The 57,671-nt window shown below is 70.4% G+C and carries 31 protein-coding genes (1 of these 31 running past the window's edge); 16 read left to right on the top strand and 15 right to left on the bottom strand.

Translation table 11 applies throughout. The features are described 5' to 3' along the window. From ACXJ3V_RS06500 to ACXJ3V_RS06480, 5 genes are all read right to left on the bottom strand, one after another. A protein-coding gene (locus ACXJ3V_RS06500) for a hypothetical protein (protein WP_457099462.1) crosses the window boundary here: on the bottom strand, positions 1 to 5,647 show its 5' portion. It extends 1,280 nt beyond the left edge of the window; only the first 5,647 of its 6,927 coding nucleotides appear in the window; the start codon lies at positions 5,645 to 5,647; its stop codon lies off the left edge, out of view. A 176-nt stretch (positions 5,648 to 5,823) separates the two neighbouring features. Continuing rightward, on the bottom strand, positions 5,824 to 13,155 hold the full coding sequence (locus ACXJ3V_RS06495) for a hypothetical protein (protein WP_457099461.1): 7,332 nt from the start codon (positions 13,153 to 13,155) through the stop codon (positions 5,824 to 5,826). An 80-nt stretch (positions 13,156 to 13,235) separates the two neighbouring features. Next, positions 13,236 to 13,754: a Pycsar system effector family protein gene (locus ACXJ3V_RS06490; protein ID WP_457099460.1), complete on the bottom strand. Its 519-nt coding sequence runs from the start codon at positions 13,752 to 13,754 to the stop codon at positions 13,236 to 13,238. Beyond that, the gene (locus tag ACXJ3V_RS06485) at positions 13,751 to 20,833 is read right to left on the bottom strand and encodes a hypothetical protein (RefSeq protein WP_457099459.1); all 7,083 of its coding nucleotides are present in this window, start codon (positions 20,831 to 20,833) and stop codon (positions 13,751 to 13,753) included. The genes ACXJ3V_RS06490 and ACXJ3V_RS06485 overlap by 4 nt, the downstream gene beginning before the upstream one ends. Positions 20,834 to 20,848: 15 nt before the next feature. Beyond that, positions 20,849 to 24,619, bottom strand: a complete 3,771-nt coding sequence (locus ACXJ3V_RS06480) for an adenylate/guanylate cyclase domain-containing protein (RefSeq protein WP_457099458.1) — start codon at positions 24,617 to 24,619, stop codon at positions 20,849 to 20,851. Between the two features lie 222 nt (positions 24,620 to 24,841). On the opposite strand from ACXJ3V_RS06480, the gene rlmN reads away from it, so the two are divergent. From rlmN to ACXJ3V_RS06460, 4 genes are all read left to right on the top strand, one after another. Then, positions 24,842 to 26,080 carry a 23S rRNA (adenine(2503)-C(2))-methyltransferase RlmN gene (gene rlmN, locus ACXJ3V_RS06475; RefSeq protein WP_457099457.1) on the top strand — a complete coding sequence of 413 codons (1,239 nt, stop codon included), beginning with the start codon at positions 24,842 to 24,844 and terminating at the stop codon, positions 26,078 to 26,080. Between the two features lie 79 nt (positions 26,081 to 26,159). Beyond that, positions 26,160 to 27,173: an aldo/keto reductase family protein gene (locus tag ACXJ3V_RS06470; protein ID WP_457099456.1), complete on the top strand. Its 1,014-nt coding sequence runs from the start codon at positions 26,160 to 26,162 to the stop codon at positions 27,171 to 27,173. Between the two features lie 8 nt (positions 27,174 to 27,181). Next, positions 27,182 to 27,655: an NUDIX domain-containing protein gene (locus ACXJ3V_RS06465; RefSeq protein ID WP_457099455.1), complete on the top strand. Its 474-nt coding sequence runs from the start codon at positions 27,182 to 27,184 to the stop codon at positions 27,653 to 27,655. 67 nt (positions 27,656 to 27,722) lie between these two features. Next, positions 27,723 to 28,079, top strand: a complete 357-nt coding sequence (locus tag ACXJ3V_RS06460) for a VOC family protein (protein WP_457099454.1) — start codon at positions 27,723 to 27,725, stop codon at positions 28,077 to 28,079. Here ACXJ3V_RS06460 and ACXJ3V_RS06455 read toward each other — a convergent pair. The 3 genes from ACXJ3V_RS06455 to ACXJ3V_RS06445 are packed head-to-tail and all read right to left on the bottom strand — an operon-like array spanning position 28,076 to position 31,133. Then, positions 28,076 to 28,555 (bottom strand): GbsR/MarR family transcriptional regulator, encoded by a 480-nt coding sequence (locus ACXJ3V_RS06455; RefSeq protein ID WP_457099453.1) that lies wholly within the window; start codon positions 28,553 to 28,555, stop codon positions 28,076 to 28,078. The genes ACXJ3V_RS06460 and ACXJ3V_RS06455 overlap by 4 nt on opposite strands. A gap of 5 nt (positions 28,556 to 28,560) precedes the next feature. Next, positions 28,561 to 30,198: an ABC transporter permease gene (locus tag ACXJ3V_RS06450; RefSeq protein ID WP_457099452.1), complete on the bottom strand. Its 1,638-nt coding sequence runs from the start codon at positions 30,196 to 30,198 to the stop codon at positions 28,561 to 28,563. Further along, a complete protein-coding gene (locus ACXJ3V_RS06445; RefSeq protein WP_457099451.1) occupies positions 30,195 to 31,133 on the bottom strand; it encodes an ABC transporter ATP-binding protein in 939 nt (312 codons plus the stop codon). Before ACXJ3V_RS06445 ends, ACXJ3V_RS06450 begins: the two co-directional genes overlap by 4 nt. Before the next feature lie 185 nt (positions 31,134 to 31,318). On the opposite strand from ACXJ3V_RS06445, the gene ACXJ3V_RS06440 reads away from it, so the two are divergent. The 5 genes from ACXJ3V_RS06440 to ACXJ3V_RS06420 all read left to right on the top strand — a co-directional run bounded on the left by ACXJ3V_RS06440 (position 31,319) and on the right by ACXJ3V_RS06420 (position 36,961). After that, positions 31,319 to 32,002 (top strand): GntR family transcriptional regulator, encoded by a 684-nt coding sequence (locus tag ACXJ3V_RS06440; RefSeq protein ID WP_457099450.1) that lies wholly within the window; start codon positions 31,319 to 31,321, stop codon positions 32,000 to 32,002. Next, complete coding sequence (locus ACXJ3V_RS06435) at positions 31,999 to 33,525, top strand: MmgE/PrpD family protein (protein ID WP_457099449.1); 1,527 nt, start codon at positions 31,999 to 32,001, stop codon at positions 33,523 to 33,525. Before ACXJ3V_RS06440 ends, ACXJ3V_RS06435 begins: the two co-directional genes overlap by 4 nt. A 130-nt stretch (positions 33,526 to 33,655) precedes the next feature. Next, complete coding sequence (gene prpB, locus ACXJ3V_RS06430) at positions 33,656 to 34,555, top strand: methylisocitrate lyase (RefSeq protein WP_457099448.1); 900 nt, start codon at positions 33,656 to 33,658, stop codon at positions 34,553 to 34,555. 11 nt (positions 34,556 to 34,566) lie between these two features. Beyond that, entirely contained in the window at positions 34,567 to 35,745 is a 1,179-nt protein-coding gene (locus tag ACXJ3V_RS06425) for a bifunctional 2-methylcitrate synthase/citrate synthase (RefSeq protein WP_457099447.1), read from the top strand. Positions 35,746 to 35,782: 37 nt separating this feature from the next. Beyond that, a complete protein-coding gene (locus ACXJ3V_RS06420) occupies positions 35,783 to 36,961 on the top strand; it encodes a thiolase family protein (RefSeq protein ID WP_457099446.1) in 1,179 nt (392 codons plus the stop codon). Positions 36,962 to 37,006: 45 nt separating this feature from the next. Here the strand turns inward: ACXJ3V_RS06420 and ACXJ3V_RS06415 are convergent, their stop codons facing one another. The 4 genes from ACXJ3V_RS06415 to ACXJ3V_RS06400 are packed head-to-tail and all read right to left on the bottom strand — an operon-like array spanning position 37,007 to position 43,726. Beyond that, positions 37,007 to 37,687: an ABC transporter ATP-binding protein gene (locus ACXJ3V_RS06415; protein ID WP_457099445.1), complete on the bottom strand. Its 681-nt coding sequence runs from the start codon at positions 37,685 to 37,687 to the stop codon at positions 37,007 to 37,009. Next, positions 37,684 to 38,565 (bottom strand): ABC transporter ATP-binding protein, encoded by an 882-nt coding sequence (locus ACXJ3V_RS06410; protein WP_457099444.1) that lies wholly within the window; start codon positions 38,563 to 38,565, stop codon positions 37,684 to 37,686. Before ACXJ3V_RS06410 ends, ACXJ3V_RS06415 begins: the two co-directional genes overlap by 4 nt. Then, the gene (locus ACXJ3V_RS06405; RefSeq protein WP_457099443.1) at positions 38,562 to 40,706 is read right to left on the bottom strand and encodes an FtsX-like permease family protein; all 2,145 of its coding nucleotides are present in this window, start codon (positions 40,704 to 40,706) and stop codon (positions 38,562 to 38,564) included. Before ACXJ3V_RS06405 ends, ACXJ3V_RS06410 begins: the two co-directional genes overlap by 4 nt. Continuing rightward, positions 40,703 to 43,726: an FtsX-like permease family protein gene (locus ACXJ3V_RS06400; RefSeq protein ID WP_457099442.1), complete on the bottom strand. Its 3,024-nt coding sequence runs from the start codon at positions 43,724 to 43,726 to the stop codon at positions 40,703 to 40,705. The genes ACXJ3V_RS06405 and ACXJ3V_RS06400 overlap by 4 nt, the downstream gene beginning before the upstream one ends. Before the next feature lie 399 nt (positions 43,727 to 44,125). Here ACXJ3V_RS06400 and ACXJ3V_RS06395 point away from each other — a divergent pair, with 399 nt between their 5' ends. Both ACXJ3V_RS06395 and ACXJ3V_RS06390 read left to right on the top strand, forming a co-directional pair. Continuing rightward, complete coding sequence (locus tag ACXJ3V_RS06395; protein ID WP_457099441.1) at positions 44,126 to 45,295, top strand: acyl-CoA dehydrogenase family protein; 1,170 nt, start codon at positions 44,126 to 44,128, stop codon at positions 45,293 to 45,295. A gap of 119 nt (positions 45,296 to 45,414) precedes the next feature. Continuing rightward, positions 45,415 to 46,191 carry an enoyl-CoA hydratase-related protein gene (locus tag ACXJ3V_RS06390; RefSeq protein WP_457099440.1) on the top strand — a complete coding sequence of 259 codons (777 nt, stop codon included), beginning with the start codon at positions 45,415 to 45,417 and terminating at the stop codon, positions 46,189 to 46,191. A 20-nt stretch (positions 46,192 to 46,211) separates the two neighbouring features. Here the strand turns inward: ACXJ3V_RS06390 and ACXJ3V_RS06385 are convergent, their stop codons facing one another. Further along, positions 46,212 to 46,748, bottom strand: coding sequence for a MarR family winged helix-turn-helix transcriptional regulator (locus tag ACXJ3V_RS06385; RefSeq protein ID WP_457099439.1), 537 nt, complete (start codon positions 46,746 to 46,748; stop codon positions 46,212 to 46,214). A 99-nt stretch (positions 46,749 to 46,847) separates the two neighbouring features. Between ACXJ3V_RS06385 and ACXJ3V_RS06380 the strand changes: the two genes are divergently transcribed. The 5 genes from ACXJ3V_RS06380 to ACXJ3V_RS06360 all read left to right on the top strand — a co-directional run bounded on the left by ACXJ3V_RS06380 (position 46,848) and on the right by ACXJ3V_RS06360 (position 53,972). Further along, the gene (locus ACXJ3V_RS06380; protein ID WP_457099438.1) at positions 46,848 to 47,624 is read left to right on the top strand and encodes an electron transfer flavoprotein subunit beta/FixA family protein; all 777 of its coding nucleotides are present in this window, start codon (positions 46,848 to 46,850) and stop codon (positions 47,622 to 47,624) included. Positions 47,625 to 47,635: 11 nt separating this feature from the next. Further along, entirely contained in the window at positions 47,636 to 48,649 is a 1,014-nt protein-coding gene (locus tag ACXJ3V_RS06375) for an electron transfer flavoprotein subunit alpha/FixB family protein (protein ID WP_457099437.1), read from the top strand. Between the two features lie 690 nt (positions 48,650 to 49,339). After that, entirely contained in the window at positions 49,340 to 50,551 is a 1,212-nt protein-coding gene (locus ACXJ3V_RS06370; RefSeq protein ID WP_457099436.1) for a cytochrome b/b6 domain-containing protein, read from the top strand. Between the two features lie 33 nt (positions 50,552 to 50,584). Next, positions 50,585 to 52,063 (top strand): amidohydrolase family protein, encoded by a 1,479-nt coding sequence (locus ACXJ3V_RS06365; protein ID WP_457099435.1) that lies wholly within the window; start codon positions 50,585 to 50,587, stop codon positions 52,061 to 52,063. Between the two features lie 94 nt (positions 52,064 to 52,157). Beyond that, complete coding sequence (locus tag ACXJ3V_RS06360) at positions 52,158 to 53,972, top strand: glycoside hydrolase family 3 protein (protein ID WP_457099434.1); 1,815 nt, start codon at positions 52,158 to 52,160, stop codon at positions 53,970 to 53,972. A 73-nt stretch (positions 53,973 to 54,045) separates the two neighbouring features. Here the strand turns inward: ACXJ3V_RS06360 and ACXJ3V_RS06355 are convergent, their stop codons facing one another. Further along, positions 54,046 to 54,849 (bottom strand): alpha/beta fold hydrolase, encoded by an 804-nt coding sequence (locus ACXJ3V_RS06355; RefSeq protein ID WP_457099433.1) that lies wholly within the window; start codon positions 54,847 to 54,849, stop codon positions 54,046 to 54,048. A gap of 50 nt (positions 54,850 to 54,899) precedes the next feature. After that, entirely contained in the window at positions 54,900 to 57,047 is a 2,148-nt protein-coding gene (gene helR / locus ACXJ3V_RS06350; protein WP_457099432.1) for an RNA polymerase recycling motor ATPase HelR, read from the bottom strand. Positions 57,048 to 57,671 lie beyond the last annotated feature (624 nt).

Genomic DNA, 57,671 nt, shown 5'->3' with positions numbered 1-57,671 from the left:
CCGCGGCGGGCGACGTGACGACGCCGCCGTCGGCGGCGGTCACCTGGACGGACGCGGTCAGGCCCCGGGCGGTGGTGAGGGGGACGGATGCCGTCAGCGCGGCGTCGGCGACCGCGACGGTGACCGGCACCGCTCGCAGGAGCCGCTCGCCTGCTGCGATCGTGACGTCGGGTCCGGGATCGCCGAGCGTGGGCGCCGGTGCGTTTGCGACATCCAGATGTCCTCGTGCGGTGTCGGTCGTGACGTTGCCCGCTCCGTCGACGACCTGCAGGATCCACCGGAAGGCGACATCCGGCACGGTCGCCACCCACAGATCCGGGTCGGTGCCGCCGGCGACCGGCGGTTTCACGGCGGCCCGGGCCCAGACGCCTCGAGTCTCGTCCTGCCGTTGGACGAGCAGGACGACGGCGGCGACGCCGCTGGGATCCGACGCCGTGATCGCCATCTCGCCCTGCCCCAGCCCTGGCACCTTCAGCGCGTCGATGACCGGACCCGTCGTGTCGGTCGACCCGGCTGGGCCGTAGACGACGCGGGTGTCGAAGGCGGTGAATCGCTCCACCCTCGACTGCCCGCCGGCGCCCACCTCCACGCGCGATGGCGTCACGACCAGGTTGTGCACCGTCCCGGCAGGGGTCTGCTGCCTCGTGATGGTGGCGAACGTCGAGGGGAACGCGAGATCGGTGCGGGTCGCGGTTGTCTCGGGCACGCCGACGCCGGGCTCGGCGATGGCGGCATGCGTCTGGTCGTCGAACGCCGAGGTGAGGGCGGTGAGGATCGCTCCGCGGGGCACGAGGTCGCCGGGCACGCCCGGCAGCGGCGTCAAGATACGAGCGAGGACGGGCTCACCGGCGACCGCTGCCGGCGCCTGGCCGTTGGCCGTCAGGTAGGACACCGTCTGCCCGGCCGAGTTCGTCGCCGTCATCGTCTCGAACGACGGGGTGAAGCTCAGCCCTGCCGAGGTCAGCCCGTCGGCCGTGGTCACGGTGAGGCTGGGGGTGTCCGGCAGCGGTGCGGCCTTCGTCGCGCCCTTGAAGGTGTACATCGGCAGGCCGTAATAGACGGCCTCCATGAGCGCCTTCTCGTCGTATCCCGAATACAGCCCGAGCCCGCCGAGGTAGGACTGCTTCGCGTAGGTGAGCGCGCCGGCCGCCGAGACCGGGACGTCACCCGCCGCCAAGTGCACCGAGACGCCGATCCAGTCGGCGTAGAGGGCGAGCAGGCGCTCGCCGAGGGCGGTCGTGACGTTGTTGGCGAGGCCGTAGCCGGTGTTGCCCACGTAGCCGCCGGCGTCGGAGAAGACGTCGACCCAGTCGGTGGTGTCGCCGTAGTAGGCCGTGGGGAGGTTGTTGCCGGCGTGACAGCCGATCCCGAAGATGAGACTCCCCGCCAGTTGAGGGGCCTGCTCGTGGCCCGCGGCGAGGAGGAGGTCGGAGTCGGAGAAGCGGCCCGATTCTGCACCGAGCACACCCGGGAGCATGCGCGTCTCGTCGGCGTGCGTGTTGACCGACACTACGGCCGCGCTCGCGCCCGAGGCGGGGAAGAGGCCGTTGGTGAGGTTGCCGGCGTTCCACACGCCGTCGCTGCCGAGCTCTCCGCCGACCGGACCCGTTCCGAGGGTTCGGTTCACCGCGGAGCGCCAGGCCAGCGCGGCGCTCACCTCGGCAGGGAGCTCCGCCCACGCTCCGTAGCCGCCGGTCAGTGTCGAGCTGCCTTCGAGCTGTCCGCCGGCGGCGACGAACCGGTCGACGGTGCGCACGATCTGGTCGGGGCCGTCCACGAGCCGGCCGAGTGCGACCGTCGGCACATAGAGGTAGCCGCCGAGCGACTGGTAGGCCTGCGCGAGTCCGTAGGGGTCGTCGGTCAGGATCTCGGATGCCGCGGCCGCCGCGGAGAGCGGCGTCGCGCAGGGATCCACGCCGCTGAGCGTGGCCGGGCAGGAGCCGCCTGCCAGCGGCGCGGCGAGGCGCAGGTCGGCCGCGTGGCTCGTCTCGGTGAACTGCGAGGTGTGCTGCGGCACCGGTGCGAGCGGAATGATGTCGTCGCCGCCCACGATCACGATCGAGGAGATCTGACTGCGTGCGGCGCCCAGCTCAGCCGACACGAAGGCGTTGATCGCGGCGGTGAGCGTGCGGCGCGCCTGCATCGAGCACGGGTTCGCATCCAGTGCCGCGCGCGCCGCGCGCACGGCGGCGTCTTCATCGACGGACAGCACGGCGCCCTGGACCGTGCCCGTGCCGACGTGGCCGGTGTTCGTCAGGCCGAGGAGGGCTGCGCGCACCCGGACGGTCGCCGCCTCGCCGTAGGTCTGGGTGAAGCGCCGGGTGTCGAAGAGGTAGACGGTGTTCGTGGCCCCGGTCACCGGGTCGCTGGCGCCGGTGGCGGTGATGTCGGTGTCGAAGGCGGGCACGTAGGCGCTGCACGCGGTCTCGCCGGGTTCGTCGAGGTACTGCACGCGCAGCGAGTAGAGCGCGGCGCTGGGTCGGCCGTTGCCGCTCGTCACCCGCACAAGCAGAGGCTGGCCGGCTGCGGCATCCATCGATGCCGCCTCCACCCGCGCGGTGCCGTCTCCGCCGCCGACGGCCTGGTCGACCAGCGTCTGGCCGGGGACCTCGACTCCGGCGTCGGCACCCGACTCGGCCGGCTGCCCGCCCGGACCGCTCTGCTCGGTGGCGGGCGTCCCCGGCACGACACCGGCGTCCTGCACGCCGAGCGCCGACTGTCCCGCGCCCTGGGAGTAGAGCGACAGCGAGATCTGGCCGTCGGTGGCGTTCGTCGAGACGATCAGGCGCTTGCCGGGCGGCGGCGGATTCACGAGGTAGTAGTCCTCGTCCTGTGCCGGCCCCTGGATGATCTGGCCCTCGTCGTTCAGCTGCCGGTACTGCGGTGCGACCCACTCGTAGGTGATCTGGCTGTCCAGCAGCACGCCCGGATCGCCGTTCTGCCAGACCCCGTTGACCAGGTTGTGGTCCGGGTCGTCGAAGGTCGGCACGGGAGCGTCGCCCGTCATCGTGTCCGAATCCGTGAGCGCGCCGCTCGTCAGAGTTCCGGTCGCCTTCGGCGCACCCGGGCTCGTCGTCACCGTGAAGTACGCCCGGATCGCCAGCACGGTGCCGCCCGCGGTGTCGGGCAAGGCGAATTCGGCGCGCGCGCCCTCGACCCTGGCGCCGCCGGACTGCGGCCGGTCTTCGAGGATCGACCGGTCGGGCCCGGAGCCCCACAGATACTGCAGGTACGGCGAGGTGCCGTCGGGTGACGTCAGGGTCGCGGTCGGAGCGGCGAAGGTCGTGGCCTCACCGGGGCCGGGGTCGAAGGTGTACCGGAAGATGGCGACCTGTCCGCAGCGCAGGATGAGGTCGCAGCCGGTCGAATCCGTCCCCGCCTCGGCGAGGTTCGGGTCGAACGAGCTCGCCGCGATCTGCTCCCAGGGGTAGCTCGGCGCATCGAGCATCGACATGAGGAGGATGCCGACGGTCACGGAGTCCGGCGCTCCGGCAGCCAGATCGGCCGGTGTCGCGTCCGGCAGGAAGGGGAGGGTCGAGATCGGGCCGGTCGCGGGGTAGCCGAACAGTATGTCGCGCGACGCGAGCGTGAGCGCCGACGCGTCGATCGCGCCCAGGGGCGTGCCTGCGAGGAACAGGTCCTTCATCCGGAGTTCGGAGAGGAGGGTGTCCTGCGCAGGAAGCGTGTTCAGGGGGACGGCATCGACACCGGAGCGCTGGATGTCGAGACCGGCCGCGTCGAGATCCGCGAGGGCGAACGTGTCGTCGATCGTGAGGTCGATCCCCTGCCCCTCCAGGAGGGCCTGCCAGCGCTCGAGCGGAGTCGATGCCGTGCCGGCGATGGGCACTTGAGCGAGCGATGCGTTCCCCAGCACGAGTGAGGCGAGGGTGAGGGCGTCGAGCCCGCTGCCGTCGAGGTGGAAGTCCTCGAGGGTCAGGCTCTGGATGAGCAGGGCGGCGGCGCGCTGGGGTTCCTGGGCAGACGCGTCCGCGAGGGTCTGCTCGGCCCAGGCGAGCACCACGTCGAGCGTCACCGTCTGCACGAGCTCGCCGGCGTACGGCGTGTCCGCGAGCACCTGATCCCACCCGCCGGGGAGATCGAGCCGGTAGATCGGCAGCCGGTAGATGGGGAGACGGTAGATCGGCAGTCGGTAGATCGGCGAGTTCGTCAGGAGCAGCCGGTAGATCGGGAGCCGGTAGATGGGGAGCCGGTAGATCGGCAGCCGATAGATGGGCAGGCGGTAGATGGGCGCGTTCGCGATCGCGGCGGAATAGCCGCGCAGCGAGGTGAGCGGAATGGATCCGATGTCGATCCGCGTCATGAAGCCGGGGGTGCCGAGCGAGCCCTGCGTGTTGGAGACCGACAGCCCGGTGTTCGAGTGCGTGTCCATTGCGAAGATCGAGCTGGGCGCGGGCGCCGCTGCGGCGTAGGCGACGGTTCGTCCGGATGCCGAGAGTGACGCCTGCGTGCCCTCGACGATGTCGGAGTAGGGCCGCGCCTGGCCGTGGCACGCGAGCGTTGTCCGGGAGTCCGTCCACAGCACTTCCTCGTAGCGGATGACGGGTTCGGGCAGAGCCACCGCGGGGGCGTTGAAGTCGTAGGGCGGTACGGTCGTGGTCCAGGCGACGTGGCTCCMGTCGGCGGAGATCACCGGGTCGGCCGTGAAGCCGACCCGCGGGTCGGTGCTGTCGGTGCCGACGGCGGCGTAGTAGTAGGCCGCATCGAACGTCGCCGCGATGACCGCCGGCAGGCCATCGCACACCTGGTCGTCGATGTAGGCGACGGTGTCGCCCGTGGCATCGATGCTCGGATCGTGGGAGTTCGAGGCGATGAGGTCCGCGAAGGTGCTGACGGCGACGATGTTCCCGCGATACACGAAATCGCCGCTCGTCACAGTGGCGGGATTCCTCGGGTCGAGGGCGTTCTGGTGGGCGACGAAGACGATCTCGCCGCCGTTCCCGCTGATCCGCGCCTGCTCGGTGCCGCCGGGCACCGAGAGCTCGCTCATGAAGCGGGTGAGCTGGATGTCGCCGAAGACCCCGTCGCCGTTCGCGTCGAGGTTGGCGAGGAAGGCGTCGGGCGCCGCGTTCGTGTCGCCGCTCGAGAGGTTCGTCGCGTCCGAGGTGAAGACGACGAGGTGACCGTCGTCGCTGATGTCGGGGTCGTAGGACGTGCCGTCGGGCTCGGCGGCGCCCTGCACCCGGAAGGTCCTGCCCAGCAGGGTGTCGCGCACGTAGACGCTCTTGCGGCGCGCGGTGCCGCCCGCCGCGACGAGGTTGGTCGCGGTGCTCGAGAACACGACATAGCGTCCATCCGCGTTGGCGACGCCTTCGCCGCTGGGCCCGTTCGCCTGTCCGGCGCCCGGCCCGCCATCGGGGAGGCTCACGCGCGCTGCCGCTCCCGAGAACGGGACAGCGGGTTCGGGTGCTGCGACCGACTCGAACACGTCCGCGACCCCGTTGGTGTCGCCGGGGACGAGATCGGTGGCGGTGGAGGTGAAGATGACTCGCTGACCGTCGGACGTCAGGAACGGCTCGGTCGAGGATCCGCCCGCGCTCTGGGATACCTGGAACGTCTCCGCCCCGGCCGGCGCGGGGATGCCCGAGGCGGCAGCCGAGACTGGCACGGGCGGCGCGACCGAGACCAAGCCGACGACGATCAGTGATGCGACGGCGGCTGCGGCGGTACGGCGCGGCTGCGTGCGAGTGCTCAGCGGACCCCCTCCTCCACGAGCGAGCCGGAAGGGCATGCCGATTGAGAACGTGCCCCAGATGAGAAGAATCTCACGAAGGAGCGCGCACCGCTATGGGTCGCGTGGTGTCGTCAGCGCACTCCGAATGTCAGCGTGAAGGACGTGCCGTCGCGGAGCAGCACCCGGTAGACGTACTGCCTGCCGGGGGTCAGTTTCGACGCCTGGATGTAGCCGGTCCAGATTCCCGTCGCCTTGTTGAACGCGAAGTTCGCCGACGGCGGGTACTTCTGCTCGTTCACGCCCGCCTGGCTGGGCAGTGGCGTGCTCGAGAGCGGCGTCACGCTCTTGACGAAGTCCTTCGTGCCGATCGGCTTGCCCGCAGCGTCGCATGCGCTGAACACCACCGGCACCCCCGACGAGCGCCCGAAGACGCTCGACCCGTCGGCGTTGACGGGGGCCAGGGCCTTGCGATCGAGGTTGGCGAGGCACAGGTGCGCAATCCTGACCACGAGCGAGGCGGACGCCGACTGTCCGAACAGATCCTCGATCGACCCGGTCACCGTGACGCCGGCCGCTGGCGTGTCGTCCGAGACCGTCCGCGGGGCGGGGCAGGCGGCCTTGAGCGGCGTGGGTGCCGTGCAGGTGAACGTCACCGTGACGGCTGAACCGCTCGAGGTGCCTTCGACGTACGGCTGGCCGCCGGCGGTGGTGGCGCTCGCTGAGATCGTCGGAGGCGTGGGAGCCTGGACGGTGAACCTGGCGGAGGCGGTGCCCAGGTTGCCGGCGACATCGGTCGCCCGGCACTCCACGGTGAAGTTCCCCGGCACGCTTGTCACCGGGCTGTCGCAGGACTGCGCGGCGAGGCCGGATCCGTCATCGGCCGCGTGCGCCTCGGCCGACGCGCTGCCGCCGAACGGCACCGGGTTCGGGGTGACGGTAGGCGCGAGGGACGGGGCCGTCCCGTCTGCGAGCACGACGACCTGCGCCTGGGCGGTGCGGTGCAGGCTGTCCTGCATCTCGCCGAGCACGACCTCGCCGTCGTCGTCCGTGTTCGCGATGGTCACGGAGGCGGGACACTCGACGACCATCGCCCCGGATGTGCACGAGAACGTCACCGTCACCGGCGTGCGACTCCACGTGCCCGCCACGTAGGCGCCGCCGCCGGCCGTCGCGGTCGCCGTGATGTGCGGTCCCGTGGGCTGTGCGGGCGGCTCCTTCACCAGGACGGTGGCGGATGCCGGGTGCCCGCCGCCGCGCGCGTCCGCCGGTGTCACTGTCACGCCGATGACGTCACCCGGCTGCGCGATCCCGGAGAGGGCGAGGACGGCAGCGCCGTTGTCGATCGGGACGCCGTTGCGGGTCCAGGCGTACGCCAGGGTCACGGCATCCCCATCCGCGTCCGCGCCGACCGCGGTGGCCGTGAGGGTCGAATCGGGCCAGACCGCGGCCGCGCTGCTGGTGAGCTCGACGGTCGCGGTGGGTGGGGTGTTGGCGACGGTCACCTCGAGCGGGAACGAGGTCGACTCGCACAGCTGCAGTCGACACACGGTGACGGCGGCACTGAAGGCACCAGGGATCGTCGTGACATGATCGAGGACGACATGCACGACGTGCGCAGAGTCCTGGGTGATCTCTGCCGCTCCGGAGGCGACCGCGTTGCCGGCTGCATCGATGATCGCGAAAGATCCGTCGAGACCGTCCGTGCTGTTCGCGTTGACGACGACCGACCGCACCACCCGGTCGCCGAGGGCGACCGAGACGGCATCGCCCGGGGCGCCCAGCCGCGGAGCGGACAGGCCAGCGGTGGGCAGCCGGCCGCGCCCGGTGTCGATCCCGACATGGCCGGCCGCGTCGACGGCCTGCACGATCCAGCGGACCGGGCCGGTGATGTCGATATCAACGACCCACGCGGTGCCCGGCTTGGACATCTGATACGAGGCCCAGGGGGTGCTGCCCGCGCTGCCGATCGGCTGGACGAGCAGCCGCACTGATGTGACGTCGGCGTCGGTGAACACGCTGAAGGTCCTGGCGCCGGGGAGCGGGGTCACAACGGCCCGGAAGCCCGGAGCTGTCGTGTCCGTCGACGTCGCGGGGCCGTAGACGACCTCGAGGTCCATCGTGTCGAACTTCTCCACGACCCCCTTTCCGCCGGCCGGGGCATCCACGCGCCCCGGCGTGACGACGAGCAGGTCGACCGGGCCGGTCGGGGTGCCCTGCCGTGTGACGTTCGCGAACGTCGACGGGAAGGCGACGTCGCTGCGCGCAGGTGACGGCTGCGTCACTCCGATCGTCGCCTCGGCGAAGGCAGGCACCGTGATGTCGGTCACCGTGGAGGTCAGCTCCTTGATGAGCGCGCCGCGCGGCACCATTCCGGCGGGCATCAGTGCCGGGTCGAGGCGCGAAACGACCCTCGGCAGGATCGGCTGCCCGGGGACTGCGAGCGAGTCCTGCACGGCGGTGGGGGCCGAGTTCGCGGCGGCCGCGAGATACGCGACGTCCTTGCCCGCGGCATCCTTCACCGTCTTCTTCTCGAACGACGGGGTCAGGGTGAGGCTCGCCGAGAGCAGCCCCTCCGAGGGCCCGGCGACCTTGGTGAGCGCGGGGATCTGCGGGAGCGGCTGCGCCTTGGTCGGCGTCGCGAACGTGTACATCGGGAGGCCGTAGTACACCGCCTCCATGAGCGCCTTCTCGTCGTAGCCCGAGTAGAGCCCGAGTCCGCCGAGGTAGGACTGCTTCGCGTAGGTGAGGGCGCCGGCGGCCGACACCGGCCGGCCGGCTGCTTCGACGCCGATCCAGTTGGAGTAGAGCGACAGCAGGCGTTCGCCGAGCGCCGTCGTCACGTTGTTGGCGAGCCCGTAGCCGGTGTTGCCGACGAAGCCGCCGGCCTGCGAGAACACGTCAGCCCAGTCGGCGACGTCGCCGTAGTAGGCGGTCGGCAGGTTGTTGCCCGCGTGGCAGCCGATCATGAAGAGCAGGGATCCGTCGAGCTGGGGCGAGGCGGTGTAGTTGCCGGCGTGCAGCAGGTCGCCGTCTGCGAACCGCCCGGCGTCGGCGCCCAGGACGCCGGGGAGCAGCTGGGTCTCGTCGGCGTGCGTGTTGATCGACACCACGCCCGCGGTCTTGCCCGTCGCGGGGAAGAGGGAGCCCACGGCATCGGCCTTGCTCCAGGTCTTGTCGGCATTCGCGCTGCCGAGCGTCGTGTTCGCGGTCAGCGAGCGCCACGTGAGGTTCTGGGCGACCAGGCCCGGCAGCTCTGCCCATGCCCCGTAACCACCGGTGAGGGCCGAATCGGCCTTGAGCACGCCGTTCGCGTCGACGAAGCGATGGATCGTCGCGAGGATCTGCGTGGGGGAGTCGACGAGACGGCCCACGCCGACCGTCGGCACGTACAGGTGCCCACCGAGGGACTCGTACGCGTTCGCGAGCCCGTAGGGGTCGTCCGTGAGGATGTGGTTCGTCGCCGCGGCGGACGAGAGCGGTGTCGCGCAGACATCGGCGGCTCCCGGCGAGAGCTTGGCCGGGTCGGGGCACGTTGACCCGTCGGGCGCGGTCGTGCGGCGGAGGGATGCCGCGTGGCTGGCCTCGTTGAACTGCCCGGTCTGCTGCGCGACGGGCGCGAGCGGGAGGATGTCGTCGCCGCCCACGATCACGATCGAGGTGATCTGCGCACGATGGTCGCCGAGTTGCGCCGACACGAAGGAGTTGACCGCGGCGGTGAGGGCGCGGCGGGCCGACATCGAGCAGGGGTTCGCGTCGAGCGTCCTGCGAGCGGCCTGCACTCCGGGGTCCGCGTCGACCGAGAGCACGGCGCCTTGGACGCTCGGCGAGCCGACGGTGGTCCCGTCGATCGTCTGCGTGCCGACGCTGCCGTGGCCGTTCAGTGTCGCCAGCGCAGCGCGCACGGCCCGCGCGGCCTTTCCGCCGTGGGTCTGGCCGAAGCGCAGCTGATCGAACAGGTAGAGCGTGTTCGTGGTGGCGGTCACGCCGTYGATCGACCCGATCGCCGCGACATCGGCCGGATCGCCCTCATCGACGGGAGCGGGCACGTAGGTGGACGTCCAAGCCGGGCACACCGACTCGGCGGGCTCATCGACGTAGTGTGCGCGGAGCGAGTAGAGCGCCGTGCTCCCGCTGCCGTCGCCGCTCGTCACGCGCAGCAGCAGCTCCTCGTTCGGCGCGGCATCCGTCGAGGCCGCTTCGAGCTGCGCCGTTCCGCCACCGCCCACGACCGCCTGGTCGACCAGCGTGTGGCCGGCGAAGGGCGCAGCGGCGTCGGCGCCGGTTTCCGCAGGTGCGCCGGCATCACCGGTCTGCTCCGTGACGGCGGTGCCTGGGACCGGAGTCGATGCCCCCGTGACGAGCGGGGCATCGGCGTCGGACGTCGCGAACAGCGCGAGCGCGAGCTGCCCGTCGGTCGCATTCGTCGAGATGATGAGCCGCTTGCCGGGGAGCGGGGCGTTGACCAGGAAGTAGTCCTCATCGATCACGGCACCCAGAATCGGGCCATTGTCGGTGTAGGTGCTGGGCTCCGCGGCGAGAGTCTCGTAATAGATGCGTCCGTCCTGCAGCGGCTCGCGCTCGAACTCGCCATCCACCCATCCCTGGCTGTCGCGGTTGTTCGCCCGATTGTCGAGGCTGCGGTCATCGGTGTAGTAGGCGTTCATCCGCAGGGACGCCGTGAGATCGCCGCTCGTGAGAGCGCCCGTCGCCGACGACTGCCCCGGCTGCGTCGAGGTCGTGTAGGCGATCTCGAACTCGATCGAGGTCCCGCCGGCGGCATCTGCGAGCGGGAAGCGCACCAGATTGCCGTCGAGCTGGATCGGACCCTGGTAGGCGACGCGATCCAGGCTCATCACGGGACCGGAGGCATTGGCGATGTAGGCGTTGTTCTCGATCGGGACGGTTCCTGCGGGGAGGCTCACCGATGCCGTCGGGGCGGCGAACGCATTCGGCTGGCCTGGCCCGGCGTCGAAGGTGAAGGTGAACTGCGCGCTGACCCCGCAGCGCTTCTGACCGTCGCAGCCATAGCCGCCCGCTGCCCTGACCGTCGCGCTCGGGTCGATGGCGGCCGGGGAGATCTGCTCCCAGGGGTAGCTTCCGCTGTCGAGCAGTGAGAACAGCAGGGTGCCCAGGGTCAGATCGCCCGGAGCGCCCTGGGCGAGGTCGGCCACGGTCGCACTGTCGAGCAGGGCGGCCTGGTTCGCTGCGAGAGTGCCGGTCTTGGTGGATCCGAAGAGCGCCGCCTGCGTCGCGAGATCGAGCGTCGCGACGTCGAGGTCGCCCAGTGGCGTGTCGGTGAGAAACAGGGAGCTCTGCGCGGAGCGCATCGGGATCGTGTCGAAGAGGGTGTCGGCGATCGGCAGGTTGCGCAGGATCGCGCCCTCGACGCCCGAGTGACCGATGTCGAGCCCCGCGGCATCCGCCTCGGCGAGCACCGTCGTGCCGTCGACCTGCAGGGCTATTCCCTGGGCATCGAGCACGTGCTGCCAGCGCTCCGTGTTCGTGCCGGTGCCGGCGATCTGGATGTCGGCGAGCTTCGCCGCGCCGAGCACCATCGACGCGAGCGACAGCGAGTCGACGCCGCTGTTGCTGAGGTCGAGGTCGTCGAGCGACAGCCCCTGGATGCGAGCGGCGGCTGCGACCTCTGCGGCCGACGCAGCCGGAACGCGCGTGCGGGCGTCCGCTGCCCACGTCAGCACCGCGGCGAGGGTCGTGCTCTGGGCGATGTCGCCCGCGAACGGGGTGTCGGCCAGGACCTGCGGCCATCCGCCCGGGATGTCGAGCCGGTAGATCGGGAGGCGGTAGATCGGGAGGCGATAGATCGGCAGGCGGTAGATCGGCGAGCTGTCCACCATCAGGCGGTAGATGGGGAGCCGGTAGATGGGGAGCCGGTAGATCGGCAGGCGGTAGATGGGAAGCCGGTAGATCGGCGCGTTCGCGAGCGCCGAGGCGTAGCCCGTCAGCGTCGAGACCGGGATCTTCGAGATGTCGGCCACCGCCATGTAGCCGACGTTGTTGAGCGCGCCCTGCGTCGACGTGACCGAGAGTCCGTCGTTCGAGTGCGTGTCGACCGCGATCGCGGCAGCCGGTGCGCTCGACAGGGCGGTGGACCCGCTGAACGCGGCAGTGCGCCCGGATGCCGACAGCGTCGGGGCTTCGCCGGTCCCGAGGACCTGCGCGTCCCCTGAGGTGGTGGCGCTGCACGCGATAGCTGTGTTCGCCTCCTTCCACCCGATGGTCGCCCACCGGATGACCGGCTGCGCAAGCTCCACTCGGGGAACGGCGGATAGCAAGGGCTGGGTCGACTGCCAGGCCGCCCTGCTGCCGTCGGCCGAGATCGCGGGAGCAGCGACGTTGCCGACGGAGTACGCCACATTGAACGTGCCCACGCCGATGAGGAAGTTCTGGCCCGAGTCGTAGGTGGAAGCGACGATGGTCGGCGTCGGCGTGGGGCTGCTGTTGCAGTCGTAGTCCGAGATGAAGATGACCACCTCGCCGTTGCCGCTGATCGCGGGGTGACGGCCGTCTGTGGAGATGAGGTTCGGGCTGCTCTCGGGCAGGGGGGCCCCTGCGGCATCCGTGCCGCCTTCGACGCGCAGCCGCCGGTACAGGTACTGCGGGTTGCCGAGCCCGTCGTGGAACTCGTCCAGCGGATAGGGCACGGTGAAGGCGAGGTGCTCGCCGTTGCCGCTGATCACGAGGTCGTTCATGCCGTGGACGGCGAGGCCGCTGAGCGCACTCGTGATCGTGACGTCGCCGCGGGTGCCGTCGCCGTTGGCATCGAGATCGGCGATGAAGCCGTCCTGCGCGTTGTTGAGGTCGAAGTCCACGATGGTCGAGGCATCCGAGATGAACGTGACGTAGCGGCCGTCGTCGCTCATGTCGATGCTGCGCGCGTTGCCGAGAGCTTGGCCGTTCGCGCCGTCGAGACGGATCGTCGTGCCGAGCAGCGTGTCGCGCACGTAGACGTCGATCCAGGCTCGGCTGTCGTAGTCGTCGGCGGTGAGGTTCGTCGCGGAGCTCAGGAATGCGACGTAGCGCCCGTCGGCACTCGGGATCGGGTCGGAGCTCGGCCCATTGGCCGGCTCCTGCGTCAACGAGGCGTCGGGTGCGCTGATGAGGATCGGCTTGCTGCCGAAGGGATCGGCCGTGCCGTGGGCGGTGGCGAGGAAGACGTCGGACACTCCGTTGGTGTCACCCGAGACGAGGTCGGTCGCGGTCGAGGTGAACGCGACGTGCTGGCCGTCGGGCGTGATCGTGGCCTCTGTCGAGCTGCCCTGGTCGGTCGGGGAGACGAGGAATGTCTCAGGAGCGAGGGGCGCCGCCGCAGCAGGTTCCGGGGTCGCCGGAACGACCACGAGGCCGGCGCCGATCACGAGGGTGATCGACGCGATCGCAACGCTGCGAAGAGACCGCGTCGACGTCGACGTACGGCCGAGCTGGGGTGCTGGTGCGGTTGGCATGCGTGGTCTCTTCCTCGAGCCCGATCGGGGTACTTCTGCCTTGCTGTGCTGCGCCTCACGGCGCGGTGGAGCTGCCCGTGTCAGGACGACACGAAGAAGAACGAAGCGACGACCAGCGCGATGCCGGCCCCCGCGAGCAGCATCGACCAGCGGATGCTGCGGTACTTGCGCTGGACGACCGCCGACAGCACGAGCAGCTGCTGGTAGGTGCGTTCGGGGGGCATGAGACCACGCTCGGCGAGAGCTTCGGCGACCTCCTGGGGCGACCCGAGCCCCCGCACCTGGCCCCAATAGGTGATGGCGCCTGGTCCGGGTCCCTTGCTCAGCCGCGGCCACACCGCCATGGCGGCCGCGACGACGGAGGCGCTGGCGGCGAGCACCCCCACCACCCAGAGCACGAGGCCGAAGACGCTGAGCGACTCCGGAGTCCAGTCGCCGCCCAGGAGACCGCTCAGCACGATGCTGAAGGCGATGCCGAGGCTGCCGATCAGCAGCGAGGCCTTGGAGTCGGCGCGGTCGATCTCGCCCATCACCTCGCCGAGCATCTCGGTGGCCAGGGCATGCGTCTGATCGTCGGGAGCCGACTTCTCATCGTTCATCGGGGCCTCACCACGCTGTAGTTCGCCGTTGCGGTGGACGTGTTGCCCGCGGCATCCGTCGCCCGGCACGTCACCGTCTTCTTGCCGAGTGTGGACGTCTGCAGGGCGCCGCACGACTCCGAGGCGATGCCGGAGAGCGCGTCCGTCGCGTTCGCCTTGACCACCGCGGTGCCGCCGAGAGGGATGGTCGACGGCGTCACGGTGGGCGCGAGCTTCGGCGGCGTGCGGTCGACCTTGACGACGAACTGGACGGTGGCGGTCCGCCCGAGCAGGTCGGTCACACGACCGGTCACGACGACACCCGCCTTGCCGGTGTCCTTCGACGTGGTCACCGGCGAAGAGCACTGCACCACCAGCACCCCCGAGCGGCACGTGAAGGTGACCTTGGTCGGCCCTTGACTCCAGGTGCCCTCGACGTAGACCGCTTTACCGACCTTGGCTGTTGCGGTGATGGTGGGTGCGTTGGGGGCTGGGGCGGTCACCGTGTACGACGCGGTGGCGTCGGGGGCTGTGTTGCCCGCGACGTCCGTCGCCGTGCAGGTCACCTGCTTGACGCCCGCCGTGCTGGTGTCGGGTGCGGTGCACGACTGCGACGCGATTCCGGATGCCGCATCCGCTGCGCCCGCGTCGGCCGTGGGCGCTGGACCATTCAGAGGAACGGTTGCCGGGTCGACGGTGGGGTGGAGTTCCGGCGCCGTGACATCGACCTTGACGAGGATGCTCGTCGAGGCGGTGCGGCCGAGAGCATCGGTCACCGTGCCGGGGATCGTCGTGCCTTCGGGCTTCGTGTCCGCGGTGATGTGCTCACTCGCCGGGCAGGTGAACACCGCGACGCCGGACGTGCAGGTGAAGGCGACCGTGACGGCGCTTCGGCTCCAGCCTTCGGTGTACACGCCGTCGTCGTTCGTCGCGGTCGCGGTGATGGTCGGCAGCGCGGGTTCGGCATGCACCTCGACCTCCGCGGATGCCTTGTGGCCGCCGATCTTTCCGTCCGTCGGAGAGACCGTCACCGAGATGAGGTCGCCGGGCTGGGCGAGTCCGTGCAGATCGAGGATCTCCCCGTATTGCTGCAGCGACACTCCGTTGCGGAACCATTCGTAGAAGAGTTCGATGGTGTCGCCTGCGTCCGGGTCGGTGCCCACCGCGTGGGCGGTGAGCGTCGACGTCGGATAGATCGTCTCCGAATCGCTGGTCACCTCGACGGTGGCGGTCGGTGCGGTGTTGGGCGGATCGACCGTGAGCTGGAAGGTCGATGTGCTGCACAGTGTCGCCCGGCACACCTCGAGCGACACGGTGTACGTGCCCGGCGTGCGCGCAGAGGTGTCGATCGTGGTGCGGATGACGCCGTCGGAGCCCGTCACGATCGGAGCGGAGTCGCCGCCGACCCGGACGCCGTCGGCATCTGTCACGGAATACGTGGCGGTGAGCTCGGATGCCGGGGCGCCCGAGACCGTGACCGTGCGCAGCAGGCGGTCGCCCGCGACGAGGTGGGCGGCGTCGCCGATCGAGCCGAGCTCGGGCTTCGGGAGGGCGTCCGTGGAGCCGGCGACCGCGATGCCGATCCTGCCGCGTGCCGTCTCGATCGCGACATTGCCGCTCGCGTCCACGGCCTGCAGGATCCAGCGCACGACGCCGGTCTCGGCGATCGAGGTCTGCCATCCCGAGCCGGAGGGTGTCATCCAGTAGGGGGTCCACGCCCCGCCCGCCTGACCCTCGGGCTGTACGAGCAGGAGCATTTTCGTGATCTTGCCCCCTGTGCCGTCCGCTGTGACGTAGAAGCCGCTGCCCCCGTTCGTGGGCGGTTCGATCGTCGTGAAGGTCGGTGGGGTCGTGTCGGTCGGGTTGGCGGGGCCGTACACGACGTCGAGGTCGAGCTTGGTGAACTTCTCCATCGTGCCCTGACCGCCTGCGGTCGTCTGGACGCGGCCAGGAGTCACGACGAGATTGTTCACGCGTCCGGCGGGCGTGTCCTGCTGCGTCACGGTCGCGAACGTCGAGGGGAACGCCGCCCCGGTGCGGCTGGGACCGGCGTCGCCGACGCCGATCGTCGACGTCGAGATCGCCGGCTGGAGCTGGGACAGCTCGGAGGTCAGCCCCGTGATCAGAGCGCCACGCGGCGTCAGTCCGGTCGGGGCGGCCGGAAGCTGCGTCACGATCTTGGGCAGCACCGGCTGCCCCGTCACGGCGAGCGCTGCGTCGTCGCCGACCGTGAAGTAGGTCACCGTCTGTCCCTGCTCGTTCGTCGCGGTGTGCGGCGTGAACGAGTCCGAGGGCAGGGAGAAGGAGAGACCGGCCGACGAGTACGACCCGAGCGGATCGGTCGTCGTCTTGACTTCGTAGAGGGCAGGGATCTTCGGCAGCGGTGCGAACTTCTCCTTGGCCACCGCCTTCGGCGTGTACATGGGCAGTCCGTAGTACACCGCCTCCATGAGCGCCTTCTCGTCATAGCCCGAGTAGAGGCCGAGTTCGCCCAGATAGGACTGCTTCGCGTACTGCAGCGAGGCGCCGGTCGAGATGAGCGCGCCGTTCACGGTGACGCCCACCCAGTCCGAGTAGAGCGACAGGAGCCGCTCGCCGAGCGCCGTGGTCACGCTGTTCGCGAGACCGTACCCGGTGTTCCCGACGAATCCCGCCGCGCCCGAGAAGACGTCCACCCAGTCCGCGCTGGCGGCCCCGTAGTAGGCCGTCGGGAGGTTGTTGCCGGCGTGGCAGCCGATCATGAAGAGCAGCGAGCCGGCCAGCTGACCCTGCTTCGCCGCGGTCGTGTAGTTCGAGGCGTTGAGCAGATCGAGTGGGGTGAACGTGCCGTTCTCGGCACCCGTGATGCCGGCCAGCATCCGGGTCTCGTCGGCATGCGTGTTGAGCGAGACGATCCGCGGCGACTGGCCGGTCGCGGGGAACAGCGCCGACTCGGCCGTGGATTTGCTCCACGGCTCGGCGAGCTGGTTGTTGTTCGCGCCCGAGCGCCACTCCAGGTCGGTCGTCACCTGCTCGGGAAGCTCGCTCCACGCGCCATAGCCGCCGCTCAGTGTCGAGTCCGCGTCGACGAGCCCGTGGTCGGCCGTGAAGCGCGAGATCGCGCCCTCGATCTGCGTCGGAGTCTCGACGAGACGGCCGAGCGCGACGTTCGGCACGTAGAGGTAGCCGCCGAGGGACTGGTAGGCCGTCGCCAGGCCGTAGGGGTCGTCGGTGAGGATGTGGTTCGTCGCGGCCGCAGCCGAGATCGGCGTGGCGCAGGGGTCGATGGCGCCCACCCCCACGATCGCGGAGCAATCGCGGCCGGGCGCGCTGGTGAGGCGAAGGTCCGCCGCGTGGCTCGCCTCGTTGAACTGCGAGGTGTGCTGGGCGACCGGCGCGAGCGGGATCATGTCGTCCCCGCCGACGATCACGACCGAGGCGATCTGATCGCGGTGGGCGCTGATCGTCTGCGTGACGTAGGCGTTGATCGCGGCCGTGAGCTTGCTCCGCGCGGTCATCGAGCAGGGATTATCGTCGAGCGCGCTGCGCGCGTTGCGGACGTCTGGATCGGAGTCCACCGACAGTACGGCACCCTGCACAGTCCCGCTTCCGACGTGCCCCGTTCCGGTCATGGTGCCCAGCGCCGTGCGCACGGCCCCGGCATCCGTCGCACCGTAGGTGTCGGTGAAGCGCTGGGTGTCCAAAAGGTAGAGCGTGTTGGTGTCGGCCGTGATGGGGTCGCTCACGCCGGGGGCAGCCTGCGCGGTCGGGCGTGCGGTGCAGACGACCTCGGTGGCCTCGTCGATGTAGCTGACGCGGAGCGAGTACATGGCGGAGCTCGCCTTGCCGTTGCCGCTCGTGACACGGATCAGCAGCTCGTCGCCGGGTGCGGCATCCATTCCGGCGGACTCGACCGTGGCGAGCCCGTCGCCGCCGCCGACCGCTTGGTCGATGAGGGTCTGGCCGGCCACCGGAGTGCCCGCATCTGCGCCGGGTTCGGCCGTGCCCACCGAAGCCGGCGTCTGCTCGGTCGCGAGGGTCCCGGGCACGGCACCTCCCCCGGCGGCGCCCAGCGGCGCGGCGGCGGTTCCCGTCGACGGCGCATACAGACCCATCGAGATCTGCCCATCGCTCGCGTTGGTCGACACGATGAGGCGCTTGCCCGCGGGCGGCGCGGCGACGCGGTACCAGTTCTCGTCTCCGGCAGGACCGAAGACGCGTTCGCCGGTGTTGTCGTCGTTCCTGATGGACTCCGGCGAGATCCAGCCGTAGTAGACGGAGCCCTCGGCCAGGAGCTGGCCCGGCCGCGCCGGGTCGGACCATTGGCCGTTCACCCGATCGGTTATCGGGTCGTCCAGCCCCAGCAGGTTTCGGAAGACCGTGAGCGATTTCGTCGCGGAGAGCGTGCCGCTCGTGAGTGTGGCCGTCGCCTGGCCGTCGGTCGGCATGGCCGTGCGCGGAGCGAACGCGAGCAACCCGAACATCGTGCCGGCCGGGGTGTCGTCGAGGGGAATCGTGATGCGGTCGCCGTCGATCTGGACCTGACCCGTGTAGTTGCTGTAGGCCGTCCACGACTGACTCGGTCCCGATCCGGCCGCGACAAGGTCCGTCGGAGTCGTCGCGGGCGGCATCGTGATCGTCGCGGTCGGCGCGGTGAACATCGTGGGTTCGCCCGGTCCCGGATCGAAGGTGAAGCGGAAGTACGGGCCGCCGATGATCCGCTCGTTGGTCGTCAGCGCACCCGGGGAGGAGCTCGTGGTCGCGGACTGGACCGACGCGGGATCGATCTGCTCCCACGGATAGCTCGGGGTGTCGAGGATCGAGAACAGGAGCGTCCCCAGGGTCACCTGTGCCGGGGCGCCGAGGGCGAGATCGGCAACGGTCGCCTTGGGGTCGATCGCCGCCTTGTTCTGGGCGAGGGTGCCACTCACGGGCGACGTGAACAGCGCGGGGTTGAGCGAGGCGGCGTCGACCGCGCCCAGGGGGGTCTTGTCGAGGAAGAGGTCGCTCACCTTGAGCTGGTCGAACAGCGTGTCCGGCACCGGAAGTGCGTTGAGGGCGACCTGTTCGACGCCCGTGCGCCCGATGCTCAGGCCCGCGGCATCCACGTCGGCGAGCACGGTCTGTGCATCGACAGCGATGCCGATGCCTGCGGCCTTGACGAGAGCCTGCCACTTCTCGAGGTTCGTGTCAGAGTCCGAGCCGGAGCCTGCGATCGGGATGTCGGCGAGATGCGCGCCGCCGAGCACGATCGACGCGAGGGAGAGCGCGTCGATGCCGGAGCTGCTGAGGTCCATGTCATCGAGCGACAGGCCCTGGATGCGGTGCGCGGCGTCGATCTGCGCCGCGGTCGGCGTCGGCGTCGCCTCAGGGGCGAGTGTCGTGGCGGCCCAGGCGAGGACGTCGGAGAGCGTCACACTCTGCTCGAGCTGCCCGGCGAACGGGGTCGGGGCGAGCAGTTCGGGCCAGCCCCCCGGCACGGCGAGCCGGTAGATCGGGAGCCGGTAGATGGGCAGGCGGTAGATCGGCAGTCGGTAGATCGGGGAGTCGCTCACCATGAGCCGGTAGATCGGCAGGCGGTAGATCGGCAGCCGGTAGATCGGCAGCCGGTAGATCGGCAGCCGGTAGATCGGGGCGTTCGCGAGGGCCGACGCATAGTCGGTCAGCTGCGACGCGGGAACCTTCGAGGTGTCGATCGAGGTGATGTATCCCGACTGCAGCAGCTCGCCCTGGGTGCTCGACACCGAGAGGCCGTTGCTGCTGTGGGTGTCGGTCGCGACGACGGATGCCGCGCCGGGCGTCGCGGCAGGGACCGAGTACGCGATCGTCCGACCAGACGCCGACAGCGTCGGGTCGATGCCCGGGGCGACATCCACCCAGTCCGCCCTCACGATGCCGGTGCACTCGAGGGAGTCTGACGCATCCCACCACGACGGCGCCTGCTCGCGGATCACCGGCTGGGCCAGCGGTGTGGTCGGCGGGTTGGTGAAATCGAAGTAGGGCTGAGTCGTCTCCCACGCGACCATGCTCCCGTCCGCGGACACGGTCGGATGCGCGACATAGCCGAGGCCCTTGAAGACGCGCGCCGTTCCGGCGCCGATCGTGTACGTCACCGGGTCTTCGAACGTCGACACGGCCACGAACGGCTCCGGGAGGCCGTCGCTCGGGTCGTCGTCGCAGCCGGTGTCCTTGATGTAGGCGATCACGTCGCCGGTCGCGTCCACGGCGGGCTCGTGGCCCTCCGAGACGACGTGGATCCGGTTCCACACCCGATCCCAGCGGTACACGAAGCTTCCCGTGACGGGGCCCGGCGCCGCACCCGTCTCGAGGCCCGCCATGCCGGCGGTGAAGACGACGGTGTTGCCGTTGCCGCTGATGACCGTCTGCGTCACTCCGCCGGGTACCACGGTGCCCGCGAGCACGCGGGTGATCGCCAGGTCTCCGTAAGTGCCGTCCCCGTTCGCGTCGAGGTCCGCCAGGAACCCGTCCGCGGCCGCGTTCGTGTCGCCGGGGGAGAGGTTCGCGGCCCCCGAGGTGAAGACGAGGTAGCGGCCGTCGTCGCTCAGGTCGGCCGCGGAGGAGCTGCCGTCCGGCGTGGCGGCGCCCTGCACACGGAAGGTGCGCCTGAGGAGCACGTCGCGCACGTACACCTGAGTGCCCGGCGCGGTCGCGTCGCCGGTGAGGTTGGTGGCTGCGCTCGTGAATGCGACGTACCGCCCGTCGGTGCTCGCGACGGGCGCCGAACTGACGCCGTTCGCAGGCACCTGCGGCCTCGCTGAGTCGGGGGCGCTGACCAGCACCGCGGCGCCTGAGAAGGGGCTCGTCGAGCCCGGCAGGGCCGTGGACAGGAAGATGTCGGCGACCCCGTTGTCGGCGCCGGGTGCGAGATCGGTCGCATCGGAGGCGAAGGCGACGTGCTGGCCGTCCGAGGTCAGGTATGCCTCGCTCGATCGTCCTTCGGTGGTCTGCGAGACGGGGAAGGTCTCGGCCTCGGGGGGAAGGTGCCCCGGGACTGCGGCCCGGGCGGGCGGAGCGGTGGGCGCGAAGGCCACGAGTCCCGCGACCAGGAGCGCCGCGACGGAGCTCACCGCGACGGTGCGGAGGTGGGGTGATGCGATCATCGGGTCTCGCTTCGGTCAGTCGGTGGCGTCGGATGCGGGCGCCGCAGCGCCGCCGGAAAGGGTCGCGCCGGTGCGGCGGTCGGAGAGGAGACGGTCGATGTCGGCTACTTCGAGTTCGGCGAGCTCCGCACGCGCCTCGACGAGCAGGTCCGGCCGCACGTCGGCGTCCGCGAGCCGCGCGAGGGCCAGTGCGCGGTCGAAGCGGGACCCCTCCGACGCCTCGACGGCCGCCTCGGCATACTCGACGGCCCGGTCCTCATCGTCCTCCAGCGTGGCCAGCCGTGCCGCGTGCCGCAGCAGCTGGCCGCGCAACGGTCCGTGGAGAGCGTCGCCCTCGAGCAGCTCGACGATGACCGAGCTCGCGGCAGCGCGGTCCCCGAGGTCGAGGTCGGCCTCGATGCCCCGCACGCGCGCATCGACGACCGCTTCGGTCTCGGCGAGCGCCGTGAACGTCTCGGCGGCCTGGTGGAACTCGCCGCGTGCGGTCTCCGGATCGCCGCTGCGCAGATGCGCGCGGCCGGAGAAGGCCGTGACGTAGGCGGTGAGGTAGGGGTTGTCGGAGCCGGCGAAGATGCGCAGCGCCGTCCGCAGGATCGGTCGCGCCTCGTCTACGCGCCCCTGGTCGATCAGGATCTCGGCGGCGTTGCAGGATTCGATCGCGGACCCGACGATGTCGCCCGCGGATTCGGCGGCGACCTGAGCCTGCCCGTAGAGGGAGGCTGCTTCGCTCCACTCGCCGCGGTAATAGGCGCGCGCGCCCAGCACGTTGAGCACCTTCGACCGCGACAGCTCGTCGTTCACCTCGTCGTAGAGTTCGAGCGCCCGCTCAAGGTTGACCATCGCGGCATCGCCCTCGAGTTCGCCTGCGGCGATGTCGTGGTACCGCAGGGCGTCGGCCAGCACGCCGGTGTCATCGGCGGAGGTCGTCTTGCCGTCGAGCAGCGCGATGGCCTCGGCGGCGAGCCGCTTCGCATCCGCCCACCTGCCCTGGCGCAGGCGCAGGCCTGCTTCGGTGACGGCGACGGATGCCAGGATGCCGGTGCCGGCCTCGCCCGCCGCTGCCGCCCCGCGGCGTGCGCTGCGCAGCGACCGAGCCGCCTCGTCCGGCCGGCCGAGCACATTGAGCGCGTACGCGGTCTCGCGGTCGAGGCGCGCGCGGAACGCGGCATCCTTCGTCAGCTTCAAGGCCTGCGCGTACGCGTCCAGCGCTTCGGTGGCGCGGCCGCTGGCGATGCACACGCGGCCGAGCGACTCCCACAGGTCGGGGAGCCCTTCCGGCACCGGGCGCACCCGCCCACCCGCTGCCACGGCGGTGCGGTAGGCCCGCACCGCGTCTTCGATGGCGTGCGCCTCTTCGGCCGCGGCCCCCGTGCGCGCGGCTGCTGCGAGCGCCTTCTCCCAGTCGCCCGCGGCCTCGTAGTGGACCGCCAGCATGGCATCGGCGGCCGTGCCCACCAGCGTGGGGTCGGCAACGAGGGCGGCGGCCACCGCCCGGTGCAGCTCGCGCCGGGTCTGGTAGTTCAGCTGCTCGTAGGCGACGTCTCGGAACAGGCCGCTGCGGAAGCGGATCGTCTCCTCGAGCGTCTCGAGGAATCCCGAGATCCCGTCCGCCTCGGCGAGCTCTGCCGGACCGACGCAGCGTACGAAGAGTCCGACCGGCACGCCCCAGCCGAGCACCGCGGCCCGACGGACGATGGCCCGGTCCTTCTCGGTGAGCGCATCGATCCGCTCGCCGACCAGCTGCTCGATTCCGAGCGCGTCGCTTCCGGCTGAGAGACCGGCAGCCAGCTCGATGAGGTACAGCGGGTTGCCCTGAGCGCGGGAGACCAGCGGCTCGAGGTCGTTCGGCAGCAGATGGCGCCCGACCACGGCTTCGATGAGATCCTCGGCGGCCGCGTCGTCGAGTCCCGGCAGCTCCAGCTCCGTTCCCAAGGCGGCAAGTCCGGTGCCGTCGTGGCGGCGCAGGACATAGACGGCGTGCGGGATGTCATCGCCGAAGACGGCGCTCAAGGCCTCGGCGGATGCCGCATCCAGCCATTGCGCGTCGTCGATCACGAGGCAGGTCGGCTCGGGGAGCAGATCGTCGATGAGCTTCGCGAGGGTCGCGTAGGTCCGCTCGAGGATGTGCGCGTCGTCCAGGTCGTTGACGGCCGGCGTCGACGCCACCTCAGCCCCCACCGCGGGCGCGAGCAGCGGCAGCCACGGCAAGAGGGTCCGTCGCAGGCCCCCGACGGCGTTGGTCAGGTGGACGCCGGCCGCCTCCGAGGACGCATCGGGGGCGATTCCGAGGAGTGGCCGGAGCAGGGTCTGCAGGCCGAGGTACGGAGCGCCGATGCCGAACCGGTCGCCGCTGACGCGGAGCACCCGCAGCGGGGAGTCGCTCAGGGCTTCGTCGACCAGGCGGGACTTGCCCGTCCCCGCGCCGCCCGTGATCGTGAGGACGCCGCCGAGCCCGGACTCGGCCGCCTCCCGCAGCGCGACGACCTGCGCGATCTCGTCACGGCGACCGCGGAAGGGAGCCTCACCCGGACCGGTCTCCGGCCGACTCCCGGCCGAGGTGACGATCGCGACCGGGATGGCGTGCGACTTGCCTTTGACGGTGATCTCGCCGCGATCCTCGCTCTCGAACGAGACGGCGGCGCGCTCCAGCGCGGCGTGCGTGACCAGCACAGTGCCGGGCTCGGCGCGGGCGGTGAGCCGGGCTGCGAGGTTCGTCTCGTCGCCCATCACCGTGTAGGTCTGCCGGTACATGGCGCCGACGAAGCCGGCGAACACGCGACCGGAGGTGACGCCCGCCCTGAGCGAATAGCCGCTGTCGGACGACACCACCCGCTGCACCGCCGTCAGGAGGCGGCCCTCAGGGTCTTCGACGGTCGTCGGTGCCCCGGCGGTGAGGAAGTAGCGGTAGCCGCCGACGACGGGGTCGACATCCAGCAGCGTCACCCCGGTGTCGGCGGCCGCCTCTTCGACCGCCTGGGTGAGTCGCTTCATGCGATCCACGTCGTCGGCGGTCGGCTCGTCGGGGACGCCCGTCACCTGGATGAACGAGATCGCGGCCCAGCGATGGTCGGGCTCGGCGCCGAGCAGGTCGGGGCGCTCCGCGAAGGCGCGCGGCTGGAATCGATCGGCGGCCTCGGTGCGCCCGGCCGACAGCGCCATGAGCGAGGCGGTGGCGATGGCTCCCGCGCGCAGCAGGCGATAGGCGCCCGGATGATCGGGATCGGCCGAGACCTGCTTGGCCGGCAGCTCCGCCGCGGTCTCCGCGCTGACCAGGATCCGTCCCGCCGAGGCGGCGTCCTGCAGCTGCAGCACACGCGACGTGTCGCGCCCGGTGAGCACCGCGCTGATGTTCGTGTCGCCGGTCAGGATGACCTCGAAGGTGCCGGAATGGACGCCCACCGACATCCGCAGTCTCGCGCGCGCGGCGGGGAGATGGATGTCGCCGATCGCCGTCAGCACTCGGTTCATGTTCCATGCGGCATGGACGGCGTGCCGGGCATGCTGGTCGCCGGCGAAGAGGATGAACAGCGCGTCGCCGGCGAACTTGATGACATCGCCGCCGTCGTCGGTGACCGGCAGCAGCACCGTGAAGATGCGCGAGAGCGTGGCGATGAGCTGCTCGGTGCCCTCGCGCCCGGCGGCGGCGAGCTGCTCCGACAGCGTCGTGAACCCCGAGATGTCGACCACGACGGCGGTGCCGTCGATGCGCAGGTGCCGGTCGACGTCGTCGGCGAGGCCATGGAAGAGGCGCGGGCTCAGCGCTGATGCCGCGACGAATCCGCTCAAGTTCCCCTCCCCAGAGAGGCTCCCCTCCGGGAGCCTCGAGCACGGGGTGCTGCGAGGGAGGCTCACCGTTGAAAAGTCACCGTTCAGGGAGAAAATATCCTACGAAAGCCCGCAAGCGTTCACTTCCCCGGCAATCTGTATCCATTCCGATGTGCGGGGCCGTCCGGTGCACGCCGTCACTCGCACCGGACATCGCTCAGGTGAGTCCCCTACCCTGAAGACATGACGACGCCTCCAGACTCTTCCCGCGTCCGCCAGGTGCGGCCGGCGACCGAAGGATGGAAGCAGAAGAAGGATGACGAAGGTCGACCGCTGCTGCAGTTCGCGTCGCCGAAACGAGGCAAGCCGCCGGTGCATCTCGCCGACCTGACCCCCGACGAGCGCGTCGCGAAGGTCAAGGAGCTGGGCCTGCCCGGATTCCGGGCGAAGCAGCTCGAGAAGCACTACTTCACACACTGGACGCATCACCCGGCAGACATGACCGACCTGCCCATCGAGGGCCGCGACGAATTCGTGCACGGGATGCTGCCGCCGCTGCTCACCGAGGTGCGACGTCTGGAGACCGACCGTGGCGACACGATCAAGTTCCTCTGGAAGCTGCACGACGGCGCGCTCGTCGAATCGGTGCTCATGCGCTACCCCGGCCGCATCACGCTGTGCGTGTCTTCGCAGGCCGGCTGCGGCATGAACTGCCCGTTCTGCGCGACCGGACAGGCGGGCCTCACCCGCAACATGTCGGCCGCGGAGATCATCGAGCAGATCGTCCGCGCGAACCGCCTGATCGCCGACGGCGGCCTCGGCGGCAAGAAGAAGGACGACCACTCCGCCGAGCGCGTCTCGAACATCGTGTTCATGGGCATGGGCGAGCCGCTCGCCAACTACGCCCGCGTCATGCAGGCCGTCCGCGTCATGACCGACAAGCAGCACGGCCTCGGCATGAGCGCCCGCGGCATCACCGTCTCGACCGTGGGGCTGGTGCCTGCGATCATCAAGCTCGCCGACGAAGACGTCCCCGTCACCTTCGCGCTGTCGCTGCACGCCCCCGACGACCAGCTGCGCGACGAGCTCATCCCGGTGAACTCCCGGTGGAAGGTCGATGAGGCCCTCGACGCCGCGCGCAACTACTTCGACAAGACCGGACGCCGCGTCTCGATCGAGTACGCGCTCATCAAGGACATGAACGACCACGCCTGGCGCGCCGACCTGCTCGCCGAGAAGCTGAACGCCCGCGGGCGCGGCTGGGTGCACGTCAATCCGATCCCGCTGAACCCGACCCCTGGCTCGATCTGGACCGCGTCCGAGGTGCCGGTGCAGAACGAATTCGTCCGCAGGCTCAACGCCGCCGGCATCCCGACCACCCTCCGCGACACCCGCGGCAAGGAGATCGATGGCGCCTGCGGCCAGCTCGTCGCGACCGAAGACGACCAGCAGGCCGCGGCCGCGACCCCCGAAGAGGACTGACGGGACGGATGCCGCGGGTCGCGGCATCCGGTTCGTCCTGCGCGACGCCGACCCCTTCGCCCGCCGCTAGCGTTGAGGGATGGTTCAGTATCGCTATCTCGGCAACAGTGGATTCAAGGTCTCGGAGATCACCTACGGCAACTGGGTGACCCACGGCTCGCAGGTGGGCGACGAGGCGGCGATCTCCACCGTGCACGCCGCACTCGACGCCGGCATCACCACATTCGACACCGCCGACACCTACGCGAACACCGCTGCCGAGGTCGTCCTCGGCAAGGCCCTCTCGGGGCAGCGCCGCGAAGGGCTCGAGATCCTCACGAAGGTCTACTGGCCGATCGGACCCAAGGGACCGAACGACGGCGGCCTCAGCCGCAAGCACATCCTCGACGGCATCAACGGGTCGCTGAAGCGTCTCGACACCGACTACGTCGACCTCTTCCAGGCGCACCGCTACGACTACGAGACGCCCATCGAAGAGACGATGCAGGCGTTCGCGGACGTCGTGCGCCAGGGCAAAGCCCTCTATATCGGCGTCTCGGAGTGGACGGCCGAGCAGCTCCGCGAAGGCCACGCCCTGTCGAAGCAGCTCGGGTTCCAGCTGGTCTCGAACCAGCCCCAGTACTCCGCACTGTGGCGCGTGATCGAAGAGAAGGTCGTGCCGACCTCGGAAGAGCTCGGCATCTCGCAGATCGTCTGGTCGCCGATTGCGCAGGGCGTGCTCAGCGGCAAGTACCTGCCCGGCCAGCCCGTGCCCGAGGGCTCGCGCGCGACCGACGAGAAGAGCGGCGCGATGTTCATCCAGCGCCTGCTGCGCGACGACGTGCTCGAGGCTGTGCAGCGGCTGAACCCCGTCGCCGCCGAGGCCGGCCTCACGATGCCGCAGCTCGCGATCGCGTGGGTGCTGCAGAACCCGAACGTGTCGGCGGCGCTGGTCGGGGCATCCCGTCCGKAGCAGATCGCGTCGAACGTCGCCGCGTCCGGGGTGAAGCTCGACGCCGACACGATGGCCGCGATCGATGAGGCGCTCGGCGGCGTCGTCGAACGCGACCCCGAGAAGACCTACGAGGTCTCGCCGAAGACCCGCCCCTGGTAAGGCCTGACGTGCCCGTCCATAGTGCAGGGCTGCTCCTCTACCGGCTCACGCCGGATCCGGAGGTGCTGATCGTGCACATGGGCGGGCCGTTCTGGTCCGCGAAAGACGAGGCAGCCTGGTCGATCCCGAAGGGGGAGTACGACCCGGATGCCGAGGCCGAACTCGACGCCGCGCTGCGGGAGTTCCGCGAAGAGCTCGGCATCGATCCACCGCCGGGCCCGTACGCCGGGCTGGGCGTGTTCCCCTACTCGTCGGGCAAGCGCATCACCGTGTTCGTCGCGGACGGCGCCGGCTTCGATCCGCCCCGCGAAGGGTTCGGCGAGTTCGAGCTGGAGTGGCCGCCGCGGTCGGGCCGGATGCAGTCCTTCCCCGAGGTCGACCGGGCGGAGTGGATGTCGCTGGCCCACGCACGGGACCGGCTCGTGAAGGGCCAGCGGCCCGCCCTCGATGCGCTCGAGGAGCATCTCGCCGAGGCATCCTGAGCCCTCTTGTCGTACCCCCTGATCAGAATCACACTGGCAGGAGCAGGTTTCGACGAGAGGACATGAAATGGCCCACGGCGACATCACGCACATCGATATTCCGGTCAGCGACCTCAAGGCCGCGCAGACCTTCTACTCGAGGCTCTTCGGATGGCAGATCGCCGAATCGCCGGGGTTCGAGGGCTACCCGATGTGGCAGGCTCCGAACAAGATCAGCGGGGGCGGGCTCGCGCCGCGCGACGACGGGTTCACCCAGCCGCGGTCGTACGTCGAGGTCGACTCGATCGACGAGACGCTCGCGGCAGCGGTCGAGGCCGGCGCCACGGTCACGATGGCGAAGCAGCAGATCAGCCCGACCAGCTGGTGGGCCGTGATCGACGACCCGGACGGCAACGCGATCGGACTCTACGAAGGCACCACCTAGGCATCGGCTTCCGCCCGGCGCTTCTCTTCCCACTCTTCGAGGAGCTGCGGCATCCGCTCCGCGAAGAATCGGAAGAAGCCGGACATCTCCCGCGCACGCTGGACCGACAGCGGGGCATCGGAGTTCTCGTCCGCGACGAGGTCGATGCCGTCCGCGAGCATCTCGTACAGCGGCGCGTTCGCCAGCAGGACCGCGTGCCACCCGTCGTCCACGAGGTCGTAGCGGTCGCGGCGATCCCCGGCGCGCGAGAGTCGGTGCGCGATGCGGATCGTCTGCAGGTAGCGCACCGCGCCCGACACGGCCGCCGCCGAGACCCCGAGCCGCTCCGCGAGCTCAGCGGCCGAATAGCCCTCATCGGGGGAGCCGACAAGGGCCATCATGACGCGTGCGGGCATCCGCGGCATTCCTGCCGCGGTCAGCATCGCGGCAGCCCGCTCGGCAGGCTCGGCCCCGGGGTGGGTCGGGTCGTCGCTCATCGGCCCTATCCGCCCGTTGCCAGTTCACGCCGGCGCATGAGGGTGATCGCCCCCGCCCCGACGACCACCACGACGGCGATGAGCCACCACAGTCCGTTGAGTTCGACGCCGTCCATCGTCACCTTCGGTGCCGCTTCGAGCGGCGAGAGCTTCGCCATCCAATCCGGGAACCCGAACAGGGGGCCGAACAGTCCGAAGATCGAACCGACCGCGATAAGCGTCCATCCCACCGCGATGGTCGCCCGGGGAGCCAGGACGAAGACCAGCGCCGTCAGGACGAGGAACACGGATGCCGCGGCCAGCTGCCCGAAGGCGGTGACGAGGATCGTCTCCATGAGATCCGAGCCGCCGTCCACCGAGGCCAGGCCGAGCGTGGCGCCGACCACGCCTGCCACGACGACGAGGACCATGGCGATGAAGGCCACAACGAGGTAGTCGACCAGCCAGCGCACGCGACCGACGGCCGCGGACAGCACGGGTTCTGCCGTGCCGTGCGCTTCTTCCTGACGGGCTCGGATCACGATCTGCACCGCGGCGCAGGCGGCGAAGATCCCGAGCATCAGGAAGAAGACCGAGACGGTCGCCTGCTCGAGGCTGCCGTTGCTGCCACCGATCTTCTCCAGGATGTTCACGATCGCGGGGTTGTCGCCGCTGACCTGGTCGACGACCGACGCGAGGGAGGTCGAGAGCATCCCGGTGAGCAGCCCGCCGATCGTCCATCCGAGGATCGTGCCCCAGGTCAGGCGCCAGACGAGTCCGGTCGGGGTCGACAGGAGTGGTCCTGCCTCGGCGCGCCCGAGCCGCTCGGGAACGAAGCCCTCCCCGAGATCCCGCGCCGATTGGAGCGCGATGGCGACGCCGGCGAGGATGAGTCCGAAGACGAGGGCGAGGACGCCGGGCCAGAGATTGTTGTCGGCGTAGGCGCGGGTGTTCTCGCCCCAGCCGAAGGGCGAAAGCCACGTCAGCCAGGAGCTCTCCATCCGCTGCAGATCGTCGCTCGGGGTGCCGAGCGCATTGCCGATGCCGCAGAACAGGAAAGTGATGACGAGGGTCCACACCGCGAGCGAGTTGGCGCCGCGCGACGTGCGCATGATCTGGCCGGCGATGAGCCCGACGCCGAGGAAGGCGACGCCGACAGCCCCGACGGCGAAGCCGGCGACCTTCGCGCCGGCGACATTCGCCTCGGTCATTTCGAGCCCGGTCGCCAGGAACCCGAGTGTGACGAACACGGCGAGGACGAAGTTCGCGATGAGCCCGTGGATCACCGTCGCCACCACGGGCGTCGTGCGACCGGCGGGCGTCGCGGAGACCAGCTCCGCGCGCCCCTGCTCCTCGTCCATGCGCGTGTGGCGCACGGCGAGGAAGGTGCTCATGAACGCCGCGAGCATGGCCAGCCACGGGAAGATCAGGAACACCATGAGCTGGCCCTGCTCGGCGCCCGAGGGCAGACCGCGGAAGAGCAGGATGACGGGGTTCGCCATCACGGTCACGAGGAGTGCCTGGCGTTCCTGCAGCTCGCCATAGGACTGGGAGACCCCGGCGTACGCGGCATACGCGAAGAACCCGGTGCCGATGGTCCAGATCAGCAGCTGCTTCCAGTCGCGCCGCATCCGCTGCCGCAGCAGCGGCAGGAGGCCGGTCATCGCCGCGATCCGGTCGCTGAGCCTGTCGAAGCGTCGAGCGCCGTCAGATCGTCGCCATAGTGCCGGAGGAACAGCTCCTCGAGCGAGGGCGGTTCGATCCGGAGACCCTCGACGTTTCGCTGAGCGAGCACGGGAAGGATGCCGTTCACCGCGTCGCTGTCGACGGTGAACCGCGCCCGGCCCTCAGACACGGTCACGTCATGGGCCCCGGCGATGGCGTCGGGCGACGTGGTGGCGTCGAACGACACCTCGGTGCGGGTGAGGTGGCGCAGCTCTGCGAGCGTCCCGGACTCGACGATCTTGCCTGCGCGGATGATGCTCACCCGGTCGCACAGCAGCTCGACCTCGGACAGGATGTGGCTGGAGAGCAGCACGGTGGCCCCCGCCGCGCGGAGCCGGTCGATCTCCGCGCGGAAGACGACCTCCATCAGCGGGTCGAGGCCACTCGTCGGCTCGTCGAAAACGTACAGGTCGGCGGGCACCGAAAGTGCCGAGATGAGGGCGACCTTCTGCCGGTTACCCTTCGAGTAGGCGCGGCCCTTCTTGCGCGGGTCGAACTGGAACTCGTGCATGAGGCGTTCCTTCTCGGCCTTGTAGCCGGCATCGCGCCGAGGGGCGCCGCGCAGCCGCGCGAGAAGGTCGATCGCCTCCCCGCCTGAGAGATTCGGCCAGAGGCTGACATCGCCGGGCACCGAGGCGATGCGGCGATGCAGTGAGACGGCGTCGCGCCACGGGTCGCCGCCGAAGACGGTCGCCTCCCCGGACGTGGCGCGAGCGAGCCCGAGCAGCACGCGGATGGTGGTGGACTTCCCCGCGCCGTTCGGGCCGAGGAAGCCGTGGATCTGCCCGGCTTCGACGTCGAGGTCGAGCCCGTCGAGTGCGCGGACCTTTCCGTAGCGCTTGACGAGCCCTTGGGTGTGAATGACGGTAGCCATGCGCGCGAGCGTACGCCCATTTCATGAATTTGTGAATAGTGCGAAGAACGTGTAGTGCACGGCTCGCTTCAGGATGCCCCACACGGTCCGTTATGTATACGCTTACCTGGGAAGTGGTGCGGAATCGGCGCAATGTGTGCGTCTATGTATACAATCAAGGAATCAATCTCAAGGAGGTGAGTCGGATGCGAGCAAGCGATCGCGCCTACGACACTCTTCTCGATGAGATCCAGTCCGGAAACCTTGCCCCTGGCACAGTCCTGGGCGAAGTCGAGCAGGCGATGCGCCTCGGCGTCAGCCGCACACCGCTGCGCGAGGCGATCGGCCGGCTGGCGGCGGACGGGCTCGTCGTCCAGCAGTCGCCGCGCGTGACCGTGGTGAGCGACGTCGACGCGGACGACATCCGGGAGCTCTTCGAGGCTCGCCGCGCGCTCGAGGAGACGGTGGCGCGGCTCGCCGCCGAACGCGGAGACCCCGCGACCTTCGCGGCGCTCGCCGCCGAGTTCACGGCGGAGATCCTCGACGGCGACACCGCGACCGACGAGTACTACGACCTGATCGCGCGGTTCGACGCAACCCTCGACGCCGCCGTCGCCAACGACTACCTCACGGCCGCGCTGCGCACCATCCGCACCCATCTCGTGCGGGTGCGCCGGCTCGCGCGCGACAATCCCGGCCGGCTCGCGGCATCCGTCGCCGAGCACCGGCTGATCGCCTCGGCGATCGCGGCGCGCGACGCCGATCTCGCCGCGCACGCCACCCATGTCCACCTGCACAACGCGCTGACGAACATCCTCGACTCGGTCGAGGGTGCCCCGGCAGCCGCCACCGGCACGAACACCGGCAACAGAGTCAGAGGAGCAGCATGACCGTCATCCACCACACCCGCGTGCACCGCAGCGACGAGAACCTCGAGCGCGAAGGACAGCTGGCCTGGCACATCGCCGAGGTCGCTGCCGACCCGGTCGAGGTGCAGCCCGAGGTCGTCGACATGATCATCAACCGGGTCATCGACAACGCCGCGGTCGCCGCGGCATCCCTCACCCGGGCGCCGGTCAGCGCGGCCCGCCAGCAGGCGCTCGACCACGCGGTGTCGATCGGCGGCCGCGGTTCGACCGTGTTCGGCTGCCCCATCGAGCGGCACACCAGCCCGGAGTGGGCGGCGTGGGCGAACGGCGTCGCCGTGCGCGAACTCGACTACCACGACACCTTCCTCGCCGCCGAGTACTCGCACCCGGGTGACAACATCCCGCCGATCCTCGCTGTCGCCCAGCACGTCGGAGCCGACGGTGCGGCGCTCCTCCGTGGCATCGCCACCGGGTACGAGATCCAGATGGACCTGGTGCGCGCGATCTGCCTGCACAAGCACAAGATCGACCACGTCGCCCACCTCGGTCCCTCGGCCGCCGCCGGCATCGGCACGCTCCTCGGGCTCGACGTCGAGACGATCTACCAGGCGGTCGGCCAGGCGCTGCACACCACCACGGCGACGCGGCAGTCGCGCAAGGGCGAGATCTCGACGTGGAAGGCGCACGCTCCGGCCTTCGCCGGCAAGATGGCGGTCGAGGCCGTCGACCGCGCGATGCGCGGCGAGACCTCGCCGAGCCCGATCTACGAAGGTGAGGACGGCGTCATCGCGTGGCTGCTGGATGGACCGGATGCCGCGTACGAGGTGCCGCTGCCGGAGCCGGGCGAACCCAAGCGCGCGATCCTCGACTCATACACGAAGGAGCACTCGGCCGAGTACCAGGCGCAGGCCTGGATCGACTTGGCCCGCAAGCTCCACGGCTCGAACCCGGAGCTCGCCGACCCGGCGAACATCGAGTCGATCGTCCTGCACACGAGCCACCACACCCACTACGTCATCGGGTCGGGCGCGGGCGACCCGCAGAAGTACGACCCGACGGCATCCCGCGAGACGCTCGACCACTCGATCCCGTACATCTTCACGGTCGCCCTGCAGGACGGTGCCTGGCACCACGTCGACTCGTACACGCCGGAGCGCGCCGCGCGGCCCGACACCGTCGAACTGTGGCACAAGGTGACGACGGCCGAGGATGCCGAATGGACGCGCCGCTACCACTCTGACGACCCCGACGAGAAGGCCTTCGGCGGGCGGGTCGAGATCACACTCACGAACGGCGAGACGATCACCGACGAGATCGCGGTCGCCGATGCGCACCCGCTCGGCGCCCGGCCGTTCGCCCGCGAGGACTACATCCGCAAGTTCCGGCTGCTCGCCGAGCCGGTGCTCGAGGCCGCCGAGATCGAGCGGTTCCTCGCCCTCGTCCAGCGCCTGCCCGAGCTGACGGCGGACGAGGTCAGCGAGCTCACGATCGTCGCCGCCATCGGCGTCCTGGCCGGTGCCCCCGCCCCGAAGGGGCTGTTCTGATGCTCGCGCGGCGTCCGGCCGGGCCGGCCCGGTCACAGACTTCGCAGAATCACGCCGAGCGCGCAGCAATCCGGCTAATTCGTGCGAGTTTCGCGCGCAACTGCGAACTCTGTGAAGGAGGAGCGGCCTGATGCTGTACTCGACAACCCCCGCGGCGGAGAAGCGCCGGCTCTTCCGGGAGCGCCTCGCCTCCGGCGAGCTCCTCCGCTTCCCCGGCGCGTTCAATCCGCTCTCCGCCCGGCTCATCGAGCAGAAGGGCTTCGAGGGCGTCTACATCTCTGGAGCGGTCCTGAGTGCCGACCTGGGCCTGCCTGACATCGGCCTCACCACGCTCACCGAGGTCGCCGGACGCGGGCAGCAGATCGCGCGCATGACTGAGCTTCCGGCGATCATCGACGCCGACACCGGGTTCGGCGAGCCCATGAACGTCGCCCGCACCATCCAGACCCTCGAGGATGCGGGCCTTGCCGGCACCCACATCGAGGACCAGATCAACCCGAAGCGCTGCGGCCACCTCGACGGCAAGTCCGTCGTCGACGAGGACACCGCGGTCAAGCGCATCCGCGCCGCCGCCGATGCCCGCCGCGACCCGAACTTCCTGATCATGGCGCGCACCGACATCCGCGCCGTTGAGGGACTTCCTGCCGCGATCGACCGCGCGAAGGCGCTGGTGGATGCCGGGGCCGATGCCATCTTCCCCGAGGCGATGCGGGACCTCCGCGAGTTCGAGGCGATGCGGACGGCGCTGGACGTGCCGATCCTCGCGAACATGACCGAGTTCGGAAAGAGCGAGCTGTTCTCCTCGGCCCAGCTGCAGGGCGCGGGGGTCAATATCGTCATCTGGCCGGTGTCGCTCCTGCGCATCGCGATGGGCGCCGCCGGCCGCGGTCTCGATACGCTCCTCGATGAGGGTCATCTCACCTCGAAGCTCGGCGAGATGCAGCACCGCGCCGAGCTCTACGACTTGATCGACTACGAGGCCTACAACCACTTCGACACTTCGGTGTTCAACTTCCAGATTCAGCACTGAGGAGCGCCAGCATGACCGAACCGACCGACATCAAGAAGGGCCTCGTCGGCGTCTACGCCGACTACACGGCCGTCAGCAAGGTCAACCCCGACACGAACTCGCTGCTGTACCGCGGTTACCCCGTGCAGGAGTTGGCCGCGACGCAGTCGTTCGAGGCCGTCGCGTACCTGCTCTGGTACGGCGAGCTTCCCACCGACGAGCAGCTCGCCGACTTCACGGCCGAGGAGCGCGCTCACCGGGCCCTCGACGACGCGATCAAGCAGACGATCGACCTGCTGCCGCTCGACGCCCATCCGATGGATGTCCTGCGCACGGCCGTGTCAGTGGTCGGGGCATCCGATCCCGCCGCCTACGACACCTCACGCGAGTCCGACCTCGGCAAGGCGCGGCGCCTGTTCGCGAAGCTGCCGGCCATGGTCGCCTACGACCAGCGGCGTCGGCGCGGCCAGGAGCTCGTCGAGCCGCGCGCGGATCTCGACTACTCGCACAACTTCCTCTGGATGACGTTCGGCGAGGAGCCCGACCCGGTCGTGGCCCGCGCGTTCAACGTGTCGATGATCATGTACGCCGAGCACTCCTTCAACGCGTCCACCTTCACGGCCCGCGTGATCACCTCGACGATCGCCGACCTCTACTCGGCCGTCGTCGGTGCGATCGGCGCCCTCAAGGGTCCGCTGCACGGTGGTGCGAACGAGGCCGTGATGCACATCTTCGACGAGATCGGCTCGGCCGAGAACGTCAAGCCCTGGCTGGACGCCGCCATCGCCGAGAAGCGCAAGGTGATGGGCTTCGGTCACCGCGTCTACAAGCACGGCGACTCGCGCGTGCCGACGATGAAGGCCGCGCTCGACACTCTGGTGGAGCACTACGACGCCGACGATCTCGCCGCCCTGTACGAGGAGCTGGAGTCCGAGTTCGTCGCCCGCAAGGGGATCTACCCCAACCTCGACTACCCGTCGGGACCGGCGTACCACCTGATCGGCTTCGACACCCTGACCTTCACGCCCCTGTTCGTCGCGGCGCGGGTCACAGGGTGGACGGCGCACATCATGGAGCAGGCGGCATCCAACGCGCTCATCCGCCCGCTGTCGGCCTACAACGGCCCGGATGAGCGGCACATCGAGGGCTACGTTCCGGATGCCGTCACCGCGTCGATCACGACCCGTCCGGCGGAGTCGGCCGACGTCTGATCCCCGACGGTCGCCCGGAGTCCAGAGGGAAGAGAACATGAGCACGACCGCTGTCATCGTCGATGTCGTCCGCACCCCGTCCGGGCGCGGAAAGCCGGGCGGAGCGCTCTCCGGTGAGCACCCCGTCGATCTCGCTGCCGTGGTGCTGCGCGCGGTGCTCGAGCGCAACGGCCTCGAGTCGCGCCAGATCGACGACGTGCTGATGGGCTGCGTCAGCCAGGTGGCCGACCAGTCGATGAACATCGGCCGGCAGGCCGTACTCGCGGCGGGGTTCGACGAGTCTGTGCCGGCCACGACGATCGACCGGCAATGCGGCTCGAGCCAGCAGGCCGCGCACTTCGCCGCGCAGGGGATCATCGCGGGCGCCTACGACATCGTGATCGCGGCCGGCGTCGAGTCGATGAGCCGCGTCCCCCTCGGCTCGTCGGGCACGGGCGGAACGTTCGCACCTGGCCTCGCCGCCCGCTACCCCGAAGGCCCGGTCAATCAGGGTGTCTCAGCCGAGCTCATCGCGCACAAGTGGGGCCTCTCGCGGCGGGAGCTCGACGAATTCTCCGCCGAATCCCATCGACGGGCGGCGGATGCCTGGGCCCATGGCCGCTTCGCGTCCCAGGTGGTGCCCGTCCAGACTGCGCACGGAACCGTCTCGACCGATGAGACCGTGCGGCCGGCGACGACCGCCGACGGGCTCGCCAGACTTCGCTCTCCGTTCCACACCGACGAGGTCGCCGCGCGTTTTCCCGAACTGGAGTGGAACATCACGGCGGGCAGTTCGTCGCCGCTCACGGACGCGGCATCCGCTGTTCTGATCATGAGCGAGGAGCGCGCGCTTCAGCTGGGCCTCACCCCCCGCGCGCGATTCCACTCCTTCGCCGTCGTCGGCGACGACCCGCTGTTCATGCTCACCGGGCCCATCCCCGCCACGCGCCGCATCCTCGAGCGCAGCGGTCTGTCGCTCGACGAGATCGACGCGTACGAGGTCAACGAGGCCTTCGCGTCCGTGCCCCTCGCCTGGGCGAAGGAGCTCGGGGCCGATCCGGCGAAGCTCAACCCCTGGGGTGGGGCGATCGCGCTCGGCCACGCCGTGGGCGCTTCGGGCACGCGCCTCCTCGGCACGCTGCTTGCGCATCTCGAGGCGACCGGCGGTCGCTACGGGCTGCAGACCGTGTGCGAGGGCGGCGGCATGGCCAACGCCACGATCATCGAGCGGCTCTGAGCGCCCGCCTCACCTGCCGGGATCGATCGCGGGGAGGCAGCACGCCTAGGTCAGCCGACCATCGGCGATCTCGAGCAGGCGATCGGCGCGGCCGAGCAGCTTCGGGTCGTGGGTCGTCACGATCGCCGCGACCTCGTGCTCGTGCACGAGTGCGGCGATGAGGTCCATCATCGCCGCGCCGGTGCGCGAGTCGAGCTGACCGGTCGGCTCATCGGCGATCAGCACGGCGGGCCGGTTGGCGAGGGCGCGTGCGATGCCGACCCGCTGGCGCTGTCCGCCCGAGAGCTCGTCGGGGCGCTGTGCCCCGTGCTTGGACAGCCCCACGCTCTCGAGCAGCTCCCGCACCCGAGCGGTGCGCTCGGCGACCGGCGTGCCGATCAGCCGCAGCGGCACCTCCACGTTCTCGGCGGCGGTGAGCATCGGCAGCAGCGCGAAGGACTGGAACACGAAGCCGAGATCGCGCCGGCGCAGCTCGACCAGCTCGCTCTCCGGTGTCGCCGTGAGTTCGCTGTCTCGCAGCCACACGCGCCCGCTGGTCGGGGCATCCAGCCCGCCCAGGATGTTGAGGAGCGTCGTCTTGCCCGAACCGGACGGCCCGCGCAGCATGAGGAGCTCGCCCGCGTGCAGCTCGACCGAGACGTCGGCGACCGCGTGCACCTCGTTCGGCGCGCTGCCGTAGGTCTTGGTCACGCCGGCGCTGCGCAGCACGGCCCTGTCGTCGGTCATGCGTCGTCCTCGGCTTCGCCCGTCGGATGCACCTGCACGTGATCGGTCTCGAGTTCGAGACGCACCAGGTTTCGCAGGGCGAGGTGGGTCAGATACTCCTGGGGCAGCTGCAGGCGCCCGACGCGGTCGAGCACCGCGTACTCCCGGGCGATGTGCTGCTGCACGCCCTCGTGGTCGGTGCGCACCGAGCGCAGCACCTCGGTCGAGGTGCGACCGTCGCGGATCTGGATCGTCCGGCGCACATGGCCGGAGACCGCCTCGTCGTGCGTGACGATGAGCACCGTCACACCGAGCCGCTCATTGATCTCGCGGAGCAGCTCGAGGATCTGAGCGGATGCCGCTTCGTCGAGCTCACCCGTCGGCTCGTCTGCGAGCAGCACCCGGGGCGCGTTGGCCAGGGCGACGGCGATCGCGACCCGCTGCCGCTGGCCTCCGGAGAGCTCACCCGGAGTGCGGTCGCGCAGCGCGGTGAGGCCGAGCACCTCGAGCATGCCATCGACCCGTGCGGCGCGGAGCGAGCGCGGCGAGCGGGCCACGGTGAGAGCCATCGTGATGTTCTCGGCCGCGGTGAGGAACGGCAGCAGATTGCGCTCGGTCTGCTGGAAGACGAACCCGACAGTCTCCCGCCGATAGCGCGTGCGCTCAGCCCCGCGCATCGACAGCAGGTCGTGGCCGTCGACCGTCGCCGACCCTGCTGTCGGGGTGTCGAGCCCCGACAGGATCGTGAGGAGCGTCGACTTGCCCGAGCCCGACGCACCGACGATGGCGGTCAGTTCGCCCGCCTCGATCTCGAGATTGAGCCCCTGCAGGGCCTGCACCTCGACGCCCTGTGCGGAGAAGATCCGCACGAGGTCGACACAGCTGATCTGAGAGGTCATTCGGTTCCCATCCTGATCCGGTACCCGGGCGATCGTCGGCGCGCGACCCTGGTGGCGATCGCCGCGGCAACGGCGGTCGCGGCCGCGAAGGCGAGCGCGATGGCCGCCGTGACGGGCGCGTCCACGCGCGCCGGCGGTGAGCTCCTGGCGCCGACGATCGACGTCAGGTCCAGGGCGGCGCTGAGCACGAACACCTCCGCGACCCCGAGCGCGACGCCCGCGACGATCGCGACGACGACCACGGGCACGATCTCCCATGCCACGAGGCCACGCACCTGGCTGGCCGAGAATCCCAGCACCCGCAGCACCCCGACCGTCCGGCTGCGGGTTCGCGCGGCGGCGATCACGGCCAGCACGATCGCGACGACGCAGAAGAGCAGCGGCAGTGCGGCGGCCGCGACGAGGACCGCGAAGACCGCGACGACGAGCGGGTGACCGGCGCTGAGTGCGGGCGCGTCGCCGCCGGGCACGGGCTCGGCGGCGAGCGCATCGGCGAGTGAGGCCGCCACTCCGGCGGAGAAGACGGCGATTGAGACGCCGACGATCAGCGCGAACGCCGCGGCGAAGCCGAGGGACGGCGCGCGCACGGCGTGTGCCGAGCCCACCAGTCCAACGGCGCCGCGGGATCGGCCGGCCGCGCGCTGGGCCGCCGCCATGAGCCACGGGTAGGCCCTCAGCACCCCCACCGTGACGGCAGCCGCGATGAGAAGGGGCGCGGCGGCGACGAGGGGATCGATCCCCGCGCCGGCAGGCGCGACGCCGCGACGGAACAGCAGGAAGACGGATGCGGCGGCCAGGCCGGCGATGAGCACCTCGACGACCCACCGGATGCTCGTCCGGCGGCGAGGCCGGTCGGCGGCCGCGGGCACCGCGAGGGCGAACAGGAGGGGCGGCGTCGCGGCGACGAGCACCGCGGGCCAGAGATCGAGCATGGTCGTCCGGCCGCCCGTCGCCGCGAATGCGGCGGCAGCCCCGAGCGCGGCCGCGGGGACGGCGAGCACCGCGCCCTCGACCATCATCGCCGTGCGCAGCTGCAGTCCGCTGGCGCCGCGAGCCCGAGCGAGAGCAAGCGCGGTCGAACGGCGGTCGGCGATCGAACCCGCGGCCAGTGCCAGCACGGCGAGCATCACTCCAAGCGGACCGGCGAGGAGCAGCGCCAGCAGCGCCGTGGTCACCGTGACCCGCGCGGTGACCTGGTCGAGATCCAATGCGAGCCGTGGCGTGAACAGCAGGGTCTCGTTCGAGGGCAGCAGGATGCTCTGGGAGCTGAGCTGACGGATCTGCTCCGCGATGACCGGCAGGTCGGCAAACGCGACCTCGTCGATCAGCACCGGGTACCACGCCTCGAGGCGTGCGACCTTGAACCGTTGCGGGAGGGCGGCCGTCGATGCGGGAGCGATCAGCGCGTCGAGGGAGTAGCTCGGCCTTCCATCGTCGCCGCGGCCCGGCGCCGGGCTCTGCAGGAGCGACAGATGCCCCCAGAACGGGTCGCCCGGATCGGCGGGTTCGTACAGGCCGGAGACCGCGTACGTGGCTGTGTCGGTGTCGATGACATCGCCGACGACCAGCCCGACCTCACGGGCGGCGGCGACCGACAGTGCGATTTCAACCGGGGTATGCGACGACGGCTCGCCCTCTTCGCTTTCGGCCGCCGCCCCCGGCGTCGGCGCGACACCCTCGACAAAGGTGATGAGCTCGCGCCACTTCGGAGCCGCCACCAGACCGAGCACCGGTGCGGCGGTCAGGTCCCGGTCATCCCGCACCGTCGCGAACTCACGCGTAGACATCGCCGCCCATTGCGGCGCGCCGAGGAGGGAGGCGAGCGGTTCGCTCAGACCGTGTCCGACGCCCTCGACGGTCGTGGTGATCGCAGTGAAGTCGCGCTCCGGATCGGAGGTCACCTCGGCGCGCCCGCTCGGGTAGCTGAACGGCGCCGAAGCGGTGAGGTCATGGCGGAGTGCGGAGTATTCGGTCAGCGTGTGCCGCACTTCGCGGTCGGCCACCTGAGCGAGCGCGCCGGGGCCGACGGTCACGAGCAGCGAGCCCACCGCGACCACGGCCGCGACGATCACGGCGAGGGGCAGGTCGGTCGCGGCCTGCCGGGTCAGCAGCCCCCACGCACCACGGCGCTCCCGGCTCATCCTTCGGCTTCCTGGAGCGTGAGCGACCGGGCACTTCGTTCCGTGAGCACTCCCGCGATCGCTATGACCACCGTCACCGCGATCAGGAGCGCACCTAGGGCGGTGGCACCTGTGACGGGATCCCACTGCACTGGCGTCAGGATGTTCGGGTACGCACCGGGGATCGCGGCGCGGGCCAGAGTTGCCACGACGACGAGGAGCGTCACCGTTCCGGCGGCCACCCCGCAGATCGCCCCCCAGCCGGTGATGAGGGCGAGTTCGCCTCGTCGCACCCCGCCCTGCTGGCCCGAAGAGAGCCCGACTGCCCGGAGCACCGCGATCTCGTGTCGTCGCTCGCGCTGCTGGCCGGCGCATACGGCGATGAGACCCGCGATCGCGAGCACCGAGCCGGCGCCGGCCGCGAGCCACAGTGCCTTCGCCCCGGCGGCGAGCATCGGCAGATCGGGCTCCGCGCCGAGTTCGCGGACCCGGACGGACGCGGGCAGCAGCGCGCGCAGCGACTCCGCGCTCTCGCTCGCACGGGTCGATCCCACCCACACGGTCGCGGCGGGCTCGGGACCGACAGCGGTTCGGAGCGCCTCGGCATCGATCACCGAGCCGTCGATCATGACCGCTGACGGGTCATTGCTGCCCGGGATCGCCGGGGTGATCGCCGCTACGACGGTCTGCAGGGGGATCGTGGCGGGCGGAACGGTGATCGCGATCGACGACCCGATCTCGGCCCCGATGCGCTCGGCGAGCGTCTCCGAGATCGCGATCGGGCTGACACCCGCCGCAGGGAGGAGGCGCAGCACCGCGCCGCTGCCGCGCAGCAGACCCTTGGCGGCGATTTCGGCCCGCGACATGAGAGCGCCCCCGTCGCGGAAGGCGGCCAGAGTCGAGGGCACTGGACTCACCGCCCCCGCGTCGGTTGTGACCGATTCCACGGCAATGAGGGATTCGTCGGTCGTGGCGGCGGCATCGTCGCCGGTCGGCGCGAGATCGATCGCGGCCAGCCGCCACGGTGTCCGGCCCTCGGAGGGGAGCACGGCGGTGGCGACTCCTGGTGTCGACGGGGTGAGGGTCAGCTTCTCGAGCCGACCCCACGCGTCCGTGAGCCAGACTGACTCGGCGATGGCCGGTGACGACCCCACGTCGACGCTGACCGTGGTCGCCCCGTCGGGAAGGATCGCGGCCGACGGCGAGGGGATCGCGACCGACACGGCGACGGGGTCGACGAGGCCCCGTCCGTCCGCCATCAGGTCGGCGATCGCCGCCGGTGCGACACCCACCAGGCTCGCGCGGTCTCCGCCGATGCTGAACGACACGACGTGCACGGGGGCGAGCCCGACGACATCCGTCGCTGCCGCCGCACGATCGAGGTCCGCTTCCGCGACCCCGTCGAAATCGGCCGCGAGACGCAGCGCGGTCCCGGCCTCCAGCTCCTGCGTCTGGGTGAATGCCGCGGACCACGTCGCGCTGTACCCCGCCGCGACGATCAGCTGCCCCGCCGCGAGCCCGATCATGACGATGGCCGCAGCCGCTGCTCCGATGCGGCGGGACACGCCGCGCACGGCGAGTGCCATACCGGTCGTGCGCGTCGCCGTGCGCTCCGCCGCGCCCGCGAGCAGCGGGAATGCGTAGAGGCCGAGGAGCACCCCGCTCGCGAGGATGAGGGCCGGCGCGACGACCGTGATCGGATCAACGCTCGTGCCGCCGATGCCCGTCCCGGTGATCGGCCCGTACGTGAGCAGCTGCCAGGTCGAGAGTCCCGCCGCGATGACGAGGAGCACGACCCCGCCCGCACCGGCGAACCTCCGCGCCCGCCCTGCACGATCGGCTGACCGCGCCGGACCCGCGGTGCGGGCGGTGCGAACCGCGAAGGCCAGCGCCGTCACCGCGATCACGGCAGCGGCTGCCCACCAGCCGGAGGCGAGAGCGGATGCCGCGGCATCCGTCCCTCCGGCATTCCACTGCAGCAGCGCGGCGACCGACACGCCCACCGCCGACCCGATCGCGGTCACCACCGCGGCTTCGGCGCCGGCGCGCGCGGAGAGCGATGCGGTCGTCGCGCCCCGTGACCACAGCAGCGCCGTCTCGGTCGCCCTGGTGCGGGTGGTGAGGCCGGCGAGTTCCCAGAGGGTGAGCGCCGCGATCGCGGCGAGGGTGACGAGCGCGAGGGGGATCGCGGTCTGAAGCGCGGCGAGTCGTGTGCCGAGCTCACCCGCTGAGGCGAGGAACCGGCCGGACCGGACGCCGGTCTGAAGACCCGCAGCCTTCAGGGCGGCGGATGTCTCGTCCCACGCCTCATCGATCGCCGCCAGGTCGGTGGCCTGCAGGCGTCCCGCGTCGGGGATGATCGTCCAGTTGACCCAGGGCTCGGCGTTGAGCGTGCTCCAGAGGGACGGATCGATGATGATCGGGCCTACGGTGCTGCCATCGGCTCCCGTTGTCCACAACTCGTCGGCCATCCAGCGGGCGTCGTTCGCATCGGCCAGCCGCCACGTGCCGACGACGGTGACCTCGCGTCCTTCGATCGACAGCGTGTCGCCGGGGACCACTCCCAGTGCGGCAGCGGCATCCGCCTGCAGTGTCGCCTCGCCCGGATCCGAGCCCCATCGACCGGCCGCGATCTGCGCGTCGGAGTCCAGATGAGACGCGGTCGCGACACCGGCGCGCCGGGTGGCGGCGCCCGAATCGGCACCCGGATCCTCGAGCGCGATCACGCTCTGCACAGTCGATTCGATCGAGATCGGAATCGCGCGGGCTCCGTCATGGAAGACGTTGCGCAGGGTCTGGGCGGTCACGCGCGCCTGCTCGGCGGCATCGGGCGCCAGCGGCATCGTGATGCCCAGGGAGAGGTCGGTCGCAGGAGTCGCTGCCAGCGCACCGCGCACACCCGTCGTCGCCGAAGACGACAGGAAGCCGACTACTCCGGCACAGACGCCGGTGATGATCGCACCGACCATGAAGAGGCCGATGAACAGGCTGGCACGCTGGCGCATGCGGAGGATCGTGAACAGGCCGTCCGTCCCCTCCATCGCCGCGCATCGATGCGCACTGAATCGAGGATAAGGCCCCGTTCCTCCGGGCGAGCGGGCCGCAGGGGAACGGCCCCCTCGCGCCACGGGATCCCAGGCGTGCACGCCGAGCGGAAGAGCGGCAGAGCGGCAGAGAAGGGTGAGTCCCGGACGACACCCGAAGTCGTCCGGGACTCACGCACCCGCCACTGCGAGGGCGGGCCATGCGCCGTAGCCGGCGCGGGGCGGAGAAGCTCTGGGGATCAGCATCTCCGCGGGGTCGCTTCTGGTTTACCCGCGAAAGGTGTCGTCCGGGTGAACATTTCGGAAAGAGGCTGATCTGTGGAGTCCCGACAAAATAGTAGGATGTCCATGTAAACTGATCAGCCTGACATCGACGTCTGGCGAGAGGACCACACAATGACCCCGGAGTCCGCGGTAGCCGAGGCATCCGCTCCTCAACTGACTGCCGACGAGCGTGACGCGATCCTCGAGGCGGTGCGCGACTTCGCCCAGTCCGAGCTCGCGCCGCACGCGATCGAGTGGGACGCCGAGAAGCACTTCCCCCGCGAGGTCCTGCAGCGCGGCGGCGAACTCGGGCTCGGCGGGCTGTACGTCCGCGAAGACATCGGCGGGTCGGCCCTGCCGCGGTCGGTCGTGGTGCAGGTCATCGAGGAGCTCGCGAAGGCCGACCCGTCCATCGCCGCCTACATCTCGATCCACAACATGGTCGCGTGGATGATCGACTCCCACGGCAGCGATGCCCAGCGGCACGAGTGGCTGCCGCGCCTCACCGCGATGAACGACTTCGGCGCCTACTGCCTCACCGAGCCTGGGGCGGGATCGGATGCCGCGGCCATCGCCACGACCGCGATCCGGTCGGGCGACGACTACGTGCTGACGGGCGTCAAGCAGTTCATCTCCGGTGGGGGCGAGGCATCCGTCTATGTCGTGATGGCGCGCACGGGTGAACCAGGGGCGCGCGGAATCAGCGCCTTCCTCGTGCCGGACGATGCGCCGGGCCTCTCGTTCGGCGCGAACGAGCGGAAGATGGGGTGGAACGCCCAGCCGACGCGGCAGGTGATCCTCGACGAGGTGCGGGTGCCGGCGACGAGCCTGCTGGGGGCCGAAGGCCAGGGGTTCAAGATCGCGATGGCCGGTCTCAACGGCGGGCGCATCAACATCGCCGCGTGCTCGCTGGGCGGTGCGCAGTGGGCGCTCGAGCGGGCCACGCAGTACGTCAAGGAGCGCTTCACGTTCGGCGAGCCGCTCGCCGAACGGCAGTCCGTGGTCTTCACCCTCGCAGACATGGCGACCGAGCTGCGCGCGGCGCGGGCGCTTGTGCGCGACGCCGCGATCGCGATGGACGAGAAGGCGCCGGATGCCGCCATGCAGTGTGCGATGGCCAAGCGCTTCGCGACCGATGCGGGGTTCCGGGTGGCCAACGAGGCGCTCCAGCTGCACGGCGGCTACGGCTACCTGCAGGACTACGGCATCGAGAAGGTCGTGCGCGACCTCCGGGTGCATCAGATCCTCGAGGGCACGAACGAGATCATGCGCGTGATCATCGGCCGTGAGCTCCTCCGCTAGACAGCTGATCCCGAAACCACCCACTTCGCGCCAGTCCACCTCTTCGGGCGACCCCAACTCGGTGGTCTCGCGCAGAACGGGTGGTTTCGGCGAAGTGGGAAGGTGAAACGATGGGCGCTATGACCGAATACACGACGATCATCGTCGAGACGCGCGGGCGCGTCGGCTGGATCACCCTGAACCGTCCCGAGGCGCTCAACGCCCTCAACTCGCAGGTGATGAACGACATCGTCGTCGCGGCCACCGCGTTCGACGCCGACGAGGGCATCGGCGCCATCGTCGTGACCGGCTCCGAGCGCGCCTTCGCGGCCGGTGCCGACATCAAGGAGATGGAGTCCAAGACCGGGCTCGACATGATCATGGGCGACCACTTCGGTGCGTGGGGGCGGTTCGCCGCGGTCCGCACGCCGGTGATCGCCGCGGTCTCGGGGTACGCGCTCGGCGGCGGATGCGAGCTCGCGATGATGTGCGACATCATCTACGCCGCCGACACCGCGAAGTTCGGCCAGCCCGAGATCAACCTCGGCGTCATCCCCGGCATGGGCGGCACACAGCGCCTCATCCGGGCGGTCGGCTACTACAAGGCCGCCGAGCTCGTGCTCTCCGGCCGGCTGATGGATGCCGCGGAGGCCGAGCGCGCGGGGCTCGTCTCCCGGGTCTTCCCGGCCGCCGACCTGCTGGCCGAGACCGCGAAGGCGGCCGACGTCATCGCGGCGAAGTCGCTGCCCGCCCTGTTCGCCGCGAAGGCGGCCCTCGACGCCGGCCTCGAGACCTCGCTCGCGGAGGGCCTCCGGTTCGAGCGCCACGTCTTCGCCGGCGTGTTCGACACCGCCGACCAGAAAGAGGGCATGGCCGCGTTCCGCGAGAAGCGGCCGCCCGAGTTCACGAACCGTTGATGGGGTCGGCGGACGGCGCGTCAGAGCGGGTCGGGGACCGGCTCGGGATCGGCGAAGTCGCCGGCGCCGCGGCGGAAGCGGGCGATGATCGACACCAGTTCGTCGGTGTCGCCGGCAGACAGCCCCGGCTCGGCGAACACCCCGGCATTGAGCGCCGCCGTCGCGCGCACCGCGAGCTCCCGCCCGGCGTCCGTGAGGGTCACCAGCGTCGCCCGGCCGTCGTCGGGATGCCGTTCGCGGCGCACCAGCCCGTCCGCTTCGAGCCGGTCGACCGTGTTCGTCACGCTGGTCGGGTGCACCTGCAGGCGAGCGGATGCCGAGGCCATCGGCATCCGTCCATCCCGGGTGAAGCTCAGCAGCGTGAGCAGCTCGTACCGCGCGAAGCTCAGCCGGAACGGCCGCAGGGTCTCTTCGACCCGCGCGAGCATGAGCTGATGGGCGCGCATCACGGAGGTGACCGCGGTCATGCCGGCAGCGGCATCCGTCCATCCGTGGGCGAGCCACTGGCGCTTGGCCTCGGCGATCGGGTCGACGCGCAGTCGCTTCGTCCGAGCCACCGTGACCTCCCGCCGTCGACTTACACGGTAGCCGGTTCTCCCCGGCGCGCCGGCGTCGCGCGCGGGCCTGAATAGACTCTGGGAGACGAAGGAGTGGGTATGAAGATCGTGGTCCTGGTCAAGGAGGTCCCGGACACGTACGGGGATCGCAAGCTCAGCCTCGAGACGGGTCTCGCGGATCGTGGAGCGGGCGATTCCGTGCTGGATGAGATCGGCGAACGGGCGATCGAAGCGGCCCTCTCCTACGCCGACAAGGTGCCGGGCACGGAGGTCGTGGTGCTGTCGATGACACCGGGATCCGCCGCCGCGACCGTGCGCAAGGGGCTCGCGATGGGTGCGACGTCCGCCGTGCAGATCGTCGACGATGCGCTCGTCGGCGCGGATCTGGGGCTGACCGCCGAGGTGCTCGCCGCCGCGGTCAAGCGCACCGGGTTCGACCTGGTGATCGCGGGCAACCTGTCGACCGACGGCTCCGGCGGGGTGGTGCCGGCGATGATCGCCGAGCTGCTCGCCGTGCCCGCCGTGACGAGCCTTAACGCCGTGGACATCTCCGAGACTTCAGTTGCGGGCGACCGCTCCAGCGAGGGGGCGACGATCCGCGTGACGGCGCCGCTGCCGGCGGTCATCTCGATCACCGAGCGGTTCCCGGACGCCCGGTTCCCCAACTTCAAGGGCATCATGGCGGCGAAGAAGAAGCCGTTCGAAACCCTGTCGCTCGCCGATCTCGCGATCGACGCGGAGGATCCGGCAGCGTCGCGGTCGATCGTGATCGCCCTGTCGGAGAAGCCGCCGCGGCACGCGGGCGTGAAGATCGTCGACGAGGGAGACGCGGGCCAGCAGCTCGCCGACTTCCTGATCCAGAACCGGCTCGTCTGAGAGGCGCGGAGATGCCCGATTTCGATACGCCGCAAGCGGCTACTCAATCCACGGAATTCCCCGAGGACTCGATCCTCGTCCTGCTCGATGTCACCCCGTCCGGCGAGCTCGCATCGTCTGCCGCCGGTCTCCTCGGCGCCGCTGACGGCGTCGGCTCGCCGGTGGCGCTGATCGTCGGAGCGGATGCCGCGACCCTGGCGGCCCGCGCCGGCGAGCTGGGCGCGGCCCGGGTGCTGACCGCGCCGGGCGACGCCGCGCAGCTCTCGGTGCCCGCGGTGGACGCCCTTGCCGCGGCCGCCGCGCTGGTGCGCCCGGACGCGATCCTCGTGTCGAACTCGGTCGAGGGGCGCGAGGTCGCGGCGCGGTTCGCCGTGCGTGCCCGCGCCGGGCTTGCGGTTGACGCCGTGGCCGTGTCGCGCGACGCCGAAGGCGTGGTCGCTCACCACTCGGTGTACGGCGGTGCCTACAACGTCGATTCCGCGGTGACCTGGGGTGCGCCGGTGATCACGGTCCGCCAGGGCGCGATCGACGCCCGGGCCGAGGCGGTCGCTGCGCCGGCGGTCGAGGAGCTTTCCGTGCCGGCTTCGGGCCGGCCCGCGGCATCCGTCGTCTCCGTCGATGCGGCCGTCGTGGCATCGTCGCGTCCTGAGCTGCGAGGGGCCGCGAAGGTCGTCGCGGGTGGTCGGGGCCTCGGGTCGGGCGAGAAGTTCGCCCTGGTCGACGAGCTCGCCGATGTGCTCGGCGCGGCGGTCGGCGCCTCGCGCGCGGCCGTCGACGCCGGCTACGTGCCGCAGTCCTACCAGGTCGGGCAGACCGGGGTGTCGGTGTCGCCGCAGCTGTATGTCGCGCTCGGGATCTCCGGCGCGATCCAGCACAAGGCCGGCATGCAGACGGCGAAGACGATCGTCGCGATCAACAAGGACGGGGATGCCCCGATCTTCGAGATCGCGGACTTCGGGGTCGTCGGCGACCTGTTCACGGTCGTGCCGCAGCTGATCGCGGCGCTGCAGGCGAAGAAGGCGTAACCGGCGATGGCGACCTTCGGGCAGACGGTGCGGCGCGGGCTGCCGCGGCAACCCGGTGGCGAGCCGTGGCCAGCGGGCGATGGCGTCGGCCCGGGTGCCGTCCTCACCGCCACGACAGTGCTCGAGCCTGAAGCCGCCTCGGTCGTCGCTGCAACCCCAGTCCCGGTCGCTGAGCCCCTCGAAGCGCCGGCGGTCCCTTCGACAGGCGCAGGGACCGGGGCAGTCGCAGGGACCTCGGCTGGCGGAGCGACCCTGCGTCGGGGACTTCCCCGCACTCCCGGCGGCGAGCCCTGGCCGCCCGCCGGACTCATTGCCGTAGCGGCCGCTCCCTCGTCCCCGGTCGTTGAGCGCCCTTCGGCAGGCTCAGGAACCGCGGTTCTGCGAGACGAAACGCCCGAGCCTGCGGCCGCGGCCGTTGCGACCACCGCCGCCACGGCAACGTCCGCGGTCGCGGCAACCCCCGCGGTCGCTGAGCTTGTCGAAGCGTCCGCGGTCCCTTCGACAAGCTCAGGGACCGGAGCCGGCGGCGTGGCGCTGCGCCGCGGTCTTCCGCGTTCGCCTGGTGGCGAGCCCTGGCCCCCCGCTGGATTCGCGGTTCCGGCAGCTGTCGCCGCCGCCGTCGCTGCAGCACCGATCCCGGTCGTTGAGTCCCCTTCGACAGGCTCAGGATCCGCGGTTCTACGAGACGAAATGCCCGAACCCGCGATCCCGGCCGTCGCCGCCGCGGCGGCGGTCGCCACGACCCAGCCCCGCGCGGGACTTCCGCGAACGACTGCACCCGTTCCCCCGGCAACCCCAGCGGTCGCTGAGCCTGTCGAAGCGTCAGCGGTCCCTTCGACAAGCTCAGGGACCGAGGCAGGCTCAGGGACCGAGGCAGGCGCAGGGACCGAGGCAGCGGCATCCGCCGCGCTCGCCGACCGACCCCCACTGGCGTTCACGCGCACGGTGTGGCCGGGGGCCGCAGCGCTCCACAACCCGGAGCCCAAGTCCGAGCCGAAGCGGTACGGACCGTTCACCGGAGCCCAGTGGACCGGCGCGGTCATCATCGGCGGTGCCGGGCTGCTGTTCGCGGCGGCGATGGTCGTGCTGTTCGTACGGTGGTTCCTGAGCCTCGAGTTTATGGTCGACTTCCTCACCACCTACCCCGGCGAATACGCACTGCCGGCGGGCGCACCGGTGGGGATGCCGGCGTGGCTCGGCTGGCAGCACTTCTTCAACGTGTTCCTGATCGTGCTGATCATCCGGTCGGGCTTGCAGGTGCGCACCGAGAAGCGGCCCAGTGTGTTCTGGTCGCCGCGGAACAACAACCGGCGCAAGATCAGCCTGAACCTGTGGTTCCACCTCTCGCTCGACCTCTTGTGGGTGATCAACGGCGTGATCTTCGTGGTGCTGCTGTTCGTCACCGGGCAGTGGATGAAGATCGTCCCCACGAGCTGGACGGTGTTCCCGAACGCGATCAGCGCGGCGCTGCAGTACGTGTCGCTGGACTGGCCGACCGAGAACGGCTGGGTCAACTACAACTCGCTGCAGCAGCTCGCCTACTTCGCGACCGTGTTCATCGCCGCACCGCTCGCGGCGATCACCGGCGTACGCATGGGCGGGCTCTGGCCGAAGGACGCCCCGCGCCTGAACCGCGCCTATCCGGTGGAATGGGCACGCGCCGTCCACTTCCCGGTGATGCTCTACTTCGTGGCGTTCATCTTCGTGCACGTCGTGCTGGTGTTCGCGACCGGGGCGCTGCGGAACCTCAACCACATGTACGCGTCGCAGGACGCCGTGAACTGGACCGGGTTCTGGATCTTCGCGGCGTCCCTCGTCGTGATCGCCGCGGCGTGGGTCGCGGCGCGGCCCCTCATCCTCGCCCCGATCGCGCGCCTGTTCGGCAAGGTCACCGCCCGCTGACCCGCGGCCGCGGGTCAGGGGAGAATGGGGCCCATGAGCACGACGATCCTCCGCGGCGGCACGGTCATCGATCCCGGATCTCGAAGCGCGGCGGTGGCCGACGTGGTGATCCGCGACGGCCGCGTCGCGGAGGTCGCGACCCTGCCGGTGCTCGCATCGGACGCGACGGTGATCGATGTCAGCGGGATGGTCGTCGGACCGGGCTTCGTCGACCTGCACAGCCACGTCCACTCGATCGCGGGCCAGCGGCTGCAGGCGTTTGACGGAGTGACGACCAACCTCGACCTCGAGGCCGGGCTCATGCCCATCGAGCGGGCCTATGCCGACGCCGCGGCAGACGGGCGTGTGCTCAACTACGGGTTCTCGGCATCCTGGACGGCCGCCCGCGGTGCGGTGCTCGCGGGTGTCGCCCCGGAGGCGAGGTTCCGGGACTCGATGGCCCTCCTCGGCGACCTGGACTGGCAGCGCAGCTCATCGCCGCTCGAGCTGGCCGCGTGGCTCGGCCTGCTCGAACGCGACCTCGCAGCGGGGGCCCTCGGCATCGGCGTGCTGATGGGATACGCGCCCCGCTCCGACCCGGCCGAGTACCTCGCCGTCGCGGCCCTGGCCGCGCGTGCCGGCGCGCCGACCTACACCCACGTGCGGGAGCTCGTCGAGATCGACCCATCGACCCCCATCGACGGGTCCAGCGAGGTCGTGATCGCCGCGGCCGAGACCGGCGCGGCGATGCACCACTGCCACGTGAACAGCACGTCGAAGCGGCACATCGATCGCGTGCTGGCGATGCTGACGGATGCCCAGGCCGCCGGATCCCATGTCACCGTGGAGGCCTACCCGTACGGCATGGGCAGCACGAGTGTCGGCGCCTTCTTCCTCGCTCCCGACCGCCTGCCCGCGGCCGGACTCAGACCCTCGAGCATCATCATGCTGGGCACCGGAGAGCGGATCGCCGACGCGCGGCGCCTCGATGAGCTACGCAGCCTGGATCCCGGAGCCACCTGCTTCGTCGAGTTCCTCGATGAGCGCGATCCGGCCGATCGCGAGCGGCTGCATCAGGCCCTGGCGTACCCCGACTCGATCGTCGCGAGCGACGCGATGCCGGTGGAGTGGCCCGACGGCCGCCTCGACAGCAGGGAGTGGCCGCTGCCGCCCGGCGCGTCCACCCATCCGCGCACCGCGGGGACCTTCGCGCGAAGCCTGCGCCTCATGGTGCGCGAACACGGGGACTGGGACTGGGTCGAAGCCTTCCGGCGCTGCTCGTATCTTCCCGCCCGCGTGCTCGATGACGTCGCGCCGGCGATGCGGTCGAAGGGACACCTCGCCCCCGGATCGGATGCCGATCTCGTCGTGCTCGATCCCTCTGCGATCACTGACAACGCCTCGGTCGCCGACCCGGTCCGCCCGTCCAGCGGCGTCCGCCATCTGCTGGTCGGAGGGTCGTTCGTCATCCGCGACGGTCGGCTGGACACCGAGGCCTACCCTGGCCGCGCGGTCCGCGGCGTACCGCGCTGATCGCATCGGGGCATTCAGAAAGCGCAAAGGATCCGCTCGCTAGACTGCCCCGACGCCGATGGCAGCTGCACGCCCGGCAATGCGCAGGAGAGAAATGACCGACATCATGACGACGGATGCCGCGGCATCCGTCGCAACCCGCCCTTGGCTCGACGCAGATGCTCCCGTGGAGGAGCGCGTCGCCCTTCTGCTCGAGGCGATGACCCTCGAAGAGAAGGCAGGGCTGTTCTTCCACACGATGATCACCATCGGCGACCTCGACGAGGCGAACCCCGCGTTCGCCACGCCCTCCGCCCGTGAGTACGTCGACGGCCGCAAGATGACGCACTTCAACCTGCTCGGCGCCGCGCCCCGCGGCCGCGACATCGCGGCCTGGCACAACGCCCTGCAGGAGCTCGCGGCGTCGACGCGGCTCGGCATTCCGGTGACGGTCTCGACCGACCCGCGCCACTCCTTCAGCGACAACCCGGGCACCGCGATGATGGCGGGGCCGTTCTCGCAGTGGCCCGAGACCATGGGCCTCGCCGCGATCGGCGACGAGGAGCTCGTCGAGCGGTTCGCTGACATCGCCCGCCAGGAGTACACCGCGGTCGGACTGCGCGTCGCCCTCCACCCGCAGGTAGACCTCGCCACCGAGCCCCGCTGGGCGCGCCAGGTCGCCACCTTCGGTGAGGACGCCGAGCTGTCCGGTCGCCTCGGCGCCGCGTACATCCGCGGCTTCCAGGGCTCGTCGTTCGGACCCGGTTCGGTCTCGACGATGACCAAGCACTTCCCCGGCGGCGGCCCGCAGCGTGACGGCGAAGACCCGCACTTCCCGTATGGGCGCGAGCAGGTCTACCCCGGCGGCCAGTTCGAACTGCACCTGAAGCCCTTCGAGGCGGCGTTCGAGGCCGGCACGCGTCAGGTCATGCCGTACTACGGCATGCCGGTCGGCACCGAGTACGAAGAGGTCGGCTTCGGCTTCAACAAGTCCGTCATCACGGGCCTGCTGCGCGAGCGCTTCGGGTTCGACGGACTCGTCTGCACCGACTGGGGCCTCATCAACGACGCCGAGATCTTCGGCCAGCCGTTCCCGGCGCGTGCCTGGGGCGTCGAGCACCTGACCCCGCGCGAGCGCATGGTGAAGGTCCTCGAGGCGGGCGTCGACCAGTTCGGCGGCGAAGCCTGCCCCGAGCTGCTGCTCGACCTCGTCGCCACCGGTGAGGTCAGCGAAGAGCGTCTGGACGTCTCGGCGGCGCGCATCCTCCGCGAGAAGTTCGAGCTGGGCCTCTTCGACGACCCGTTCGTCGACGAGGACGCCGCAGATGAGATCGTCGGCCGGGCGGACTTCCGCGCGGCCGGTGAAGCCGCCCAGCGTGCGTCGATCACGGTGGTCACGAACCGCCCGCTGCGCTCCGGCTGGGCCGACAGCGATGCCGCGCCCGCGCTACCGCTCTCCCCGGGGCTGCGGCTCTACGTCGAGGGCATCGACCCCGAGGTCGCGGGGCGCTACGGCACCGTCGTGGACTCGCCGATCGACGCGGATGCCGCGATCCTGCGCCTGGCGGCGCCGTTCGAGCAGCGCGACACGATGTTCGAGAACTTCTTCCACGCGGGCTCGCTCGACTACTCGCACGAGGTCATCGACCACGTGCGCGAGATCGCTGCGGCAGTGCCCACGATCGTCGACGTCCTCGCTGATCGCCCGGCGATCCTCGAGCCGATCGTCGACGCGGCCGCCGGGGTCACGCTGAACTGGGGCGCCAGTGCCGCAGCCTTGCTGGACGTGCTCACCGGGGCGGCCGAGCCCAAGGGCCGGCTGCCGTTCGACCTGCCGCGCTCGATGTCGGCGGTCGCGGCGAACCGTCCGGACGTGCCGTTCGACACCGTCGACCCGCTGTTCCGGTTCGGGCACGGCCTGAGCCTGTAGCGCCGACTGCCGAAAGGGCAGGCTCCCGTTCGCGGGGACCTGCCCTTTCGCGTTGTGGCACCCTTCGACAAGCTCAGGGACCGGGCGACGAGAGGAAGGCGATGGCGGCCTCGCGGAACGCGCGCGACCCCGGTGCGTTGAAGTGGTGCCGGCCAGGGATCTCGAGGAACTCGCCGTGGGGCGCCGCGGAGGCGAGGCGCTTCGAGGCCTCGAGGATGCCGTCGTCGCTGCCGGTCGCGAACAGCACAGGCTGCTGCGGCGGACGGGCAGGGTCCGGATCCGCGTCGCCGAGGCGCATGCCCTCGGTCAGCGCGATCAGCACGCGCAGGTCGTTGCCGGGCACGCGCTCGGCGAGGGTCACATAGTTCTGGGTGACCGCGTCGTCGATGGGGATGCCGTCCTCCACGTACGCGCGCGCCTCGTCGAGCCGCATCCGGGCGAGCGGCCGCCCGTCGGGGATGCCGCCGAGCACCCCGCGGGTCACGCGGTCCGGCGCGTCGACCAGCAGCTGCCACCCCACGCGCCCGCCCATGGAGTAGCCGCTGTAGAGCACCGTGTCCAGCAGATAGGTGTCGAGCACCTCCAGCAGGTCGCCGACGAGCGCGCGCATCGAGTAGTCGCGCGGATCGTGCGGCTTGTCGCTCGCACCGTGTCCGCGCTGGTCCACGCCGAGCACGCGGAAGCCGGCGCGGAGGAGGTCGCGCACCCATCCCGTCTTGACCCAGTTGTCCAGAGTGCTGGACGCGAAGCCATGCACGCACAGGACGGTGGGCGCGGCATCCGATCCCCACGAGTAGGTGGCGATGCGGTGCCCCTCCGCCGACATGACGAATTGCGGGGACGGCATCTCGGTCAGAGGCAGTGCGGCGGGAACCATGCGCTCCATCCTGCCGTCCCTTCGACAAGCTCAGGGACCGGCGGGCCCGGTCACCCGGCCGTCAGGATGACGAGCTGCTGGGTCGCCCGGGTCATCGCGACATAGCGGTCGACCGCTCCCTCGATGCCGGTCCCGAAGGCGTCCGGCTCGACGAGCACGACCAGGTCGAACTCGAGCCCCTTCGACGACTCCGGGGTCAGCGAGCGCACCCGCGACGTCGGTGTGAACGCGGGATGCCCGATGACGCAGGCCACGCCCTCGGCGTGCTCGGCAGCCCAGGCCGCGAGGATCGCATCGAGTTCGGCGAGCGAACCATGCCGCACCGGGATGCCGCTGCTGCGGATCGACGTCGGCACATTCGCATCCGGCAGGGCCGCGCGGATCACCGGTTCGGCCTCGGCCATGACCTCCGCCGGGGTGCGGTAGTTGATGTTCAGCGCAGCGAGGCTCGTGCGGGTGAACCCCGCCCTGCCGAGCCGCTCCTCCCAGGACTCGGTGAAGCCGTGTCTGGCCTGCGCGCGGTCACCGACGATCGTGAAGCTCCTGGACGGGCAGCGTGCGAGCAGCATCTGCCACTCGGCATCCGTCAGCTCCTGCGCCTCGTCGACGACGATGTGCGCGAACGGACCGGCGAGCAGGTCGGGGTCGCCGCCCGGCAGGGCGGTGTCGTCGTCGAGGGTGTTCTGGAAGTCCTGCCCTCGGAGCATCGACATGACCGACATCTCGGAGTCGTCGGCGGCGATGAGATGGTCGACGACCCTGCTCATCTCCTCGCGTTCCGCGGCGAGGGTCGCCTCGCGCTGCCGGCGGCGCCTGGTTGCCTGGGGGTCGCCGATCCGGCGGAGCGCGGCATCCAGGAACGGCAGGTCGGAGACGGTCCAGGCGTGGCCATCGCTGCGCTGGAGCACCGCGACCTCGTCTGCGTTCAGCCTGGGCGCGCATCGCTGCAGGAATGCCGGCGACGTCCACAGCTGCGCGACGAGCGCGTTCGGATCGAGGATCGGCCATGCGCGGCTGAAGGTGCGCAGGAGCTCCTCGTTCTGCCCGAGCTCGCGACGGAACATCGCCATGGGCATGCCCGCGGGGCGCCGGTCGACGAGGATCTCGAGCAGCGTCTCCCACACCTGATCTCGCGCCTCATTGTGCGGCGCTCCGGGCTCCGCGGAGTCGAACGCCTCCGCCCAATCCGCTTCGGTGAGCCACACATCGGTCCACGGTGTCTCGACCATCAGCTCGCGTGTGGGCGGTCGCTCGTAGAGCCGGACCGCCGCCTCGATCGCGTTCACCAGGGTCGCGGACGACTTCAGGCGCGCGGCATCCGGATCGGTCTCGGCATCCGCTTCCGCCCCCTCGGCGATCAGGTCACGCAGCGTGCAGATCTGCACGCTGTCTTCGCCAAGACTCGGGAGGATGTCGTCGACGTACGCCAGGTACGCCTGGTGCGGACCGACGAACAGCACTCCGCCGCCGCCGCGGCCGATGCGCGGGTCGGAGTAGAGCAGGTAGGCGGTGCGGTGCAGCGCCACCACGGTCTTGCCGGTGCCGGGGCCGCCGTCCACGACCAGGGCACCGTGCGATCCGGCGCGGATGATGGCGTCCTGGTCGGCCTGGATCGTCGAGAGCACATCGCGCATGCGACTTGTCCGGTCGGCGCCGAGGCTCGCGATGAACGCATCGTCGTCGTCGAGCGCCGCGCGCCGTTCGAGTCCCTCCGGAGTGAATGCCTCGTCCCAGTAGTCGCTGATCCGGCCGCGCGACCAGCGGTAGCGGCGGCGGCTCACGAGCCCCATCGGGTTGGCATGGGTGGCGCCGAAGAATGGTTCGGCGGCGGGGGATCGCCAGTCCACGAGCAGTCGGATGCCGGTGGCATCGGTGAGGCCGAGTCGTCCGATGTAGACGGGTTCCGCGCCGCCTTCTGGGACCATGTGCCCGAGGCACAGGTCGAGACCGAACCGGCGGAGGGTGCTCAGGCGTGCGCTGAGCCGGTGGACCTCGAGGTCACGGTCCAGCGCGGCCTGGCCGCCTCCCGTCGGCGCCTTGCGCACCGCGTCGAGTCGAGCGGACAGGTCGGCGATCGACCGCTCGAGGGTCTCTCCGATCGCCGCGAAGCGCTGTTCGTCGCCGGCGATCAGCGCGGGATCGGCCTTGGCGGAGAGACGGTCGGGAAGGTCGAATGCGCGGGTGGCCAAGGGGGTCATCGGGTGTGGGGCCTCCGTTCTGGGCGCGCCTACCTCGGGGCGGGCGAGGTAAGCGGCCGTTCAGTATGCGTCAACAGGGGGGCCTTGCGGCAAGGCCCCCTCCCGGCGATATTCTGGAAGTGCGGAGGCCGATGCGGCCTCCTTTTTCTGTTCCCCCGTCAGGCCGATACCCGCGGCTGGTCGGTGTCTCTGGGCGGTGCATGGCCTGATTGCCGACGCGGCACGGCATCCCGCTGCTGCGGGCCGGAAGTCATTCGGATCTGGGCTGAATGATGCCCGATCCACCAGGCGGTCGAGACGGTCGACCAGGTCGATGATCTGCGCCTTGCGGAGGGCGTGTCGGGGCTGGCTGGGCGAGGCCGCTGAACGGGTCTTGGTAGCGGCGTCCGGCGTCGATACCTCGCGTCGACCGCGTGCGACAGGCTCGCCGCCGCGCCTCGAAAAGTTGTTTGAAAACTTCTTCTGATCAGGCTGATTTCGGGGTCGGAATGTCGGTGGCCCTCAGCAGAATAGGGGTATGAAAGACCTCATCGATCGCCTCGAAGCACTCGACGCGATGATGGCTGAGGTCGTATCCGAGGCTGTGACGGGCGGCGCTTTGAGGATCGCCGACGAGGCTGATCT

This window comes from Microbacterium sp. P5_E9 (assembly GCF_054049175.1).
This window is presented reverse-complemented; position numbering and strand designations above follow the sequence as displayed.

Excerpts from the sequence above, each read along its gene's own strand:
- ACXJ3V_RS06490 (WP_457099460.1), bottom strand. The coding sequence starts at position 13,754 with ATGAACGATGAGAAGTCGGCTCCCGACGATCAGACGCATGCCCTGGCC.
- ACXJ3V_RS06485 (WP_457099459.1), bottom strand. The coding sequence starts at position 20,833 with ATGATCGCATCACCCCACCTCCGCACCGTCGCGGTGAGCTCCGTCGCG.
- rlmN (WP_457099457.1), top strand. The coding sequence starts at position 24,842 with ATGACGACGCCTCCAGACTCTTCCCGCGTCCGCCAGGTGCGGCCGGCG.
- ACXJ3V_RS06460 (WP_457099454.1), top strand. The coding sequence starts at position 27,723 with ATGGCCCACGGCGACATCACGCACATCGATATTCCGGTCAGCGACCTC.
- ACXJ3V_RS06455 (WP_457099453.1), bottom strand. The coding sequence starts at position 28,555 with ATGAGCGACGACCCGACCCACCCCGGGGCCGAGCCTGCCGAGCGGGCT.
- ACXJ3V_RS06450 (WP_457099452.1), bottom strand. The coding sequence starts at position 30,198 with ATGACCGGCCTCCTGCCGCTGCTGCGGCAGCGGATGCGGCGCGACTGG.
- ACXJ3V_RS06445 (WP_457099451.1), bottom strand. The coding sequence starts at position 31,133 with ATGGCTACCGTCATTCACACCCAAGGGCTCGTCAAGCGCTACGGAAAG.
- ACXJ3V_RS06440 (WP_457099450.1), top strand. The coding sequence starts at position 31,319 with ATGCGAGCAAGCGATCGCGCCTACGACACTCTTCTCGATGAGATCCAG.
- ACXJ3V_RS06435 (WP_457099449.1), top strand. The coding sequence starts at position 31,999 with ATGACCGTCATCCACCACACCCGCGTGCACCGCAGCGACGAGAACCTC.
- prpB (WP_457099448.1), top strand. The coding sequence starts at position 33,656 with ATGCTGTACTCGACAACCCCCGCGGCGGAGAAGCGCCGGCTCTTCCGG.
- ACXJ3V_RS06425 (WP_457099447.1), top strand. The coding sequence starts at position 34,567 with ATGACCGAACCGACCGACATCAAGAAGGGCCTCGTCGGCGTCTACGCC.
- ACXJ3V_RS06420 (WP_457099446.1), top strand. The coding sequence starts at position 35,783 with ATGAGCACGACCGCTGTCATCGTCGATGTCGTCCGCACCCCGTCCGGG.
- ACXJ3V_RS06415 (WP_457099445.1), bottom strand. The coding sequence starts at position 37,687 with ATGACCGACGACAGGGCCGTGCTGCGCAGCGCCGGCGTGACCAAGACC.
- ACXJ3V_RS06410 (WP_457099444.1), bottom strand. The coding sequence starts at position 38,565 with ATGACCTCTCAGATCAGCTGTGTCGACCTCGTGCGGATCTTCTCCGCA.
- ACXJ3V_RS06405 (WP_457099443.1), bottom strand. The coding sequence starts at position 40,706 with ATGAGCCGGGAGCGCCGTGGTGCGTGGGGGCTGCTGACCCGGCAGGCC.
- ACXJ3V_RS06400 (WP_457099442.1), bottom strand. The coding sequence starts at position 43,726 with ATGGAGGGGACGGACGGCCTGTTCACGATCCTCCGCATGCGCCAGCGT.
- ACXJ3V_RS06395 (WP_457099441.1), top strand. The coding sequence starts at position 44,126 with ATGACCCCGGAGTCCGCGGTAGCCGAGGCATCCGCTCCTCAACTGACT.
- ACXJ3V_RS06390 (WP_457099440.1), top strand. The coding sequence starts at position 45,415 with ATGACCGAATACACGACGATCATCGTCGAGACGCGCGGGCGCGTCGGC.
- ACXJ3V_RS06380 (WP_457099438.1), top strand. The coding sequence starts at position 46,848 with ATGAAGATCGTGGTCCTGGTCAAGGAGGTCCCGGACACGTACGGGGAT.
- ACXJ3V_RS06375 (WP_457099437.1), top strand. The coding sequence starts at position 47,636 with ATGCCCGATTTCGATACGCCGCAAGCGGCTACTCAATCCACGGAATTC.
- ACXJ3V_RS06370 (WP_457099436.1), top strand. The coding sequence starts at position 49,340 with ATGCCCGAACCCGCGATCCCGGCCGTCGCCGCCGCGGCGGCGGTCGCC.
- ACXJ3V_RS06365 (WP_457099435.1), top strand. The coding sequence starts at position 50,585 with ATGAGCACGACGATCCTCCGCGGCGGCACGGTCATCGATCCCGGATCT.
- ACXJ3V_RS06360 (WP_457099434.1), top strand. The coding sequence starts at position 52,158 with ATGACCGACATCATGACGACGGATGCCGCGGCATCCGTCGCAACCCGC.
- ACXJ3V_RS06355 (WP_457099433.1), bottom strand. The coding sequence starts at position 54,849 with ATGGTTCCCGCCGCACTGCCTCTGACCGAGATGCCGTCCCCGCAATTC.
- helR (WP_457099432.1), bottom strand. The coding sequence starts at position 57,047 with ATGACCCCCTTGGCCACCCGCGCATTCGACCTTCCCGACCGTCTCTCC.